Source organism: Brevibacillus sp. AG (assembly GCF_028369215.1).
GTDB lineage: Bacteria > Bacillota > Bacilli > Brevibacillales > Brevibacillaceae > Brevibacillus > Brevibacillus porteri.
This window is the reverse complement of sequence record NZ_JAQMYO010000005.1, coordinates 346,029-403,699: the sequence shown is the minus strand read 5'-3', so window position 1 is coordinate 403,699 and position 57,671 is coordinate 346,029. Positions and strand designations below refer to the sequence as shown.

The following is a 57,671-nucleotide window of genomic DNA, read 5'->3' as shown; positions in this document are numbered from 1 at the left end:
CATGACCGATGCGGACGGCATTCAGATTTTCAGCAAGAAAAATATCAAGGTTGTCTCCGAAAAGGACATTTTGATGGATTCTGCCACGAAGGTGATTATCTCGGCGAAAGAGGAGATCAGTCTCACCTGCAAAGAGAGCAACATCAAGATGGACGGAAATACAAGCATCGTCGGGCAGGAGCTCAAAACCAATTGACACACATGGTTGCCACGCGGGTAACCGTGTGTTTGGTGTATGCAAAAACGGTGCGAAGAAGGGGGGATTGGCATGGAGAGAGAGGAAGCCTTGCAGCATTTCAAGGAGCACGAGGTGCCGAAGAGAACCATCGCCAGCCTGCATGCCTTGGATGCATACTATCAGGCGAATAAAGAGAGGCTGGCAAAAGAATTTCTCCGTTCCTTTGAAGCAATATGCAGACGCGTGATGGATAAGCAGGAGCAAGGGACAAAGGGCAAGCTGGCGTACTTGACCTATTCCATGCTGCGGACGGAGCTTCTTCTTGGAAGCAGTCATTATTTGCTGGAAGCTACGGACAGCAGTTGGTTTTTCGATCCGGTGGAGTGTCAAACCAGCTATGATGCGAGCTGGGCTTTCCGCTTTTTGGATCGGCTTGCAGAAGAATGGGACGAGGCTGCAAGAGCGTATGCCGGACATGTAAAACTTCCCGATATTGAGCGAATCAAGCTCGTGGAGGCAGAGAAGTTTCATCAATATGTAGTCCACCTGATCCGTTATGCCATGGTGAAGGCTGTTCAGCTGGAGGTCTTCCAACAGGTGGACAAGGAGCCGGAGCTGGAGGTGCGTGTCGGAGAATATTTGGATCAAAGCGAGATCGTGTACTGTCTGGACACTCGCCACAAAGATTCCGAGATGATCCGTGCTTGGCTGGAGGAGAAGCAAGAGCTGGAATACGGTTACAAGGTTTTGGCTGGTCTCGATTTGGCACAAGGGCATTTCGACAGTTTGGACCTGCGCTATTCGGACTTGTCGGACAGTCACTTAACGAATGCAACCCTGCGCGAAAGTGTTTTGGTCGGAACGAGATGGCATCGTGCCCAGCTAAAAGCGGTTGATTTCGGCGACAGTCTCATTCACGGAGCGGATTTTACCGGAGCGAATCTGCTAGGCGCGAGCTTTCGTGAAGCATCCGGGCCAAGGGGCCTTTTGGAGCCAGATGCGTGGGAGATGCCCGGTTTTGATGGTGTCTTGTTCATCGGGGCGGACTTGACCGGGACTGATTTTACTGGAGCCGATCTGCGCGGCGCAGACTTTACCGATGCGATTTTGACCGGAGCGAATTTTAGCGGAGCGCTTCTGGAGAGAGCCGTATTCTCGAAGGAATCTAGGGAGTCTATTCTGTTGGATGAGCTTCAGGAGCGACATGTCGTTTGGCGAGAGGGGAGTCAGGTATGAATTATTTCATCTTGTCACAGGACGAGCGCATCGCGAGTGCGGTAGAGCCAACCAACGTTTTTGACGTCATCCGGCAGGAGTGGCTCACCCCGGATTATCAGGAAGAGCTGGATGAGGCGATCATCCAGTTCGACATCAAGCAAAAGAAAGAGAACGACTATCTGGATTTTCTCGACAGACCTATCCCGCTCTATTCCAATCGCTTAAAGACAATCATCCACAAGTTCGCACCGAAGCTTTTCGTCAAATCTGTCGTGCTGGTAGACAGGGAGCGGATCAAGCAGGATTTGTACTGGATGATGATCCTGCCGCGTGTGAACTGCCTGTCAGAGCAAAGCGAGTTTCACAGGGACGGCTCACTCAAAAGGCTGGTTCTTGATCCAGAAAAGATTGGGCGCCATACGATTTTTCAAATCGAAGGAATTCGTGAACCGTATATCATCATCGATTTGCGGCTGGCGGAGGCTTTGCTGCGCAGAGACTTTTTCGGTATCCGCTTGAAAAAAGCAGAGCAAGCAGAGAGGAGAATCAGTCATGCCCATGATTGAAGATGTCGATGTTGTACCATCGTCCGCTCCGAAGAAAAGCTACGTCGTGGCAGGAGCGATTCTCACGTGCGACTACGGGAGCCAGAAGAACAAGCTGAAAACACCCTTTAGTCATGGCGTGTACATTCGCAACCAGGCACAGATGAACGTGAATGACTATATGCCGCAAGTGAACATCATGCCGTTTGGCAAATGCAAATGCGAGAAAAATCCAACCGTCGCGGCTGCTACTGCTGCCAACAACGGCGTACTCAAGCCGATGCCATGCATTCCAGCGGTCACCATGCCTTGGATCGAAGGCAAGGCAGATGTACTCGTGGAAAATCATCCCGCCCTGTTAAACACCAGCACGAACATGTGCGTATATGGAGGCTGCATTCGCATCGAAGACGACGGACAGGAGCAATAGTGAGGGGGATTGTATGAATACGACAGAGAAGCTGGCTGGATACGAGAATATTCAGTTGGTCTCACCCTTTGAAATCCAAAGCCTACAAGATGTCAGAATCGTGAAGAAAGTCAATGAGCACGCGAGACTGTTCGTCACCGGTATCATCCCGGAGGAAAAAAGCGACCGCTACATTGAGATGGCGACGAGTGAGGATACAGTCGCGCTGAATTTGGTGGAAAACGGTTCGCTTACAAAGACGCTGTTCAAAGGACTCGTGGATTCCGTCAGTGTCAATTTTGTTCACGGCGTGTACCACTTGGAGCTGGAAGCGGTCTCGCACACGCAGCGAATGGACGGACAGCGCAAGATGCGCTCTTTTCAGCATAAACAAATGACCTATGCCAGTCTGCTCGATGAAATTACGAAGGACTATCCTGGCTCGGATTATTTGGATCATGCTTCGAACGGTGCGCCGCTTGGGACCATCGCCATCCAGTATCAGGAGACAGATTGGGAGTTTTTAAAGCGACTGGCCTCTCGCTTCGGCTCTATTCTCGTCGCCGAGGCTGTCGCGGATAAGCCAAAATTCTGGTTCGGCTTGCCCGAGGGACGTACTGCTCAACTGACAGACGCGAGCTACACCATCAGCAAAAGGCTGTCTCCCTATATGGAAACGACAGAAAACGGCTACGCAACAGGTATGTCGGAAAACGATTTTCTCACCTATGAAGTAGAAAGCGGACAGGTCCTCCAGCTCGGGGACCGCGTGAACTACCAAGGAAAAGAGCTGGTCGTCGCCGGGTCCACAACCAGGATCGACCATGCCCTTCTCATTCACACCTATCAGCTCATGCCCGAAGCAGGCATCCGTCAAAACCCTATCCGTAACGACGACATATGCGGCGCTGCCCTGGAAGGCAAGATCATCGACATCCAGAAGGATACCGTCAAAATCCACCTCGACATCGATCCGAAGCAGCCCAAGGCAGAGGCGAGCTGGTTCCCGTATGCCACGGTCTACTCGGCAGAGGGCAACAGCGGCTTTCACTGCATGCCGCAAATGGGTGACTCCGTCAAGCTGTACTTCTCCACACCAGATGAAGAAGGTGCCATGGCAGTCAGCTCCGTGCGAAAAGGCGGGGGCAGCACGGCGAAAACGGGCAATCCCGGCATCAAGTACTGGGGAACCAACTTTGGCAAAGAGTTGATGATGGGCGGCAAGGAGCTCGTTCTTACTGCCAAGGAGAGCAAGGAAGGCAATATTTTTATCAAGCTGCATGAAGAGGACGGCATTGAAATTCATAGCATGCATCCGATCGTATTTTCCTCGGAAAAGGATATGGAGATTACGTCAGACACCAAGGTTGAGATCAAGGCCAAGGAAGCGATCTACCTCATGTGCAGCACCAGCAGCATGATTTTGGACGGGGAAGTCGATCTTCAAGCGCCGAAGATTGAGATGGTCGGGCTGACGAAGGCGCCTGTGGTTGTGGAGGATTTGCCGCAGGAGGAGGAAGAAGAGGAAGAGGAGCAGCAGGAAGAGGAAGAGTCTGGCTGGGGTGGATTTCTGGATGGTGTACAGTTAGCGCTGGATGTTGTGGGACTCATTCCGGGTTTGGGAGAAATAGCGGACTTAGCGAATGCAGGAATCTCGCTAGCACGTGGAGACTATGCAGGAGCGGCGCTATCTCTAGCTGCGTGTATCCCTTTTGCAGGCTGGGCGGCAACCGGAGCCAAGCTGGGAGCAAAGGCACATAAAGCACTAAAGGGAACGAAAGCGGGACAGAAAGTGCTCGAGGTAGCAGACTCAGCGGCGGATGTAGTGAAGACGGTAGCAAATGCCGTCGAAAGTACCGTTGGGAAGGTCTGGACGGCTGCCCGCAAAACACTAGACGAGATGGATGTGATGCAAGCCGTCCAGCGAATCAAGGAGCAGTTGTACGCTAGCGTAATGGCTGCAAAAGATGCAGTCATCAACAAGGCGAAGCAGATGAAGGAACAGCTCAAGCAAAAGGCTAGGAAGCTGCGCGATGATATGCAAGAAGGATTGCAGAATTTAGCGGATAGTTTAGGCCCTCAGTTACAATCGGCGGAAGGGTTTCCAATAAAATTCTCGAATAAAAAAGATGTGGTAGAGCTTGCCCCTACGGAGAACCAACTGAAGTGGCGCGAAACATATGGGGGACCGAATGGGCAGAAGCCGAATCAAAAGCCGCCGGAGAAGCCGCCGGAGGAGACGGGGGATGGGTCTTCTAGCACGACAACATGGAATGAGTTCCAAAATGCCAATAAAGGTAAATATAGTAAAGAGGAAATGAGTACTGCTTGGGAGGATTATAAAAAAGAAAATGGTATTGAAAGTGATTCAGGTGATAAAACTTACTCAAGACCTTCAGGATATAGAACAGGTGTTAGAGATACTGTTTGGGATAATGCTAAAGGTGAAGATGGTCATGTAAGAGATCCACTGACTGGGAAAATAATGAATAAAGACGAGCCTTGGGAAATGGGGCATAAACCAGGTTATGAATTTAGGAAGCATAAAAAAAGTGCGGAAGAAAGAGGAATAACAAGAGAACAGTTTCTGGATGAGCATAACAACCCTGACCACTATCGTCCTGAACTTCCAGAATCTAATCACAGCCATAAGGGTGAAGATTTAACGGACGATTATTTTGGAGATTAAAATTAGTAAGTATTAGCAAAGGGGGAGCATAATGAAGATACCAAATGAAAGTAAATTACTTGCTAAATCAGCTTTAAAAGCATTTGGTGGCAATCCTGCTATTCACAAATACTGGGATGACGAAAAAATAGGTAATATTGATATTTTATCAACAACGGATAGACCATGCGAAGGTGTTACATCGTATTCAACCATTGGATTATATATGCATTCAATAGGAAAAATTGTAGATGAAAAATTTTTGAGGGTAGAAATTGTGGGGGCAAGTGCAACTATCCATGAAGAATTTCCTAATATATTAGCGACTTGCGCTTTTTGTATAATCAATTCCAAAATGCCGATTTATCCAGGTAAAATATTTTTGGATGTGGTGAAGATGTATTATCCTGATATTGAAATGAAGCATGTGCTCTTCGTGCCTCCATTTCTGTGGGAAGATCAGTTACAAACAATTGATCTTCAAGATAAAAAAGTTGCATGGTTACTTGCTGTCCCGATTTCAGAAAAAGAATATTTATTTGCTGAACAACATGGTTCAAATAAACTTGAAGATTTATTTGAGCAAAAGCAGATAGACATTTTCGATATTGAGCGAAAATCAGTTTTATAGTATCACTAGGTCTGTCAAAAGTTTTGTGTAAACTTGATATACAACCTCAACATTTAAGAGTAAGGCTTATTCCATCTTTGAACTACGAAGAGGAGTAAGCTTTTTTGCATGAATATGAACTGAAAGGCTTAGAGAGGCTATGTAGTTAATACCATAGAGAGGTTAGTAGCTGAAGGAAACTATAGGGACAAATTTGAGATACAGTTGAGAATAACTAAGGTAAAACTAACAAAACAAGTTGAAGTCCTATAGTGGTAATTGGAAATCCAATTACCATCTTTTTTGGGGGGGAGGAGAAGTGGGTAGGAAGGGAATTATAAAAAGAAAATTTTGGAGACGTTATCATGGGATTAATTAGATGGATGTTTGTAGAGAAGCCTGTTGATGAAATTACAGTAGCTTCTGTGGAGAAAAAGTTTGGTGTGAGGTTTCCGTCAGAATATAGGGAATGCATCCAGAAATATAACGGTGGATATCCAAAACCCCAAAAATTTGATTTTGACAATGGGACACAGGGAGTTTTTAATGATTTAATTAGTTTTACTGATGAAGTATTAAATATTCAAATGTTTTTTGACTTTAAAGATGATCCGTGTACCATGGGAATAGTACCATTTGGCAGAGATCCGTTTGGAAATTTACTTTGCTTTGATTTTCGCAATTCTTTAGACAAACCGCAGATAGTTTTTTATGATCATGAAGAAAAAATAGAGGACGCAATAACTCCAATATGCACTTCATTTACGGAGTTATTGGAGAGAATGTATTCTTTAGAAGAAAATAAAGATAATGGAGGGTAAAAATGGGAATTAAATTTGATTATACATTTCAAGAGTTAAATAGACAGGACATCGAAGGATTTGAGAAAAGAAATAACATAATACTCCCTAGCGACTACAAAGAATTTCTTTTAAAACATAATGGTGGAAAACCTAGTGTGAGGAGATTTGTAACTCAAGATGGTAAAATAACTTCATCAATAATGATGTATTTTCCTTTGTCAGAACAGGCAGAGATGAATTTAGAAGACAAATATAGAATGTATACTATTGGTAAAATTGTACCCTCTAACTTTCTTCCTATAGGGATTGATCCAGCCGATAGTTTAATCTGTTTATCGGTAAGAGGGAATGATATAGGAAAAGTTTATTTTTGTGACATGGATTATTTTGAGGAAGATAAGGAATTAAAAGAAGAATTTATTGTCGTAATTGCTGAAAGCTTTACAGATTTTACAAGTAAGTTGTTTATTCCTGATAACAGCTAATGTAGAAAAAATAGAATGGATTATAATTCGTTTTTATCTCATCTGCACAAGAGACAACTGCAAATGCTCATTCCGACTTAAACTCTGAGATGGAATGAGCTTTTTTTGCATTTGCAAAACCAAATGATTAGTGGCTCACTTCGGAATATCAGGAAAAGCTGGATGAAGTATCATTCAGTTCGACATAAAGCAAAGCGAGTGGAGTAGGGGAATTAAACGCTGGGGCATATAAGCCCGGAGGCTTTGCCAATAAGTCGTCTGTACCTTAAGTGCTTCCAAATACTTAGAACGGTATAGACGCGGCATTTTTATCAAAAGGGCCTTCACCAAAATTAACAATGATCGAATCGAAAGCATCAGATTCTCCTAGTTTCAGTTATTCTGATAAACAAAAATTAGGTGGCTAGGAGTATTTTCAACAAATGCTTAATAGTAGTGATGCAAGGTATGCAGATTTTGCGCGGAAATTAAAAAAATTAAAAAAAGAAAATCCAGGACTTCAATATGATTTTATTAGAGTAGAAACAGATATTAAGATAACCAAAACTGGATTTGGAGTAGATGAATTAAAAGTAAAAGATTGGAGTAAAGAAATCGAGTAACCATAAGGAGAATTAAAATGCTCAACCCCAAAAAATTAGAAATGGCGTATAAAAGATACAAGGAAAATTTTACAGAGGGTATCCGATATGAAGATATAAAAGAGGAATATGATGATAGCAAGAGTGAAATCAGTGATATAGTGGAATACAATACCATAGAAAAGGATCATATTTTACTAATAAATTTAGCCTCAATTTATTCATATCACTTGTCAAAATGGAAAAACGATGTGCTGGCTAATGGCGGAAGTAAAGCGGAAGGATTAAAAAACATGCAAATGGTAGTATTTTATCAGTGCATGGGGCAAGATCTTTATAAAATCCGGTATCCTCAAATGATAGTAGAATACTCTTTTAAGGGAGTTTTAACATCTTTAATTCATTTCACGATGTTTGGGTGGGAGAAAGAAGAAAATATATTATTTGATTTTATTGTTGATCATTTCGGTGGGCCTTTAATGGAGGTTAATGATGACAACAAGCATACTTGGTTTTTATTTGAGTTATACTTGAAATATAGAAATAAAACAATTATGGGAACAAATGAAAAATTACATTTAACTGTTAAAGAAAAGTATAAGAAAGCTGGGCTGCAATGTGGTTTAATACCTGAAGATCTAGATGTTTATAGTGAAGTGTTGGAAAGATGGTCAACACCTAGTTCGGAAGAAATCGAAAATTTGGTCGGGAAAATGGTGTTGTATCATTCACAATTAGCCTCAGAAATAGGACAACTAGGTGAATTTGGTGACTTCAGATATGGATTCTATCCTTTTGAAATTTTGTTCTTGCTTTATGTGAGGAAACAAATGGATTTGTATGCTCCAAAACAATTTGAAGAACTATTGATGAATACCCCAGAAGCGAAGATGGTGTTTGGAGACCCTGAACCATACCCTGAATGGGACCCTTTGTTGCTCCAGATAGATAATTTTTATCGTAAAAATTACCCAGAATATATCCCGAACAAACATGGAGTATTGTTTCAATAAATAATATACGGGGGACGTCAATATGTATGGTCAAGGTATAGCACAGCTGATATTCCCAGATAGCAAAGATTTAGAAGAATTTATTAGGGATCATGAAGAGCTGGATTTACACGAAAGCTTATTAAAATATGGACTGTCCACAAAGAAATTTTTGTTTCTTGATTATAAAGGTGAGCAGTATCAGGAGATCGTCAATTATATTTTGGATTATGAATTCAATCTTCAAAATGAATTAGCTTCACAAGAAGAACTTGAAGAGCTCGGGAATTTTGAGTATGAATATGTACCTGAAAAGATAAGGGAAGCAAATAGGATACTGTCACAAAGGGGATATGGATTATTTACTTATCCGACCTCTGGTGACTTTTATGCATTATTCATCGCCCAGCTGGAGAATAAAACAAGATTACTGGAAGTAGAGCTACTTGCTGACGAAAGAATTCCTTTAAAAGAAAGATATATAAAGTATTATTCCTAAGATGGGGAAAACCGCTGATCCATGATTCAAAAGCGGCAGTGACTACGTGAAAACGAGGATTTTAAAACAAAAGAATACTATTCTAGTATTGGTACACAGGTCAATCATGTGCATTTACTGACATGATTGACTTGTTTTTTTGTAACTTTTCTTTCCAGCCCAACTGACAGACGCGAGCTACACCATCAGCAAAAGGCTGTCGCCCTATATGGAAACGACAGAAAACGGCTACGCAGCAGGTATGTCGGAAAACGATTTTCTCACCTATGAAGTAGAAAGCGGACAGGTTCTCCAGCTCGGAGACCGCGTGAACTACCAAGGCAAAGAGCTGGTCGTCGCCGGTTCGACAACAAGGATCGATCATGCCCTTCTCATTCACACCTATCAGCTCATGCCCGAAGCAGGCATCCGGCAAAACCCTATCCGCAACGATGACATATGCGGTGCTGCCCTGGAAGGCAAGATCATCGACATCCAGAAGGATACCGTCAAAATCCACCTCGACATCGATCCGAAGCAGCCCAAGGCAGAGGCGAGCTGGTTCCCGTATGCTACGGTCTATTCAGCAGAGGGCAACAGCGGTTTTCACTGCATGCCGCAAATGGGTGACTCCGTCAAGCTGTACTTCTCCACACCAGATGAAGAAGGTGCCATGGCAGTCAGTTCCGTGCGAAAAGGTGGAGGCAGCACGGCGAAAACGGGCAATCCCGGGATCAAGTACTGGGGAACCAACTTCGGCAAAGAGCTGATGATGGGCGGCAAGGAGCTCGTTCTTACAGCGAAGGAGAGCAAGGAAGGCAATATTTTTATCAAGCTGCATGAAGAGGACGGTATCGAGATTCACAGCATGCATCCGATCCTATTTTCCTCGGAAAAGGATATGGAGATTACGTCAGATACGAAAGTTGAGATCAAGGCCAAGGAAGCGATCTACCTCATGTGCAGCACCAGCAGCATGATTTTGGACGGAGAAGTGGATCTTCAAGCGCCGAAGATTGAGATGGTCGGGCTGACGAAGGCGCCTGTGGTTGTGGAGGATTTGCCGCAGGAGGAGGAAGAAGAGGAAGAGGAGCAGCAGGAAGAGGAAGAGTCTGGCTGGGGTGGATTTCTGGATGGTGTACAGCTAGCACTGGATGTTGTGGGACTCATTCCGGGTTTGGGAGAAATAGCGGACTTAGCGAATGCGGGAATCTCGCTCGCACGTGGAGACTATGCAGGAGCGGCGCTATCTCTGGCAGCGTGTATCCCTTTTGCAGGCTGGGCGGCAACCGGAGCCAAGCTGGGAGCAAAGGCGCATAAAGCACTAAAGGGAACGAAAGCGGGACAGAAAGTGCTCGAGGTAGCAGACTCAGCGGCGGATGTTGTGAAGAACGTAGCAAATGCTGTCGAAAGCACCGTCGGGAAGGTCTGGACGGCAGCCCGCAAAACACTAGACGAGATGGATGTGATGCAAGCCGTCCAGCGAATCAAGGAGCAGTTGTACGCTAGCGTCATGGCCGCAAAAGATGCTGTCATCAACAAGGCAACACAGATGAAAGAACAGCTCAAGCAAAAGGCTAGGAAGCTGCGCGATGATATGCAAGAAGGCTTGCAGAATGTAGCGGATAGTTTAGGCCCTCAGTCACAATTGGCGGAAGGGTTTCCAGTAAAATTCGCGAATAAAAAGGATGTGGTGGAGCTTCCACGGACAGAGAATCAGCGGAAGTGGGACGAGACTTTTGGACGACCCAATGAGCCGAAACCGAATCAAAAACCGCCGGAGAAGCCGCCTGAGACTAAATCTAAACCTTCAAAAGAAGAGCAACAAAAAGCAATAGACAAAGCAATGGAAGATGCTGCTCGAAATCAACCAGCTTATACAAGAGTTCCGAATAAACCAAGAACATATAAAAACAAAGTTAGGAATGAAGATGGCACGACAACTTATACATTTGTCTCAAAGAAAAATGGAAAAGAATACAAAGTAACTTATGATAAAGCTGGGTTCCCAATATTTAATTCTAAACACGAAATTTCACTGCCTGAAAAACTGTACTTGGAGCCGGATGGAGTACAATTTGATTATTTGTCAAAAAAACTCTATGAGGAAATCATAAAGAACCCAGACCTAGCGAAAAAATTTACTAAAGAGGAAATTGAACTATTTAAAAATGGCTCCGTCCCAAAAACGTTGACATGGCATCATCATCAAGATAGTGGGAGGATGCAAATTGTTGACTATTTTGAACATCAAGTAGCCGGTCATACAGGAGGAAGAGCGATTTGGGGTGGAGGAGAGGCAGGTAGAAAGGGTCAAATCAAAAAGAAAATTCTGGAGATGTTATCATGGGATTGATTAGTTGGATGTTTGTAGAAAAAACTGTTGATGAAAAGACAATATCTTCTGTTGAGAATACGTTTGGTGTGAGGTTTCCGTCAGACTATAGGGAATGCGTTCAGAAATATAACGGTGGATACCCAAAACCCAATAAATTCGATTTTGACAATGGGACACAGGGAGTTTTTAATGATTTAATTAGTTTTACTGATGAAGTATTAAATATTCAAATGTTTTTTGACTTTAAAGATGATCCGGGTACCATGGGAATAGTACCATTTGGCAGAGATCCGTTTGGAAATTTACTTTGCTTTGATTTTCGTAATTCTTTAGACAAACCTCAGATAGTTTTTTATGATCATGAAGAAAAAATAGAGAACTCAATAACTCCAATATGTAGATCATTTACGGAGTTATTGGAGAGAATGTATTCTTTAGAAGAAAATAAAGATAATGGAGGGTAAAAATGGGAATTAAATTTGATTATACATTTCAAGAGTTAAATAGAGAGGACATCGAAGGATTTGAGAAAAGAAATAACATAATACTCCCTAGCGACTACAAAGAATTTCTTTTGAAACATAATGGTGGAAAACCTAGTGCGAGGAGATTTGAAACTCAAGATGGTAAAATAACTTCATCAATAATGATGTATTTTCCTTTATCAGAACAGGCAGAGATGAATTTAGAAAACAAATATAGAATGTATACTATTGGTAAAATTGTACCCTCTAACTTTCTTCCTATAGGGATTGATCCAGCCGATAGTTTAATCTGTTTATCGGTAGGAGGGAATGATGTAGGAAAAGTTTATTTTTGTGACATGGATTATTTTGAGGAAGATAAGGAGTTAAAAGAAGAATTTATTGTCGTAATTGCTGATAGCTTTACAGATTTTACAAGTAAGTTGTTTATTCCTGATAACAGCTAATGTAGAAAAAATAGAATGGATTGTAATTCGTTTTTATCTCATCTGCACAAGAACGTGTGAGACAACTGCAAATGCTCATTCCGACTTAAACTCTGAGATGGAATGAGCATTTTTTGCATTTCCAAAACTCAATGAATAGTGGCTCACTTCGGAATATCAGGAAAAGCTGGATGAAGTATCATTCAATTCGACATAAAGCAAAGTGATAAAACGACTACCATAATTGCTTTACAGACTTATTCCGCCAAAGAAGAACCTCCCAAAAAAGTAACAGTTGATGTTGAGATAGTTTACTCTGGTAATAATATGCGCCCGGACAAATTTATTGTTAAGTACACTATTGATGGTAAAGCAGGTAGTGCAAAATTTAAAAATTTTTAAAAGGAGTGGAATGTAGTTATGAAAGAATTTGAAGAAAGGTTTAGTGAATTGCAAGCAGATATGATATCCATATGTATGGAATATGTTGGAGAAAGGGCCAATAAAGTATATGTTTATGCTTCATGTGAAGAAGATATGATATCGAGCAGTTTCTATTATTTAATTAATAATAAATATGTAGAGTGTCATAAGTTGAATGATGTATTGGAGGATCGGGACGAAAGTTATGATGTTTCTACAGAAAGACAGTTTATGGTATTAAATATTATCAATGATAATATAGAAAAAATTGAAGAATTGTGTAAAGAATTTGAAAAAGACATGCCAACTGAGATGAAATTAATATATGATGCTACGAGTGGCAAGTTTCAAGCTGAATACAAGTATGATTTAGTGCACACAAATGATGATATAAAAACGGCTGATGACTTTGCTGATGAATGGTTTGAGGAGATAAAAAGTAAATCTCTTTAATGGCTCAATTTAAGAAGGCTCGGGTCTCCCAGTCTATCAATAGTTTTGAGTATAAATGGTTTACAACCCTAGCAACAAGATCGTACAAAACCAACAAACCAAACACTAAAAAACATGAAAAACAAGTCTATAAACTTTCAAAGGCTTATTCCAACTTGCCATACCAGGAGGAGTAAGCCTTTTTGTATGTTCAAAATAACAGGCGAAAGAAAGCGAAGAAGGCAATATTTTTATCAAACTGCACGAAGAGGACGGCATCGAGATTCACAGTATGCATCCAATCATATTTTCCTCGGAAAAGGATATGGAGATTACGTCAGATACGAAGGTCGAGATCAAGGCCAAGGAAGCGATCTACCTCATGTGCAGCACCAGCAGCATGATTTTGGACGAGGAAGTGGATCTGCAAGCGCCGAAGATTGAGATGGGCGGGCTGACGAAGGCGCCTGTGGTTGTGTAGGATTTGCCGCAGCAGGAAGAAGAGGAAGAGGTTGTTGAGGAGGAGGAAGAGGAAGAGTCTGGATGGATGGATTTCTGGATGGTGTACAGTTAGCGCTGGATGTTGTGGGACTCATTCCGGGTCTGGGAGAAAGGATTCGCGGACCAATCTATAAAAGGAAGTCAAATAATTGACTAGGAGAATTACATATGAGAAAAAAGTACCCCTATTTTACTTGTTCATTACCAATAGCATCTGAGGAAGATATTTATGGTGTTGCAAAAATTATTTCTGACAAGTTAGTTGGCGGTATTACATTTGGTGGATTAGAGGATTATATCTATGAAGAGGTTCCGGCCGTATACATTAATAGGAGTATTTTGGGGCTGGAATTTGTTATACAAGGTTATGGAGGCGAAAAAGGATATATAGTAGAAGTTCATTCTCACCCTGGTAATGATGCCCCGGATAATGTGAATGAAGTTGAAATTGATATAACATGTTACGTTGCTTCTCTTCTTGAAGGAACGGAACAAATAAAGATAAAGCATGAACAAATTGCCGAGCAAGATTATATTATTATTACAGAATAGTTTCTAAATCGGTAAAAAGATGTTCAAATAATGGGGGCTTATTCCAACTTAAATGGTGAGGAGAAATGAGCCTTTTTTGCATGTTCCGGCCATAAGTTTGCGTACAAGGAGATAGGGATATTTGCAAGGAAAGCAATACATCTATGATGTAGAATACATGCGCACCTCTATGACTTGGAACGGTAAGACGGTACGGTATGTGGTCGACCAAAACGCTGACCTGACCCGACCCAGTTTCTTATGGAACTAGAGGAAATTGGAGTGACTAAAGCGTAATATGTATTTTGAAGAAACTAAGAAATCACCAACACCAAGGTAGGTGAATATTATGTTTTCTATTGTTATTGATAGAAATGAATTAGACAGTGATATAAATAATATATCTTGTTGGGAAGATTGGTACAAAATTGAGAAAGAAATTTTTCATACTGATGAATGGCCTAGAACATCCTTTGATAGATTAGAAGAAGATTTGGATAGACCAGTACAAATAATAGAGGGGTGTGAATGGGAACCAACTACTGATTCGTATGATGTTTCTCCTGAAGTTAGTCATTTATATGAAAAAACCAGACAAAAAGTATTTGCTATACTCGAACCTGAAGCAGATGAGGAAAATAAACTATATCCAGAATTGTACGGCAAAAGGTGTATCTATTGTAGGATTTGGACAAGAGATTTTTCGAAACAAAAATGCCCAAAATGTAGTAATGGATTACTAAAATTTCCACTTAATGAATGGGATTAGGATTAGATATTTTAGTCCAATATGTAGGGGTACTTTATAGTTTTGAGTGAAAATATCCAAAACCTTGATTGGCTGCTTGCCTTTCAAGGTTTCATTTTTTGGATGGTTATTGATGGAGGAATTAACCGTCCAACGAATGAAGAATTATTTGTCCTAATGATACGGATACGAGCGGCAGGATATTTTTAATGATCATATTACTAGTTCTGAAAGGATAGAAAAATGAATCAAGAACTAAGAATACTAATAAAAAAACTTATAGGCGGTGAAATAACAGGTCTAGAATTTTTGGATTTGTTCATGGGAAATATAGAATTAACTAGCTACTTTGACAAACTGTTAGAAGTTATTTGTAGAGAAAAAAATAAAGATGACCTAGGATTACTATTTTATATAGGATTTACATTTGATTTGTTTGATGAAAGACATTTGGAGATGTTAAACCAGTTAATTACTGAAGCTTGGCATAAGGCACATGAGGATATTGCTGGCTTGCTTCAATATTTTCAATCAAATTCATCGGTAGAAAGTCTTTATAAAGCAGCATTAACAAAATTTGAGTATCTTCATTATACAAATGCCCTTGCCGTAAAATGTATTTGGGCTCTAGGTGATATGAATACGCCAGAGTCTAAAGAGAAATTAGAACTCTTAAGTAAATCAAAGGAAAAAGAAATTAAAAAGAATGCGTTGCACCAATTAAAAAGAATCTCTATAAGGAAGGGAATATAAAATAATTCACCAAAAAGAAAATTTTAGGAAGGAAGGAGACTTTAAAAGTAGATATAACCGCAAATAATACCAGTTTTCAAGATGAGAAAAAACAGCAGTGAAGGAGATTGTGTCATGATCATAAACGATCCGGTTTTTGGTGAACTTTCATACTTTCTTGTTTGGTCAAAGCACATGACCATTCATTTTTGCGGGAAAGAAACCGAGATAGCACTCACGGTAGAGGGTGAGGAAGACGGTAAATTTGATGAAGAACAATACATGGCTTATCAATCACTCATGCAAAATTGGGAGCACATACAACAGCGTGTTTTGCAAGCGATCCTCGACTACTACAAGCAAAAGCGGCATGAGCTCGGGTATGATATTGGATACCATGATGATTATCCCCTAATTGAAACACAAGACCAACTACTTAAAAGGATCGTTTTACTTGAAATTGTTGTTCCCTATGGTGATATTTTTGAAGGCCGTGATATCGGATTACTCTTCGATTGCACCTGGGACGAAGAAAATGGTCTAGGACTTCGGCTTTTAAATGAAGAAGTAACGGAAGTCGGCTACCAGGATGTTGCCATTTAACCTTTTATATGAATAGTGGAAAATATTGTTGTTTTGAATATGAAAACGGAATCATTATAGAACGAGAATGTTATGCTCGAAATGATAGGAGGAATATCTTTGGAGTTCGAAGGGATCATTAGAAAATTTCGTCGTAACTTCGAAAGAGACGGAATGGCCCCAGAAGACATCGACAAAGCCTTCCAACAAGCAAATACCGCTCACCTTCATTCCTTACTAGAATGGGTAGATTTGAAAACATATACTGTACCGGATTCGGTTGTTGCCTTTTATCAGACGTATAATCCTCACTATCTGCCTACTTTAAGCGGTGGAATAAGGCTATTGGATATAGAATCCATAAAGGTAGTGAACTCATCTGCTGTACCAAGTATGTACCTGCTAAAATTCGGGCTACTCACAATCGCTACAACAATAGGTGGCCATGCTATTTGTCTCGATTTGAATAGCAGCAATGATAGCGAACCACGTGTAGTAATCGCAGATCAAGCGTTTTGCTCCTATAATGATGATTTGGAAGTCGTAGAATGCGTCCTTGTTCCAGACGATATCGCTGAACGCTACGCTGATGACGAGCCTATTCTTTTGTCTTATTCACTCATCAAGCAATGTCTGCCAGAGATAGCACCATCTTTTCGAGAATTTTTAGAAAGACTGTCCAATGAAGCTTATGAGACTATCGAAGAAGACTTTTTAGCATGACCGAAATTATGAGTAAATAGGAACCTTGTTACACCAAGAACGGTTATATCAAATAGTTTTCAATGAGTGAAAATCCAGCTCGGCCCAGGCCTCTCCTAGGCTTTTTGTGTTTTTCCCAAATCCCACACTTTCCCCTTACTTTTCACGAGGTTATCCCGAACATTCCCAATGCTCGTACGTTACGATTGGTTTGTAAGAAACAATAGTAGACAGGGAGTGTTCACACATGAAAAAAATGCTTTCCGTATCTGTAATCGCAGCGAGCTTGTTGGCAACGAGTGCCGTAGGAGCTTTTGCCGCTGAGAAAGAAGGGAAAGAAGCAGGGTGGAAGAGCCTGCCTGAAGTTCAAGCACTAAAAGCACTGCAAGTGGAGCAAAAAGCTCTCCAAGATAAACTGAAAGCTCAAACCCAGACTAACAAACAAGCATGGGACATTCTTTGGGGCGATGTGACGCCAGAAGTACGTGAAACCGTGAAAAGCGCACTGGCAGAGACAAAGCCGCTGCGTGAAGAGAACAAGGCGCTGTCTGCTGAATTGAAAGAAGCGAAGAAAGCAAAGGATAAAGAAAAGGTAGCGAGCATCAAGGCTGAAATCGCCGCGAACCATACAGCTATCGAAGAAAAACTCGCTCATGTCCAAAGTGAATTGGCGCAGGTAAAAGAGAAAAAAGCTTCTTTCAAAGAGATGAACCAAGAGCTGAAGCCAATCCGCACCGAAAAGAAAGCGAACAAAGAGCAAGCAAAAGAACTGAAAACAAATGAGAAAAACGCAGTGAAAGAAGCAAAAGAAGTATTCAAGTCCGGTGACAAGGAGCAAGCAGCTGCATCCTTGCAAGAGGCTGCTGATCTGTTGAAAGAACTGATCGAGGTACAAACCGAGATTTTGGAGCAAAAGCAAGCGATTTCCGAGATTATTCAATAAGGAACGTCTCCGAGAATAGTGACAGCCCGAATCCTGTTATTGACTAGACAGATGTTCCCCCTCACATAAGAGACAGAAAGCCCGTTGCACGCCAGCGGGCTTTTTTCATTCCCCAATTCGTCAAACTCCTTTGGAACATCTATAGTAAAATAGAAGATAAAGACATAGGGGTAGGAGGAGTTTCGCATGGATATTCTAGAGAGAGCGGGTACGGTTGAGAGCAGAGAGGATATGGTTCAATTCATTTCTCACTTGATTAAGGATTATCAGCAAAATAAAAAAGAGTGGGCGAATATGTCCCTGGAAGAGTTCCTAAGTGGGATGGAGTCATGGATTGAAGATTGTGATTAGGAAAGGCCCTTGAACTAAATTCAAGGGCCTTTGACGATATAAGGGTTATCAATTTCTTCCCCGAGATTATCCAAATCTCGCGTAATATTGATGATAATTAAGTATCTCGACTTGCCTTTATGCTTTCCCAGATCGACAACTTGATGTACCTCGATTACATCGTTTTCATACTCTTTATGAGAGTAGCACATTTCATATAGCGTGGATGTAAGATCTGTGTTGTTCAAATTCGCTATCTCCAATTCTACAAATACTTGATTTTTCTTTATGTTCACCTGGATTCTCTCCCTTGTTTGATCTCTATGAATTCCCCTATCATCCTATAAATGGTAGCGCAAGTGCAAATCGCAGGAATACTCGAGGTAAAAGAAGGACTTCCATCGGGCTCTCGAGCAGATAAGAAATGGTACAAAGCCTCTCCCTTTGCCTCCAAATCATACCATTCAGGACTAATGACCCATTCAAAAAATCCCAAATAATACCGATTGTAAGATTGTGTGTAAAATAATGGTCTTATTTGGAAGGGTGAATCCATTTCCCTAGGAGCATCGGAGAAGGGGGTTCATCTGGCAGGGAGGGGATACCATGAGCAATCGAACACTCACTTATGGAGATATACAAGTTTCGCCCTATGAATTTACTCATCTGCAAACGATGAAAGTCGTGAAAAAAATGAACGAGCATGCGCGACTGACGCTCACGGGGATTATTTCTGAAGAGCGAAAAGATAGCTACGTGAACCAGACAAATGCGCAAACGCTGATCAGCGTGGCACTGGCGGATGAATCGGGCAAGCCGAAAACATGGTTCCAGGGCATCGTCTTGCGCGTCCATGTTAAAGCGGTTCGCGGTATTTATTACTTGTCGCTGGAGGCAATTTCTCATACCTATTTGTTGGATGTCAAAACGAGAAAGCGTTCGTTTCAAAATCCGGCGATGACCTATGCGGGGCTCGTGAAAACGGTGCTGTCCGGGTACGGAAAAGCTGATTTTATTGACTCTGTTACGAACGGAAAGGCTTTGAATACGTTTGTCATGCAGTATGAAGAAACCGATTGGCAGTTCCTGAAGAGGATGGCGTCGCGCTTTTATACAGGTTTGATCCCGACAACGGCTTTTGACATTCCCAAGTTTTATTTCGGTTTGCCAAAAGGTCAAGATAAAGGAAAGCTTGCGGTTAGTCATTATACGGTGCATAAGCGTGTGGGGGATTATCAGAGTGATGCTGAGAACAAGGTTCCAGGAATCGATGACCAGGACTATACCGTGTATGAAGTACAGAGCGAACGAGTGCTGGAGGTCGGCAATGAGGTGAACTTCAAATCCAGACCACTTGTGGTCGGAGAAGCGGTCACAGAGATGAAGGAAGGCATTGTCACACACACGTACAAGCTTTATCCACGCCTAGGTCTGGCGCGTAAGAAGCAGTATAACCATGCCATCATCGGGGCGTCCATCCAGGGCCGGGTGCTGCAAGTCCAGAAGGACAATGTGCGGGCCAAGCTGGACATGGATGATCAGCAGGATCAGAGCACGGCATATTGGTTCCCTTACTCCACCATTTATGCCTCCGAGGATCAAACTGGATGGTATGTCATGCCAGAGCTGAACGACCAGATTCGGATTTATTTCCCGAGCAAAAAAGAAGAGGACGGTATCGCGATCAGCTCTGTTCTCAAGGAAATACCAGACGACGACAAGCCAGCGCCCAAACAGAAATCCTCACCGAAAAGCAGTGCAGGAGGAGGAGGCGGTGGAGGTGGCGGGGGAGACCGAATGAAGGACCCTGCGGTAAAAACGTTTCGTACCAAGTATGGCAAGGAAATCGTACTGGCTCCGGACAAAATTGTGATCACGACAGGAGATATGTCGATTACGATCAGTGATACGAGTGGAATCGATATCCAGAGCAGCCAGAATGTGAACATTACAGCCGGTAAGGACATGAAACTGTCAGCTGCTTCTCTTCATATTAGTGCGGATAAAGTAGAACTGAGTGGAAAAGGAAATACGATCAAACTGGAAGAAAAGATCGAGATGAAAGGTTCGGAAATCAAGATGAACTAGAGGGGGCACTTACATCGATGAAGAAAGAGGAAGCGCTCCAGCATCTGCACGATAACACCTTCCGGCCAGCGTTGGCTGAAAGCGTAGCGGCACTCGAGCGCTATTTCCAGCAAAACAAGGATCAGCTCGTCCAGGAGTTCGTGGAGTCTTTTCGGCAAATGCTCCAGCATATTGACTTCATGCAGAACAATCAGGAGCTTCCCCCTGTCGGTTTTATTCACTACTCGTTGCTTCGGACAACGGTATTGGATGGCACACACACATTTTTAATAGAGGCTTATACGGATCAATGGTACTGGGAGCCAGTGGAATGCTATGCACGATACGATGCAGCGTGGACATTGCAAGAGGTGTCCACGCTGATTTCGCTACTGGACGAACGCCGAAAAATGTACATGGGGATCATACACGCAGCTGATGTGGAGTATATGGTCCTAAAGGAAATGGAGCTTTTCTGTCAGTTTGTCACAGCGCTTTCCCGAGTAGCGATTCAGGAAGTTATCAAGCTGCCTGAGTACCAACAGATTAGGAAAGCGGATCGTCTGTACATACGAGTGGGCGAATTCAAAGACATCAGCGAAGTGGTGTACGTAGAAGAGCGAATCAAGCGGGAGGAGAAAGAGAGCAGAAGCCTGCTTGGGCAACCAAAAGGAACGTTTTGCACCCATGAAACATTCGCCCACATGGATTTGCCGCGAAGCAATGTGGATGCACTGGATTTGCGCTATTGCGATTTTAGTGGCAGTAATCTTACGGACAGTCAGTTCCATGAGTGTGTCCTATTCGGAACAAGATGGGTAAAGAGCAAGCTTCAACGCACCGATTTCAGCCATTCGCTTCTTTGTGATGCCGATTTTCGTCATGCTGACTTGAGTGGAGCCATCTTCTCTTATGCCGAGGGACAAGGAGTAAGTGCGGACGAGCTACATCGTGTACCGGGCTTACTCGGTGTCCAATTTGCATATGCTGATTTGGAAGGAGCGGATTTTCGCCATTCTCGTCTGTATCATGCGAATTTTCATGGAGCGAATATGCGGAATGCCGTTTTTTTCGAGAAGGACCGGGAGCGCTTTGCATTGAGTGAAGGACAGATACAGCAGATTGAGTGGAAAACGGAATAAAGGAGGCGGGATGACATGCGCGATTATTATTTGCTAGCAGATGACGGTCGAATAGTTCAAAGGGTCGTACCATCGGGGCTGGGGCTGCAAAAGGAAAACACCTTCGAGCAACTCCCGCCGATATCCGTTCTCGAGGTGAACATGGATGGGGCCAATGCCTGCACAGATTGGTTGGAAAAGCCACTGCCGATGATTTCGGAGCGGATGAAAACCATTACTGCCAAATACAATCCGAGTGTACAATGGAAGCGCGTCGATTTGATCGACAGCGAAACCAATCTGCGAAACGTTTACTGGGCCATGCAAGTACCTGCTGTAGATTGCCTTTCCATGGAGACTGCGTTTCATTTGAATGGAACAGTAAAGAGGCTTGTATTAGATACCGATAAGATAAAGGCACATCATTTCTTTAAGATTCAGGGGGTTTTGGAGCCGTATATCGTGGTGAGTCTGGATGCTGCGGAAAGCTTCCTTCGCAGAAGCTTGAACGGATTTGTTTTGCAAAAAGTGGAACAGGCAATGCGGAGGGAGCCATGACGATCTACTGGGATGAAAAGATTTTGGATGTATGGAACAGCATCCAGACACGGCGTCAATTAGCTGAAATGGAAGAACAGCAGGTGCAATTGACGCTTGCGGAGTGTTTGGATGGTGTGCAAAAAGGCTACATGGAGTACGAAGGACGCAGATTCGAATTCGAGGAGATGGTTCTCTTTGACGGGCAGCTCGGCATTCAGTTGCCCCGTTCGATGCAGCTCATGCCGAGGGGACGCGGGTCAAATAGCGCAGGGAATCATCAGCACGAGCAGCTTACCTATAAAGAGGAAAATAGCGAGGTTATGCTCGGCATGAATCATATGACACATCTGTTACCGATGAGCGGCGTGGAATCGTTTGTGCAGGCGATGACAGCACAAATTAAAAAGGCGCAGGCAGGCTTGCAGGTCGTACATAATGAGCTGATCGAACAGGATGGATGCAGGGTTGCCTGCAGCGAATTCATCATTCCGGTCGAGGACAAAACCTACTATCAAATCTTGTTCGCGACATCGGTAAACGGGCGGGCACTACTCGGGAGCTTTCATTTTGAGTCTGAAGAAGTGCTCGTATGGCAGCCTCTGGCTCATGCGTTGATTCGCACGCTACGGGTTGAGCAAAATGTGAACATGACATAACAGGGAGGTTTCGAATTGGAACAGGAGCAACATCAACTGCAAGTAAACGTGCCTGAAAATGAACAGGTCATGTCAGTCAAGGAATGGATGATTACTTTTTTAATTATGATGGTACCCGTGGTCAACCTCGTGATGTATTTTGTTTGGGCATTTGGCAGTGAAGGCAATCTAAACAGAAAGAACTGGGCAAAAGCTAACTTGCTCATCATAGGTATTTGCATCGGGTTGTACTTAAGCGTATTCTTTTTACTTCTTATCGTGGCATTCATTGCAACATCGGTTAAACAATAGCAAGAACAGTGGAATGGTAAAAAACGTGGAGGGTATAGAATGGATCACCAAACGTATGTGGAAGGAAGCGTAGCGGAAAACGAAAAGGTCATGACAGTGAAAGGATGGATACCCGTCTCGTTGCTCATGATGCTTCCGTTTGTGAATATTGTTTTTTTATTTGTCTGGGCTTTTGGTTCAGATGGGAATCTGAATCGTAAAAACTTTGCCAAAGCTAGCTTGTTATTTATGGCCATTCTTTTGGGTTTATACTTCGTCTTTGGTACGATAACCGCAATTATCACGTTTATTTTAATCGCCATGGAAGGGCAATAAGGGACGATGCTAAGACGTCTACAAGGCATATTCCAACTCGAATCATCGAGGAGGAATATGCCTTGTTTTTTTACGCGGAGCATTACACCAGCTTTGCTTTTTTGACGTGCTTCTTCATCAACAGATTGCCGAAATAGCAGCCGAGCATTCCGCTGACAAACGAAATCGAGCACATGATGAGAATCATGCTGGGGGTTTCAAAGTAATAGAGCATCGCAGAAAGCTGCTCAGGTGTATAGCTTTTTTCCAAGGTCGCGAGATACGATTCGCGGAAGAAAATAAGCGGGACAACCCCGCAAAGCGAATAGCCGACATAAAAAACAGAATAGCTGATTGCATTGCGCACAGGATTCAGATAAGAGCCTTTTCCCCATAGGATCAGTTCGCAGATGAGTCCGATAACAGCTAAGGTAAGTAAGTAATTCGCGTAGCCAAAACCGACAAAATACAATCCAGTCAAGACAGCTGTAAAAAATAGAGTCCCGGGCTTGGCGATTTTATTAGACATGACCATATAAATCGGACCGTTGAGTAGCGCGGTAAAGCCGCCAACCAGCAAATGAGAAACAACGGTAATAATCGGGGCAATCGTCATCAATATCAGCATGACGACGTTAAAGATCGCGAGCGTAATAATATCCCGCATGGTCCATCTGCCGCTTTGGGCAGCTAATGATGTTTGGGCTTGCATGTAACATCCTCCCTCAGACATAAGTAGCCGATCTGCTTGACGAATTCTCTGTACTTACGATCCCCCTTTTGCAGGAATGCTGGAAAAAAGTTTGCTAGCTGTACGCACGGTTGTCAGTATAAGAACACAATATTGATAATGAGAATCGTTGTCAAAATAAAAAAAGCCCATATTTCAATATTTTGGGATATTTTTCGAGCTTTTTCGCCTATTATCTCCGTGTTTTTCCGTTTTTCTTGAACAATCGCCAAAATATTACAAGTCGGATGATCTGCAAAATAATCATTCTGGTGAACGTAGGACGAGATAATCGGGGAAAATCACGGAAATGTACCAAAAAACGGAAAAGGAGGGACTTGTATCTATTTGGCAATGATGCATGAGGATCATTATCATGTACGTTGTATCAAAGCGTTTAAGCAAGAGACGAAAGGGAGGAGTACATAGGAGCATGGATACGATAACGAAAACGAAAACATGGCTGCTTACTCAGCCACAAGCAAAAGACAGCATTCGCCTGTTTTGCTTTCCATACGCAGGGGGAGGGGCCTCGATTTACAGGGGCTGGGCACAGGCTTTTCCCAGTGATGTCGGTGTTTACCCAGTTCAGCTGCCAGGAAGGGAAAATAGAATTGCCGAGCGAGCGTACTCAGATATGGGAACGCTGGTGGAAGAGCTGGCCCAAATGATTTATCCGTATTTGGATCGCCCGTTTTTATTTTTCGGTCACAGTATGGGAACGCGAATCGCCTTTGAGCTGGCACGTACCGTACGGAGCAAATGGGGGCGTCTTCCGCTTGGCCTCATCGTTTCAGGAGGACGAGCTCCACACTTCCCGGAGCCGAAGCCTATTTACCATTTGCCCGAAGAGGAGTTTGTTGCAGCTCTGCGACGCTTTTCCGGGACACCAGAGGCGATCCTGCAAAGCAAGGAGCTCATGGAGTTGTTCATGCCGCTGTTGCGTGCGGATTTTACCCTCGACGAAACTTATGTGTATACCGAGGAGCCCCTGCTTAATTGCCCGATTGCTGCGTATTGCGGGACTGAGGATCAGGAAGCCACGCAGGAAGAAATGGAGGCTTGGGCTAGCCATACAAGTGCCGGATTTACGTTGGAAATGGTAAACGGCGGACATTTTTTCCTGACGACAAACAAAGAGGTGCTCTTGCAATCTGTAACCAAAATGATTGGACAATACCGGAGTGTTGTAGCAGGAAAAGGGGAGCGCTAACGAGATGCAGCAGGTGCGAATAACCCACTTGTCTGAGAGGACAAAATCAGCTCTGAAGGAATCGTCCTCTTGGTTACTGGTTAAAGGGGAAGTACATATTTGGCTGACGTTTGTGCAAGCATGGGTACACAGTATGCAGGAGCTGGAAGGCGATCTGTCTGCCGAAGAACTCGATAAACGGGCACGATTTCATTTCCAAGCAGACAGGGAGCGCTATGTTGTCGCACATGGACTACTGAGAAGAATGATTGGGCGGTACCAAGGGATTTTTCCTCGCGCGGTTCAATGGGAGTACAATTCGAACGGGAAACCGTTTTTATGTGGACCAAACAATGATTCCGAAGCACTTTTTTTCAATCTGTCGCATTCGCATGAGCTTGTGGCGGTCGCTTTTTCTCGCGATCGCCTTCTCGGCGTTGACGTGGAGCATTTGCGACACATCCCGGAAATGGAACAGCTCATGAGCTACTTTCACCCTGTGGAGCGAGAGGGAATCTTGCGTTTACCCTCTGATGAGCGGCAACAGGCTTTTTTTGATTGCTGGACACGCAAGGAGGCTTTTGTCAAAGCGACAGGGGAGGGCCTGAGCCGTCCTCTCGATTCTTTTTTCATGGAAAAACTGGATGGCAGCTTCACGGTAAACGGAGATGGAATCAGGAGCGGGGAGTGGAAAATTCACGGGTTTACGCCTGGCAGAGGCTATGCCGGAGCAGTTGCAATCGGGATAGGAAGACCGTGAATCGGAGTAGTTGGAACGATAATCTTCTATTATACTGATAAACTTTATCGGGTTTAATGAGACTATATAAGTGTGTAAGAATATGGAAATCTTACAGTGAGAAACGAAGAAATCGTGAGAAAACGGAAGATAATCCAACCTATTTTTCCCAAATGTAGAAAAAACAGCTTACGGATGAAATTGACAATGAGAATCACTATCAATATCTTGTTGTTAGACAAACCAACATGATGCGTACACCGACAAGGCAGTATTCTGCATGATCCGGCTTCGGGCGCAAAGAGTGACCCGCAGTTACACAGGAGGAGGACGGAATGAAAGTAAGTACGGAGTGGTATGAGCAAGCTGCAATAGCTTATGAACAGCGTGGTTTTTGGGAGCCGTTGACACTTGGGCAGCAATTGCGCAAATGGGCGGAACAGTATCAAAACAAAGAAGCGGTGGTGGAGGAAGAGGAGAGACTCACATATAGCGAGCTCGACAGCAAGGTGGATGCGCTTGCTTCCGGTTTTTATCACATGGGAATTCAAAAAGGCGACAATGTAGCCGTCCAGCTTCCAAATCGAATTTCTTTCGTACTGACTTGCTTTGCCCTGTTTCGCATCGGCGCTGTGCCGATTTTCGTATTGCCTGCCCACAGAGAGGCTGAATTGGACGGGATTTTTGCACTTGCGAGGCCAGTTGCCTACATCATTCCAACGACGTTTCTCGGTTTTGATTACACGAAGATGGCAGAAGATTTAGTCAAAAGGCATGCGTCTGTCAAATTCGTCATGACGGATGGGGACAGTCCGATCGGGCGGAACTTGGCAGAGATAAGCGGACCGCCAATCGAGCTGGAAGCCCCTTCGTACAAAGACACTGCGTTATTGCTGTTGTCTGGTGGTACGACAGGGATACCCAAGCTGATTCCTAGAACCCACGCAGATTACGTCTACAATGCAAAAGCTACCGCAGCTCGTTGCCAACTGACAGAGAAAAGCGTCTATCTCGCAGTTTTGCCGATTGCACATAATTTCCCTCTGTGCTGCCCAGGCATCTTAGGCACACTGTCCGTTGGTGGCAAGATCGTGCTATGTAAAACTACCAGTTGCGACGAAGCTTTTCCGCTGATTGAGAAAGAGCAGGTGACCATTACCGGCCTCGTGCCTTCGATCGTGCAAGTATGGCAGGAAGTGCTGGAATGGGATACAGAAAGCGATCTGTCGAGTCTGGAGGTTCTTCAGGTTGGAGGCTCCATGCTGGATGATAATCTCGCCAGCCGTATCACGCGAGAATGGAAATGCAAGCTACAGCAAGTATTTGGAATGGCCGAGGGGCTCATCTGCTGCACATCACTGGATGATCCAGAGTCGATCATTACCAGCTGCCAGGGTCGTCCGATTTCCGAAGGGGATGAAGTGCGAATCGTGGATGAGCATGGAAACGATGTCGCGCCAGGTGAATACGGAGAGTTGATTGTGCGGGGACCGTATACAATTCGCGGCTACTACAGAGCAGAGGAACAAAACCGCGAGAGCTTTACGCCTGATGGCTTCTATCGCTCTGGGGACAAGGCTAGAATCACGCCAGAAGGAAATATTCAAATCGGTGGACGGATCAAAGAGCAAATCAACCGAGCGGGTGAAAAAATTATGCCAGCTGAAGTAGAGACGTACCTGCGCATGCACCCAGCAATTAAAGACGCGGCGCTGATCACACTTCCCGATCCAGTACTGGGCGAGAAAAGCTGCGCATTTTTGATCACCGACGATGAAACGATCAGCTTGGCGGACGTCCATGCCTTCTTCCAGGAAAAAGGAGTGGCGCGCTACAAAATGCCGGACCAAATCGAACTCATCGATTACTGGCCGCTGACCAGCGTCGGAAAAGTCAATAAAGCGAAGCTAAAAGAACTGGCGTTAGCGCCAAAGTCAGAGACGAAGCCAGCGGAAATCGCCTATCTGGAAGAAACGTTTGCTTTTGCGGGTGATGCGCATATGGCAGCGGCGCTGATTGCAGAGCGCAGCGGGTATGAAAACTACCTGCTCTATGAAAACGGAGATGAGCTTTCGCTAGGAATGGGGATTCATGCGCTTCTCTATGTAGATGGGGAGCAGACGACGTTGACTTATCGCAACGAGACTCTGCGATTCGACAACAATGAGCTTAGTGAGACGCTCGAAAAAGCAATGGCACAGGTGCCGATTCAAAGTTGGCGCGCTTATGGAACGGTTAACTTTGGCATGGCGCGTTATTATCAAGGCTTGCCGCTCATGCCAGAAGAGGATGGCTTGCTCAAGCTGTTCATTCCTGAGGTCGAGCTGCGTTTCAACAAAGGAACGGTCCTATTGAGAGCCTTGCGTGAAGAGAAGCGGAGCGAATTCAGCCAACTGCTGAGTGAGCTGTCGATGAATACGCAAGACGAGCAACAGCTGACCCAAAGAGTGGACAAACCGAAGCTGTCCGTCCCGCAATCCGATACATACGACGCGGAACCCTACATGCAAAACGTGGCAGAAGGTGTACGCGAGATTCAGGAACGCAAATACCATAAGGTCATCTTGTCGCGGAAAATTCCGCTTGATCACGAGCTGGATCTGGTTGCGAGCTATATAGCTGGCAGACGAGTGAATACGCCGGCCCGCTCTTTCCTCGTTAGCTTGGATGGTCTCGGTGCAGCCGGTTTTAGCCCGGAGACGGTAGTAGAGGTCGATAGCGATGGATGGGTGAGTACCTTCCCACTCGCGGGAACACGGGCAAAAGGCAGTAGTGAAGACGAGGCGAACAGGCTTAAAGAAGAGCTGCTGAATGACCCGAAGGAAATTGCCGAGCACGCTGTTTCCGTCAAGCTGGCATTCGAAGAACTGAAAATCGTTTGCGACTCAACAAGTATCGTCTTGAACGATTTTATGTCAGTAGCTAGCCGAGGAACGGTTCAGCATATCGCTTCTCGCTTGAAAGGGAAACTGAAACAAGAATGCAACTCATGGGATGCCTTCCGCGCATTGTTCCCAGCTGTTACCGCTTCGGGAATCCCGAAAAAAGAATCGATCGAAGCGATTGGCAGATTGGAGACCGTGTCACGAGGTCTATACAGTGGGTGCGTTATGACTTTTGACAGCGACGGTGCCATGGATGCGGCGCTTGTGCTGCGAACGATTTATCAAAAGGACAACCAAGCTTGGCTTCATGCCGGAGCTGGTGTCGTCGAAATGTCTTTGCCGTCCAGAGAACTGGAAGAAACGCGTGAAAAACTGAGCAGCTTCTCCAGGCAGCTGATTGGAAAAGAATAGGGGCTTGCACGAGAGAGGAGGGAACGAGGATGTCCAAAATGCTCAATGACAGTCTGACCGCAAGTCCCGCCGCTTCCTTGAGCTATGAGGAGATGAAGAGGCAAATTCAGGCGTTGCTGCCAGCGCCTGTTGCGTTTTCCGATGATCAAAACCTGATCGAGCTGGGACTGGATTCTTTGCAAATGATGAGGATGGTTAACAAATGGCGCAAGGAAGGCGCAAAGGTTACGTTTGCCGAGCTGATCGGTGCTCCTACCTTGCGTGATTGGCAGGCGTTGCTGCAAAAAAGCAGCGCCTTGCTTCCACGGGTGGACGAAAGAAAAGCAGATGTGGCACTGGAGGTGAATGTGCCCTTTCCACTCACGGATGTGCAATACGCTTACTGGATTGGACGCCAGGATGATCAGCCTCTCGGAGGAATCGGGTGCCATGCGTACTTAGAAATCGATGGTGTGGGCGTGGAGCCGGATCGATTGGAAACAGCGTGGGGCAAGCTGCTGATGCACCATCCGATGCTTCGGGCAAGATTTTTGGCAGATGGACAGCAAGAGGTGATGAGTGCCCCTACAGCCACTGGAGTAGCGGTCCATGATCTGCGGTCTTTTTCGGAGGACGAATTGGCACGGGAGCTAGATCGTATACGGGAGCGGCTGTCTCATCGTCGTCTGGCGGTGGAAGCGGGAGAAGTAGCCGGTTTGGAGCTGAGCTTGTTGCCAGAAGGCCGCACCCGCATCCATTTTGATCTGGATTTGCTGGTCGCTGACGTACAGAGTCTGCACATCGTATTACGCGATTTGGCGGCAGCATATGCACGAGGCACCCAGCCTGCTGCCCCGACCAACTGGAGCTTTGCCCATTATCTCGGGCAAGAGGCAGAGCGTCGGGCACAGGACAGACAGGAAGCAGCCCGCTATTGGCAGGAGCGCCTTTCCACATTGCCGGGAGCGCCAGGGTTGCCGCTGAAGGAAAAGCCAGAAATGATCAAGTCGCCTGTTTTTACGCGACGGACACATTTCATGAACGCAGCCGAATGGGCACTTTTGCAAAAAAGCTCCGCAGCACAGCGGGTCACACCAGCGATGGTACTGTTAACGGCTTATGCTGAAGTACTGGATCGCTGGAGCACCCATTCGCAGTTTCTCATCAACATTCCGCTATTCGATCGCCAAACCGGAGACGCTGGCATTGAAGACGTCGTTGCCGATTTTACCAATCTGCTACTGCTTGCGGTTGACATGCGGGAGCAAACCTCTTTTCTTGCGCGGGTGCGATCTGTCCAATCGCAGTTTCATCAGGATGTAGCACATGCGGCTTATTCCGGGGTTCAGCTACAGCGCGACCTGGCGCGTGTCCGTCAGGGAGAGCGGGATTTTGCCCCGGTGGTGTTCGCGTGCAATTTGGGTACGCCGCTGATCAATGACGAATGCCGCGACACATTGGGCAAGCTCTCTTACATGATTTCACAAACGCCGCAAGTATGGCTTGATTTCCAGTCGTATGAAATGGACGGCGGGCTCCTGCTGGCGTGGGATGCGGTTGATGACCTGTTTCCTGACGGGATGCTTGACCAAATGTTCGGCGCTTTTTGCCAGTTGATGAACTCTTTGGTGACCAAGGATAATGACTGGCAAGCCGCATCCGTGCTGCTCCCCGATTTGGAACAGAAGAGGAATGATCAGGCTGTAGATGATTCACAGACGCAATCGAGTCAATGCTTGCGCAGTGCCTTTTTTGCTTATGCAAGAGAGAATCCACACGAGCTGGCAGTAATCGATAGTCATGCTTCCACTACGTCTTCGTATGGCGAGTTAGCACAGTACGCATTGCAGATTGCAGCGTATCTCCAAAAGCAAGGCGTTGAAGCTGGAGACCCTGTGGCAGTCACCCTGCCGCGCGGAATCGATCAAGTCGCTGCGGTTCTTGGTATCGTGGCACGAGGAGCATGCTACGTCCCGGTTGGAATCGGGCAGCCATCTACAAGGCGTGAGCGCATTCATCAGAAAGCGGGAATTCGCTATGTGCTTACGGGTACGGAGCTAGCGCAAACGCTGGAGTGGCCGGAAGACGCTGTTGTTCTGTCTGTTGCGGATGCTTTGAATGTTTCACCGCTGGCTGAACCCGTACCAATTTCTTTTGACAGCCTGGCCTATATCATCTTTACTTCTGGCTCCACGGGTGAACCAAAAGGGGTAGAGATCAGTCATTCCGGGGCATGGAACACCATTGCAGAAATAAACAGACGTTACGGAATCGGGCATACGGATCGGATTTTGGCGGTTTCCTCACTTGATTTTGACCTGTCTGTCTATGACCTGTTCGGATTGCTCAGTGTAGGCGGCTCGATTGTGCTCATAGGCGAAGAGTTGCGACGGGATGCGGCTCATTGGGCGAGACTGGTGGACCAGCATCAGGTGACACTGTGGAACTCTGTGCCCGTGCTGCTCGATATGCTCTTGATTGCTGCGGAGAGTGGACCGTACGAGAGCTTGCCGCTTCGCCTGACCATGCTCTCCGGGGACTGGATCGGTCTCGATTTACCGCAACGACTGAACCAGCTCGCACCGAACAGCCAGCTTGTGGCGATGGGCGGAGCGACAGAAGCGTCGATCTGGTCCAACTTTTTTGATGTTACGCTGCCCTTGCCTGTTCACTGGACATCGATTCCGTACGGTCGACCGCTTGCGAATCAGGCTTATCGGGTTGTTGATGCACTTGGACGTGATTGCCCTGACTGGGTAGTGGGAGAATTGTGGATCGGCGGAGCAGGTGTGGCAGTAGGCTATCGGGGTGATCCTGCACTGACCGAAGAGCGCTTTGTCAACTGGAACGGTTCACGCTGGTATCGGACTGGTGATCTCGGACGTTATTGGCCGGATGGGACCATTGAATTTCTTGGGCGCAAGGACTTCCAGGTGAAAATTAGAGGGCATCGCATCGAGCTGGGTGAAATCGAATCAGCCATGAAGCAGCATCCGGGAATTCGCGATGCAGTTGTGACAGCAGTAGGTGATCCGCGGGAGAACAGGCAGCTGGTTGGGTACGTGGTGCCAGAAAGGGAAAGCGAGTCAGCGCTGTTTGATCGTGTAGAGGCTGATCCGAAGAAGAGCGAAGAACTGTGGGCAGATGTCATGGAAGCGGGTCGTGTGCAGACATTGGCGGAGCATTTTGCAAGCATCAGACCGGAAGATTTCACCTCGTTTTGGACGTACATGGAGCAACTTGCCGTTCGATTCATTTACCGCACATTGGAGATGGCGGGAGTGAAATTTGAGCAAAATGCCAACTACTCCCTCGATGATTTGATGCATAGCTGCGGGATTCAAGAGCGTTATCGCGGCCTGGTCAGACAGTGGCTTCAAACATTGGAGGACGAAGGTCTTGTCCGTAAAGACAAATCGGATGTCTACAGCATCACGCAGGCGAGCCTGACTGAATGGTTGGAAAAGTCGCAGGTCACTCAGATATCGCCCGCATGGGAACCGCATGCACAAGCCCTTTTACGTTATTTGGAAAAAGTCAATGACGAGAGTGTTGCGCTGTTGCGTGGCGAGCTTGACCCGTTGGCCCATTTCTTCTCGGAGGAATTCAGTCTGACTCCGAATGATCTGATGCAGACACTCCCTGGTGCAAAGCATCGTGACAGAGCGGCACTGGCGTTGGTGGAAAGGCTGGTCCATCGTTTTGGAGAAAGGTCTGAATCAGAACCGATACGTGTGCTGGAAATCGGGGCGAGGAGCCTAACGCTGACGGAATCATTGCTGGCTGTACTCCCGGCAGATGCGACACATTTTACATGCACAGACACCTCGACTTTCTTTACAAATGCCGCAAAAGCGAGGTTCCGGGAGTACCCGTTTGTGCACGATCAACTGCTGGATATCAATCAAAGTCCACTATCTCAAGGCTTTGAAGCACATCAGTTCGACGTTGTGATTGCCTCTGATTCCCTGCATCGTGCGAAAAACATCGGGATGGCCCTCTCGCATGTACAAAGCCTTTTGGCTCCGGGTGGCATGCTGATTTTGCTGGAGATGACCCGCAACAGCCGATTGCAGCAAATCAGCACGGCATTTCTCGAAGATGGCTTTACGCATTTCGAAGATGAGCGGCGTAATGAGCAACGCCCCTTGTTATCGGTGGAAGCATGGCAGCAGACTTTGCAGCAGCAAGCCTTTGCAAAAGTGTCAGCTTTCCCAGAAGACAACGATTTTGGTCAGCATGTACTGGTTGCGCAGGCGCCACTTCAAGCCAAGCGCTTCAATCCTGCACAACTACCCGGCTTCTTGAGTCAAAAGCTGCCTGATTACATGGTTCCGTCCGCTTTTCTTTTGTTGAACGAACTGCCGCTTTCTGCAAACGGCAAGGTAGATCGGCAAGCCCTGCCTACTCCTGACAGCCTGATGAAGGCCAAAGCAGAAAAAGAGTATACAGCTCCAACGACACCAATCGAAACAGCACTCGCGGCTATTTGGTGCCAGCTATTTGAAGTGGAACGGGTAGGCGTCACAGACAACTACTTCGAGCTCGGCGGAGATTCGTTATTGGCAACCAGACTCAGTGCGATGGTTCGCAGCAAGCTTGCGGTAGAGCTGTCGTTAGGGCGCATTTTTGAAAAACCGACGATTGCCGGACTGGCCCAGCATGTGCAGATGCTTCTCGAGGAAAAAGGAACATCGTCAGGCTTGCCAGCAATTGTACTGGCGCCACAAGACAGGCATCAGCCTTTCCCGCTAACGGATATCCAGCAAGCCTACTGGGTCGGGCGCAGTGGTGTTTACGCCTTGGGCCATGTCTCCACGCATTGCTATTTCGAAATCGAAGGGCAGCACTTGGACCTGGAGCGGATCAATCGAGCTTGGCAACGGTTAATTGACCACCATGAAATGATGCGGGCCGTGATTTTGCCGGATGGCTGGCGTCAGCAGATTTTGGAGCAGGTACCTGCTTACCGGATCGAAGTCACTGATTTGCGGAACCAATCTGCCGAAGAAGCTGAGTCCGAGCTGCAAGCGATTCGGGAAGAAATGTCCCATCAGGTATTGTCTACGGATGTATGGCCGTTGTTTGAGGTGCGCGCTTCCCGCTTTGGAGACGAACGGGTTCGTCTGCATATCAGCTTTGACAACCTGATTTTTGACGGGTGGAGCATGTTCCACCTCTTGAGCGAGTGGACGAGACTGTATCATGAGCCGGATGCGCCTTTGCCACCACTGGATCTGAGCTTCCGCGATTATGTACTGGCGCAAGAAGCGCTCAAGTCTACAGAGCTGTACCAACGCGATCTGGACTATTGGATGGATCGACTGCCTGATTTGCCGCCAGCACCACAGCTGCCTTTGGCGAAAAATCCTGACACGATTACCGAGCAGCGCTTCCATCGTTTAGAAGCCAGAATCGATCACGGAGCATGGCAGCGGCTCAAAAAGCGGACAGCAGAGGTCGGTCTAACGCCTTCCGGGATCTTGCTGACAGCGTATGCCGAAACCCTCGGTGCATGGAGCAAGAGTTCGCGTTTTACGATCAACCTGACGCAATTCAATCGATTGCCTTTGCACGCGCAGGTAGGCGAAATCGTGGGGGACTTCACTACGCTGACCTTGCTGGCAGTCGAGTTGTCCGCTGGCGAGACGATATTGGAACGCGGCAGGAATTTGCAGCAGCAGCTATGGCGCGATTTGGACCATCCTTATGTGGGCGGAGTTCAGGTCCAGCGCGAATTGGCGAAGCAAACAGGAGAGCACAACGGTGTTGCCATGCCGATTGTCTTTACGAGCGCATTGGGTGTGGAGCAGTGGAGTGGGTCTGACTCCGATGGTAAATGGCTGGGCAAGCTCGTTTACAACATCACGCAGACGCCGCAGGTATGGCTGGACCATCAAGTGGTCGAGCAAGACGGAGAACTGCTGTTAATCTGGGATGCCGTAGAAGGACTATTTCCAGAAGGACTCCTTGCTGACATGTTTACGGCTTATTGCGAGCTGCTGCATCGGCTGACAGAAGAGGATGCTGTATGGCAAGAGTCAGCAGCGAGCCAGATTGCTGTCCCTCGACTGGAAGAAAGAATCGCCGCAAACGATACGGCTGCGCCTGTATCCTCAGAGACACTCGTCGGACTATTTGACAAACAAGCTGCATGCCAAACGGATCAGCCTGCTGTGATCTCCACTCAGCGGACGTTGACCTATGGGGAGCTGGCTGACGCTGCTGACCAAATCGCGAAGTGGCTGCGTTCACAAGGGGTCCAACCAAATACATTGGTCGCTGTCGTGATGGAAAAAGGCTGGGAGCAGGTCGCAGCCACGCTCGGGATTATGAAATCCGGGGCCGCTTATTTACCGATTGATCCGCTGCATCCAGAGGAACGACGTTCTCAGCTTTTGCATGATGGACAAGTACAGTTCGTGCTGACGCAGTCTTGGCTGGATGAGCGATTGGGCTGGCCTCTGGATGTGGAGCGACTGACTGTGGACCAGATGATGACAAGGGACGAGGAAAGCACGGTGAACCCAGTGGCATCAGTTGCCGGGCAGCCGGAGGATTTGGCCTATGTCATCTATACATCTGGGTCAACCGGCCTGCCAAAAGGAGTCATGATCGACCATCGAGGCGCGGTCAACACGATTGAAGATATCAATCAACGATTTGCAGTGGGGGCACAGGATCGGGTGCTCGCTTTGTCCAATCTGAATTTCGATTTGTCGGTCTATGACATTTTCGGCATGCTTGCCGCGGGTGGAACGATCGTCATGCCGGATGCTGATAAAGCCAAAGACCCTGCCCACTGGCTGGAGTGGCTGGAAGCCGAGCAGGTGACGGTGTGGAACACAGTTCCGGCGCTGATGCAGATGCTGATCGAATACGCCGTGGGGAGAAACCTTCACTTACCACAATCGTTGCGTCTCGTCTTGTTGAGTGGTGATTGGATTCCACTGGATTTGCCAGACAAGATCAAGGTCTTTTTCCCACACGTTCAGGTGATCGGTTTGGGCGGTGCAACAGAAGCCTCGATCTGGTCAAATCTTTTCGCAATCGAAGACATCGCCCCTAGCTGGAAAAGCATTCCGTACGGTCGCCCAATGGTCAATCAGCGCTACCATGTGCTGAACGAATCGATGGGGGATTGCCCCGTTTGGGTGCCGGGACAGCTGTTTATCAGTGGCATTGGGCTTGCCAAAGGCTACTGGAGAGATGAAAACAAGACGAATGAAAAATTCATCACACATCCGCGGACAGGAGAACGACTGTACCGCACGGGGGATTTGGGCCGTTACTTGCCAGATGGTATGTTGGAATTCCTTGGTCGGGAAGATTTCCAGGTGAAAATCAGAGGGCATCGGATTGAGCTGGGCGAGATCGAGACGGCATTGAAACGTCATGAAGGGCTCAAAGACGTTGTCGTGGCCGTACCAGATGACGGTGCGGATGAAAAGCGTTTGGTCGGGTATGTGGTGCTGGATCGCGAAAAGGATTCCGCGTTATTCGAAACAGAGCAGGCCGACCCCGCTGCAAGTGCTGCTCGTTGGCAGGCGATTAACAGCATGGGTCACGCACAGGCCAATACCATTCCTGCGAGTGTAGATGTGGAAGTCGTCACGCAATTCCTGATGGAGGCTGACCGTGTAAGCACCGCCTACATGTGCCGCACGCTAGAGCATATGGGGATGTTCTCACAAGTAGGAGAAAGCACTTCAATTGCGGAGCTCATGGATCGTTTTCAGATTCATCCCCGTTACCAGACCTTGCTTGCGCATTGGCTGGAAGTGCTGGTAGAAGAGGGCTTGCTGGAAAAACGCGCTGCGGGAACGTACGAGAGTCTGCGTTCATTGCGTGAAGGTGTGCCAGATGCTGTTCTGTCAGCATCCTCGCTTCGTACGGAAGCAGCACGTGAGCTCGAAGCCGTTTTCCGCCGCGACTATCCGTTGTTTATTGGTCTGTTAACTGGTGAGCTCGATCCGTTGGAGCTCTTTCTAGCAGACGATGCCTTCTTAACACCTGCCGGCTTGAGCCGCTTTGACCTGACGCGGGAGTTTTACAGCAGCCTTGCCGGGGCGGTGTTTGGCGGTATCGTAAATCACCATCCGTCTGACAAGACACTGCGAGTGCTAGAGCTTGGCACGAGAGCCGGAAGCTTGACACAAACACTGGTGTCCACCTTGCCTGCAGAACGCAGTCGTTATTTATACGTCGACGAATCCTCCTTTTTTACCGACAGGGCAAAGAAGGAATGGGGAGAGCAGGCTCCGCTGGAGTACGGTCAGCTTGACATGAACGTAGCACCGCTTGCGCAAGGCTATGATCCGCATTCGTTTGACGTCATTGTTGCGGACAATACGCTGCATCGCTCTCGTGATATAGGGAAAACGCTGGCGTACTTGAAAGGGCTACTCGCACCTGGGGGGCTTCTGTTCCTGGTCGAGTCGACGCGCAACAGTCGTCTGCTGCTAACCACTGTCGGCTTCTTCGAGGATGGGTTTAGCCATCTGGAGGATGAGCGCAAAGCCAATTATCTTCCTCTGCTTACGGTAGAGCAGTGGCGAGCGGGCTTGGAACAACAAGGCTTCACTAACGTCCTTGCCTTTCCGGATAAAGCTCAGGTCGCAGAGGCGTTCGAGCGCCATCTGATTGTGGCGCAAGCACCGGAGGCTGTTCGTTTGTTCCAGCCAGAAAAATTGTCCGAAGCCTTGCGGAATAGCCTGCCTGACTACATGGTACCAAGCGAGTACGTGTTGCTGGATGACCTGCCGCTATCCGCCAATGGAAAAGTAGATCGGAGGGCAATCACAAAGCTTGGCAAAAGAAAGGCAAGTATGCCGAAAAAGACGCATGTAGCGCCTTCCAACGAGATCGAAGTCAAGCTCGCCAAGGTCTGGGAAGAGGTGCTTGGTGTAGGGGAAATCGGCATCCACGACAACTTTTTTGCGCGGGGTGGAGACTCATTGCGCGCGATCCAATGCCTCAATCTTATAAAAGAGAGATACCAGATTGATTTGTCTCTGCAAAGCTTGTTTGAAGCTTCCACGATCTGCACTCTTGCCGAGCTGATCAAGACGAGCACACAGGCAACGGAAGATCTCGCAGCGGATTTTGACGAGGGGACCATTTAAAAAAAGAAAAACCGCAGATGAGTAGGTGGGCTGCGACTCAGTGGCAGGAGCAGCCCCGCCTTTTCTTGGAAGAAGAATGCGGGGAGCAGGTCAGGAGGGAGAGAACATTGGGTATCAAAAAGATTGGCATTTTGGGAGCGACTGGTGTTGTAGGCCATGCAGCTTTTCAAACGATTTTGTCTAGAACGAACTATCCGATTTTGCTGGGCGGTAGAAATCTCGAAAAGCTAAGTGAGCTTTTTACTGGGACGGAAGGTAGGCTGGAATGCCAGCAGGTGGATGTATGCAACGAGGAGGAACTGCATGACTTTTGCGGTCAAGTCGATCTCGTTATCAATTGTGCAGGGCCCTCCAAGCAAATCGTTGATAAAGTTGCCGTTGCATGCCTCAAACATGCGGTTCATTACGTAGATGTGTCCGGAGATGAGCATCTGTATCAACAATTGCTCATGCGAAAGCAGGAAATCGAAGAAAAGGGACTGCTGTTTATCATCTCTACTGGCGTTTACCCGGGGCTGTCGGAAGTTTTCCCAGCTTACGTCTCTGAAAATGATTTGGACGAAATCGATTTGCTCGAAGTCTTTTTTGCAGGGCAGGGCGGATTTTCACTCAATGCGGCATATGACATCGTCTGCAGCATTGAAGAAGATACCGGATGGGGAATGTCTTACTTCAAGCAAGGAGAGGTCAAAAAAATAGACGGGCCGTTCCATCGCAACTACACACTGCCGCATCCCGCTGGAAAGCGCGACACATATCCGGTAGTGACAAAGGAATTCGGCCTTATGACCAAGCAGCATAAAATCGAATCCGCTTATTTTTACAACAGCTATCAAAGCAATGCCATCCTGAATCAATTTGTGATGATCAAGGCTTTGCAGCAATACAAAACCGAGGAACAAAAAAGAGCATCAGCCAAGCTGCTGCTGGAACAGTTTGAGGCGAGGAAGCCGGGTGTGAAAGACTTTACGATGTTCCACCTGCATGCGACCGGAAAGCGTGACGGTAAAAAAGTGCGGGTCTTCTCCACTCTTCTGTATCCGGGCGACTGGAATCGGATATCTGGCATCATCGCGGCCACAGTGGCTCACTTAATCGCGGAAGATCAGAACAGAAAAACAGGCTGCTTTTTCGTGGCAGAAGGCGTATCGGCGACAGGCTTGATTGATGCACTTCGCGAGCAGCAGGTCGAACTCATGCATTCCATCATGGAAATGAAGTAGGGGTGACGTATGACAAAGAATCGTAAGTTGCGTACCGTGGTATGCGGTTCCCGCTTTGGACAGTTCTACTTGGAGGCGGTGAAGGCATTGCCTGAGCAGTTTGAATTGGTAGGGCTGCTGGCAAAAGGAAGTGAACGCTCGCGTCAATGCGCCGAGCGAAATGGCATCCCGCTGTACACCGATGTCAATCAATTACCTGCTGGCATTGATCTGGCTTGCGTCGTATTGCGTTCCACCGTGATGGGTGGCAATGGAACAGAGCTGTCGATCCAACTGCTTGCCAAGGGCATTCACGTCATTTCGGAAGAGCCGATCCACCATAAAGATTTGGCGCTGTGCCTAAAGCATGCCAAGCAGAACGGTGTTCATTTTATGACGGGCGATCTCTACGTACATTTGCCTGCAGTTCGCCGCTTTATTGCTTGCGCTCGTACGATGCTGGCTGTGCAGCCTGCCTTGTACATCGAGGCTGCTTGCGCTACACAGGTGTCCTTCCCGCTCATGCATATTTTGCAGGAAGCCCTCCCTTCTATTCGTCCGTGGAAAATCAGTCATGTCATCAAAGATGAGGGACCGTTTCAAGTGTTGATCGGGCAGCTGGGCAAAATTCCAATTACGCTGCGCGCCCACAATGAAGTCGATCCGGATGATCCAGACAACCATCTGCATTTACTGCATCGCGTGACGATTGGTGTAGCTGGCGGGAGCTTGTCGCTTACAGACACGCATGGCCCTGTCGTGTGGCAGGCGCGTCTGCACGTACCGGATCTTCCCGACATTCACGGTGAGCTGACAGTTTCCCCACCTGCACACATGCTGGAAAACAGTACACACATATTGGGACCGCAGGAGACGCCGACCTATCGGGACATTCTTACGAAGCAGTGGCCGCAAGCTATCGGACGCGATTTACTCATCATGCGAGATAGGATCATGGGGCAGGTCGATAAGGCTACGATGGAAACACGCGCGCAGCAGGAACTATTGTGTTCACGACAGTGGCAAGAATGGACGCAGGCATTGGGATATCCCGTGTTGCGCTCGAATGGCAGTCATGAGCCGTTGACGTTAGCGTCTCTCGAACAAGCAGCCTGGAGCATTCCAGATGACGAATTCCACGGCACTGCATCACCTAATGATGCGACTTTGGCGGAAAACAACGATGTTTTTGTATGCACGGCGTCTGCCGAGAGCGAGCTAAAAGGGATTGATGCTGTGCAGGTAAATACGTGCATTGAGCGCCTGGATGCAGCTGCGGTGGCCTCCATGCTGCTCGCGCTGCAATCTCAAGGAGCACTGACAGCGGGACAACATTCCTATACGGCGTCAGATATTTTCACTGCTGCAAACATAGCAGAGCGTCATCAACCAGTCATCAAGCGCTGGCTGCACATACTGACGGATCGTGGCTACCTGAAATTTGCTGCTGGCGAGTATCAATGCGGCATTCAGATGACGCGAGAGGAAGTAGAACGACGGTGGGATTTAGCCAAAAATGCTTGGAATGGCAAGCTGGGCTCACCGCTCGTCATGGACTATCTCAAGGACAATGCGGATCGGCTGCCACAGCTGATGGATGATACCCAACAAGCTGCATTGCTGCTATTTCCTGAGGGCCGCATGCATGTTGCCAATGCGCTTTATCGGGACACCCTTGTGGCGCGTTATTTGAACAAGTCGGTCGCAGAGGCAGTAGCGCGGATCGCGTCTACGACAAACTCGCTTCGCATTCTGGAGGTAGGCGCTGGGACTGGAGCAACGAGTGATGTGGTTGTGGACCGCCTAAGGGCGTCTGTTTCCAAAGGATTGCATGTGGAGTATGTGTACACGGATGTGTCCCACTTTTTCTTATCCTCTGCCCGTGAACGGTACAAAGCTTACCCATGGATGAAATATCAGGTGGTTGATATCGACAAAAATTTGTTTGCACAAGGCCTCACAGAAGGCAGCTTCGATATCGTGATTGCGGCAGGCATGTTGAACAACGCGCGGGACACGGATGAAGTCATCCAAGGGCTGTTGAGGACCCTTGCTCCAGGAGGCTGGATGATTATTACCGAGCCAACTCGAGAATTCGTAGAAATGCTCATCTCCCAAGCTTTCATGATGACTCCACCAGTAGATGACAGGAAAAATACGCAATCGACCTTCATGACTGTTCAGCAGTGGCTCGATGTTTTTGAACGGGCAGGTGTCAAGGAGCTTGCGGTCTTGCCTGAGGAGTCTCACCCACTGGCACCACTTGGACAAAAGCTGTTCCTCATCAAGAACAACATCGATGTTGGCGTACGTCAGCAGCTTTCCCCAAACGAAAACGAAATGGCGAAGCTCATTTAAATAGGAGAGTGTGCATATGCCCCAAAACCTCAAGACAAATAGCGTCGAGCTCTTGATGCGCCTACGCAGAGATGGAATTTTTTTATGGGAGGAAAATGGGAGCCTGCGTTACAAAGCCCCAAGAGGAACACTTGCAGCCGATGATTTACAGGCGTTAAAAGAACAGAAAGCAGACATTCTCGCTCTTTTGCGAGCCGAATCCCAACCGGTGACGGTGATACCCGATCCAGCAGCGCGATTTGTGCCTTTTCCCCTGACAGATGTGCAGTCTGCTTATTTACTGGGACGGTATGAGCTGTTTGGCTATGGTGGCGTGGCGTGCCATATTTACATGGAGCTGGACTATCCTGAGCTTGATCCGAAACGGGCGGAGGATGCGTGGAACCTGCTCATTGCAAGACATGACATGCTGCGTGCAACCATTGATCAGAACGGTCAGCAGCGCATTCTGGAGAAGGTCCCGCATTTGACGATTACCTATACGGATACAAGTGGCATGGATGAGCAGGAGGCAGGAAGAAGGCTCGATGACATACGCGAAGCGATGGGACATCGCGTGTATGATACAGCCAAATGGCCATTGTTTGATATCGGCTTGACGAAAACGAGCGACAGGGCTGTGCTCCATGTATCAATGGAATTTCTCATCGCGGATTGGGCGAGTATTTGGCTCTTGCTAGGTGAGTTTGAGGCCCTTTATAAAGAACCGGGAAAAACATTGCCCGCGCTGCCGATTACGTTTCGCGATTACGTCTTCGCCGAACGCAGCCTAAGAGAGACTACGGCATATGGCAGAGACAAAGCGTACTGGCAGCAACGGATCGATGCATTGCCACAGGCTCCAGACCTGCCAATGGCGAGACAGCAGACCCAGAATGGAGACGCACGCTTTCGCCGTCGCTTCATTCGCTTACATAACGCTTCGTGGGATGCCTTTAAGCAGCGTGCCCAGCAGCGAGGATTGACGCCAACCTCCGCCGTGATGACCGCCTTTGCCGCTGTGATCGAGCGATGGAGTCGAAATCGTGCGTTTTGCCTGAATTTGACGTTGCTGAACAGACAGCCGCTACATGAGCGAGTCCATGAGATTGTCGGGGATTTCACATCCGTCAATTTGCTTGCGGTTGAGTGGGGATTGGAGCGTACTTTTCAAGGACGGGCGAAAACTATTCAAAAGCAGTTGTTTGAAGATTTGGATCACCGTTTGTTTTCCGGCGTGGAGGTCATGCGCGAGCTAGCGCGTAGGCGCGGTCGTGAAGCCGCTCTGATGCCAATCGTTTTTACGAGTGCAATTGGGTTAGTAGAACCAGCGGAAGGCGGTCAGCTACAGGGCAAAATTGCTGGGCACGGAATCAGTCAAACACCGCAGGTTTTCATCGATTGCCAAGCCATGGACAGCTCGGCAGGCTTGCAGGTGAACTGGGATGTGCGTGAGGGTGTTTTCCCAGAGCATGTCGTTGACGACATGTTTGATACTTTTGCAAAATTACTGCAAGCTTTGGCGGACAGCGAGCAAATGTGGGAGGGAGTTGACGAAATTACGTTGCCAGACTGGCAGCGGGAAGAGCGTCAGCAGGTAAATGAGACCACGGCAGCTTTACCAGAGTACGCCTTGCATCAGCCAATCGTCGCACAAGCAATGTCGACGCCAGATCGTCCGGCTGTGATTGACAGTGAAGGACAGATCTCCTACGCGGAACTGGTCAAACGTGCTGCCGCAGTAGCAGGGAAGCTTAAGGAACTAGGCTGCCGCGAGCAAGACCGCGTTGCTATCGTGATGGATAAAGGCGTGCATCAAGTCACAGCTGTACTCGGTACATTGTTTGCGGGAGCCGTCTATGTACCTATTGATCCGAAGCAACCTGAGATGCGCCGACAGGTCATGATGGAACAGGCGGACATCCGTTATGCCTTGACGGTATCTACCAACCAGTTGCAATGGTCAGACTCTATTCAAACGATTGCGGTGGATCAAGTAAGCCCGCAGCATGAACCGTTAATACTGCCTGACTTAAACCCGGATTTGCCTGCGTACATCATTTATACGTCTGGTTCCACGGGACAGCCTAAAGGGGTCGTCATCAGCCACCGCGCAGCAGCAAATACGATCGAGGACATGCTTCGTCGTTTTGCGATCACGGAAAAAGATCGCGTGCTTGGCCTTGCCCAGCTGAGCTTTGATTTATCTGTCTACGATATTTTTGCCACGCTCTCTGTGGGTGGTGCAGTCGTGTATCCTCATTCCGACCGGCAAACAGATCCGTCCCATTGGAGTGAGCTGATAGCCCGGCATGACATCACCGTGTGGAATTCCGTGCCGGCCCTGATGCAGATGCTGGTCACGTATTTGGATTCCACGCCAACTGTCAAAGTAGACAGCTTGCGACTGGCCTTGCTTTCCGGTGACTGGATTCCGTTGACGCTACCTGATCGGATGCAAAAATATCTCCCTTCTGCACAGATCGTCAGTCTCGGCGGTGCCACAGAAGCATCGATATGGTCGAACTATCATCTGTACAACGGACTGGAAGCAGACTGGAACAGTATTCCGTATGGCCGCCCTCTCGCCAACCAAGGCTTCCGCGTCTTCGATTCACAGATGCGCGATTGCCCAGTGTGGGTGATCGGGGATCTCTATATTACCGGAGCAGGCTTGGCGGAGGGCTATGTCGGAGATCAACGGCTCACGGAGGAAAGGTTCTTCTCCCACCCTGTGGATGGAGAGAGACTCTACCGAACCGGTGATTTGGGTCGCTACACACCGGGGGGCGAAATCGAGTTTATCGGCCGCGAAGACAATCAGGTCAAAATCAGAGGGCATCGGATCGAGCTAGGTGAAATTGAATCGGCTCTGCTCAAACACCCTGCTGTCACCGCAGCTGGTGTCGTGCTGGATGGAGCGAGTGACGAGCCTGTTTTGCTGGGGATTGTGGAGAGCGCCCGCAAGATGGATCGGGACCTTGAAGCGGAAAGAGCGGAATTCGCGATGCTCGTAAATGGGATCAGTGAAGAAGTAGACATCGAGGTCAATCAGCGCATTGTCATGCTTCTGCAAGAGATTGCGCGACAGCATACGAGCATGCCTCTACGGGTATTGCAAGTCGGCGCAGGGAACGGGGCGTTAACAGAGCATGTCTCGCAAGCGTTGGAAGGCCATGATTTAGAATATATAAGCATGGATACAGTTGAAGAAGAGTATCGGGCACAAGGATTGGCGCCGAACTCGTTCGACGTAGTGTTCACTGATGGAGCGATAGATAGCTCTGACATGAACAAGCTGAAAGAACTGATTTGCCCGGGCGGGTGGCTCATTCTTGCCAAGTGGACAGAGGGCGAAAATCATCTGCTCGCCCATCGCGTGAAGCTGGACAGGGTGAGGGTCAGTGCCGCAGAGCTGGAAAAATTCCTTTCCCTTCATCTGCCTGCCTATATGCTGCCTGCCCACTTGCAAGTCGTAGACGCACTGCCACTCACCGGAAATGGAAAAATAGATCGCCGAGAGCTGGCAAAATGGCGCCCTGCATCGACGTTCGAACAGAGTGCTTCTCTGGACGCTACAGAGGGGGCTGAAACTGATCCGTTAGAAGCGCAGCTTGCACACGTCTGGGCTGAAGCATTGGGACTCTCGGGAATCGGCCGAACCCAAAGCTTTTATGAGTACGGTGCAGATTCTCTCATCATGGCGCAGGTAGCCGGAGTGCTGCGCGACAAGCTGGCGGAGGACCCGACGCACGCTGCCATTCCGTTTGATGTCTTGCTCCGACAAATGCTTAACTTCCCGACCGTGGAAGCACTGGCTGGCTTCATACACATGCGCAATCAGGAGAGGCAGCAGAGTGAGGACGTCGCATTGCCGAAGAAACGCAACAAGTCGAGCAATGCCGTGCTGATTCCATATGGCGGTGACGAATCTGGGCCGCTGCGGGTTGTGTTCCATGCCGTTTTGGGGACGATGGACAGTTTTCGCCCATTGATTGAACAGCTCAAAGCCCAGCAGACAGGAAGCATCGTCGGGGTCGCCATTGACGACAGCGAACGTTATTGCGCGCTAGAGCCGTCCGAGCTGATAGAAACCGTGGCCGATGATTATGCCGAATGCTTGATCGACGTCTTGCGTGAAGGAGAGCAAAGGCCTGTACAGCTCATCGGCTATTCCTTGGGCGGATTGATTGCCATTGAAGTAGCGAGAAGACTTGGGGAGCAGGGCGTCCCTATTCTGGACTTGGTTTTGATCGACATTCCTCCGATCCTGACAGAAGTGAATGACGATCTCTTGATTGAAGCACTCTTTGTTCCAAACCTGAACATCACGCTGGAACAGGCTGGTTTTGGAAAAGTGGATGAGCATGATTTTGCCCGGGCGATTTTGCAGCTCGTAGAAAAACACGGGGATTGCATCCCGCAAGGCTCAGCGTGTACCATCAGTGGAGATGATGGGCTAGACCAGGTGGGAGAGATATTCCGCAAATTATCTGCGTTTGACAGAAGAGAACGCTTCACTGCTTATGTCCATGCGCTAGGCAAAACATCAGGGGAACAGATGCCAGTGGAAATGGCAGAGGGCTTGTGCAAAGTGTTTGGGCAGAGCTTTAAAGCAGCGCGCTATACTCCTTTGCCCTATATGGGAGACATTCGCTTCCTGCTGGCTCGCGAGCCGTTTCAATTTTTGCCAAGCACGAGCGAAGAGACCATCGCTTTTTGGCAAGATATATGCATTGGAGAACTGGAAGTAACAGAAATCGCCGGAAACCATTACAGCTGCATGGTAGGAGAGAATGCGATCAAGCTGGCGGAGCTGTTAGCAGTACCTCTTAGCACCAAATAATTTCTTTGGTCACAATCAAGACAGCGGTAGACAAGGAGGACAAAACAACGTCCTTTGTCTGCCGCTGCTCCTTTTCCTCTCAGCAAGAATCATTCCTAAAAAATAGAAACCCTCCTTTGTTCATCACGTATTACTACAGTGAAATCCAGCCCGAACAAAGTGAGGTGTCGTACAATGGCAATAGAGATATCGAAAGTAAGTACTTCAAAAGGGAAGATTCAATATCATTGTAGCGGAAACGGCAAACCCAATATCGTTCTCATTAACGGGGGTTCAGGACCCATAGAAGGCTGGATGAGAATACTACCTGATCTTTCAGAGACGTCATCTTTATTTTCCTATAATCGATTTGGTGTTTCGGGTAGTGATAAGCCGCAGGAGCCCCAAGATGGACTCACGATTGTAGAAACGTTACGGGAGGCATTAACATTAGTAGGATTTGAACCCCCATTTTTGCTAGTCGGACATTCATTAGGGGGATTATATGCAAATTTATATGCCCGGCGTTACCCCAACGAAGTAGCTGGCGTCGTCTTTTTAGAATCCAGCCATCCGAAAGATCTCGGCCTCGAAAAATATCAAGGTAAGGTAGTCAAAACCATAAACAAAATGCTCTCCATGTTTGATTCCTTGTCTCCCCATAAACAGTTCAATGAAGTTCATTTTGTCAAAAAAACAGTGGAACAAATCCATGCAATCGATTCTTTTCCTGACATACCTGTTTATGTGATTACAGGTGGAAAAGAAAATCGTATGATGCCAGAGGAAGTACGCAAAAAACGAATCGAGCATCAGTTGGAGCTGCTTTCATTATCAAGCAACAGCAAACATTTCCTCGCTGAAAAAAGTGGACATTTTCCTCAATTTACTGAGCCAAGAGCCGTCATAGATACGATCAAAGACTGTGTTGAACAAATCCAACAAAAAAAGTTGTAGACCATCTGCCAAGCCGCTTTGCTGCTCATTCGTCAGCCCATTTTTCCAACCTTTGTAGCAAATGTGTAACGGAGCTTTTCTCCTATTCGTGATATCCTGAAGATAGCAGCAATTCCGATCACGCAGAAAGGAAGAGGTCCATGTCAGCTGAGAAAGAGTCCCGACTCTGCAAACGCTCTAAACAGATTCATAACCGAACGTTTGTCGTGACCTGCAAAGAGTTTTTGGTGAAGCAAGCAGACTTTCTGTTGGACGTATTCGCCGATGTAGAAGACGAGACTGGTCCTATTAAGAACGGTGCGAAAATTCAGGTAGGCTGGACCATTCTTCTGGTTTTCGAACGAGATGGGTATATGGAAATCGTGGCACCCGACTACGACGAGAATCCTTTTTCCGAAACAACTTCTGACCTGTCTGTGTCCTTGGTCGTGCAAATGGCGCAAAACAACTGTTTGCAAACCGTGCGAGCAGAAGGGGAAGCTGCTTTGTTCCAAGATAAAATTGTGGTGGCAAAAGGTGCATTTGAACAAGAACATGTCTATTTGCAGCGTGCAGAAGATGTTCGAAAAGGTGACTCCGGATGGTATCTCGGGCCTGTGGAAGGCGAAGTAGACAGTGACCAGCTAGAGTCATACTACGTTTACCAACTGCTAAAGCTACGTCCGTCTCTTTTGCAAGCATTGGCTCTTCCACGAGGGTATATCGTCGTGTTCCAAGGAGATCTGATTGAAGCAGTCTTGGATGAGCACGATGAAAATGTATGGCCGACACTCCATTAGCGGCTGTTATTTAACTTTGCCGATACTTTATTCACGAGCTGATCCGCTTGCCGCGTCGTTTCGGGCAAACGATATTTGGGAGAGAGCTTGGTGATCCATGCGCATGCAGTTGGCAAAGAGATTCCGTGTCCGATCGAGACGAATATCGGTTTTATATTCGGTTGTGTACGCAAGACTCCACCGATGATTTCACCCTGATCGATCAAAGGGGAATACACGCCTCTTTCCTGTGCGGGTTCTTCGTATTCGCCTAGCAGTCTCGTTTTTCCACAGCCAATGGTAGGAATGTCAAACAGGACGCCCAAATGACTGGCTAGTCCGAATCTTCGTGGGTGAGCGATTCCTTGTCCATCGCAGACGACAAGCTGCGGTGTTGTTTTTAGCTCCTTGAATGCACGCACCAACGGAGGCAGCTCTCGAAAAGAGAACAGGCCGGGAATATACGGGAATTCGACGGTGTCTTGAATGACGACAGACTCGACGACTTGCAGGGAATTAGCGTCGAGGATCACGACACCAGCAACTAACAAATCAGACTCGGCATGATAGGCGACATCTACTCCAGCGATAAAGCGTACGTCCGCTAGTTGATCTTCTTTTTTCACTTGTTGGGCTAGTTGTCGCTGTAAGTTGATAGCCTCTTGCTCATCAATGTTCCAAGGATGTTGGATAATCGGCTCCATCTGGTTACCTCCGGATGATAGAAGATTTGTTCATTATATCCAATGGAGGCATTGCGCTCCAAGTCTTCTTAGGAACAATCCTGAGAAAATACGTTGACTTCTCTGATGAAAAGCACTATTTTGTAACCGACAGAATGATCATGTTCGAGATGGAACGAGGAGGGCTCGTCGTGAAAATCGCAGTAGTAGGAAGCATCAATATGGATCTCGTAACCCATGTACATCATTTGCCCAGAGCAGGAGAAACGATCGCAAGCCATCACTTCGAGCTGATCCCGGGTGGAAAGGGAGCGAATCAGGCAGTAGCAGCGTCTCGCCTGGGTGCGCATGTCTCCATGATTGGAATGGTAGGAGAGGATGAGAACGGCCGGGTTATGCTGGGAGGGCTAAAGGATGCGCACGTACACATAGAGGGGATCAAATGCTCGGGTACGACAGGCATGGCTTTTATCAATGTCAGTGATGACGGGGAAAATAACATCGTGCTCGTTCCTGGTGCGAATGCGCTCGTCAGCACCGAGCATATTGCAGACAATCAGTCTATTTTAAAGGACAGTGACATCGTATTGCTCCAACTGGAAATCCCGATGCATGTCGTGGAATATACCGTTAAAGAGGCTGCTCGACTCGGCAAGCTGATCATTTTAAATCCGGCACCTGCACGCGAGCTATCCAGTGAGCTATTAACCCATGTACATACCTTAACCCCAAATGAAACAGAGCTTTCTATTCTCACGGGAATGCCTGTATCCACGATAGATGAAGTGCATGCCGCAGCCCAAAAGCTTTTGTCTGGTGGACCAAAGCGCGTCATCGTGACGTTGGGGGAAAAGGGCGCTCTCTTAGTAACCGCCGATGAGGCGACCCATATCCCGGCTTTCCGCGTAGAGCCAGTGGATACAACTGCGGCAGGCGATTCCTTTACGGCAGCTTTTGCAGTTGGGATCACACAAGGAATGACAGAAACGGAAGCGGCCACTTTCGCCAGCAAAGTAGCAGCGATTGTCGTAACAAGGAACGGTGCTCAACCATCCCTGCCTACTTTCGAAGAAGTACAAGCATACTCTTTTTAATGGGGGCGATAGATGGAGAAGGTCAACTTAGCTGAAGAGTTTACGTTATTCCAACAGTGACAGATTTAGAGTCGATATAATCAATGATCAAGCCTATTTTGAGAGATGATTTTCAAAATGGGTTTTTTCTATAGGCATGGTTTACAGTTGCAGACATTTTATTTGTTGACCGAACGGTACATAATATGTAAGATTTCCATAACAGTTGAAAACGAAAGGAGGATTCCGTTGAACAAACGCGGCAGACCTCGTGATTTTGATTACACTTCCATTGTAGATGTGGCCATGAAAACATTTTGGTCAAAAGGCTACAATGGTTGTTCTACGCATGATTTATGCAGTGATACTGGACTAGGTAAAGGCAGCTTGTACAATACGTTTGGCAGCAAACAGGACCTTTATCTAGCAGTGGTGGAACACTATCACGAAACTGGAATTCGTGAACAGCGGGCATTATTGGAAAGTCCGGGTTTCGTGAAAGAACGGTTGCACAATTTTTTAGCTTGGGCATTAGTGGAAGACTTTGAATCTACGAATCCAAAGGGATGTTTGCTGATCAATGCGGGATTGGAACGGGCAAAAGACGATCCCAAGATTGAAGAAATAGTCTCCAGACATGTTGAACTTTTGAAGCAAACCATGGAAAAAGTGATGGAGGAAGGCTTGCGAACGGGCGAAATCTCCAAAAAACGATCTGCTGTGGATTTGGCTAGCCTATTTTTAAGCAGTTACTACGGCTTCCGTGTGTTGAATACATCTACACAAAATCGGACATTGGCTGAACAAATCATGAACGGCATCATGGAATCTATCTTCGGCGCGTAATGCGCTCTTTTTTTGAGTTATTTTTGTACCGATTGTTACAATAATAAGTAGAGGAGTGTTCCTTCATGCCGTCGATGATTTATTTGTTAGCGGTAGCGATTTTTGCGATGACGACTTCTGAATTTATGGTGGCAGGTATGATGAACGAGCTTGCCGATGTTTTCGACGTGTCGATCCCATCCATCGGGTATTTTATTACGGCGTATGCAGGAGCAATGGTGATAGGTGGCCCGATCCTAACAGCAACTCTCTTGCACATTCGCCGAAAACAAGCGCTGCTTTCTTTGGTTGCCGTCTTCTTTATTGGCCAATCGCTGGGAGCCATGGCTTGGAATTACGAGTCGATGATGCTTGCACGTATCCTAACAGGTATTGCTTCATCCGCAGCGTTTGGTATCTCCGTTAGTATTTCAGCCAGCTTGGTTCCCCCTCATTCACGGGGAAAGGCAGCTTCGATTGTTTTGGCAGGCTTAATGATTGCTACTGTCATCGGACTCCCTCTGACAACCGTGATTGCACAATATTTCGGCTGGAGAATGAGCTTTTGGGCTGTTGCCGTTGTCGTATTGCTATCAGGGATCTTGATCCAATGGTTGCTTCCTTCCTCCGTACAAAAAGACCAGATGAACGGAAAGGATGAGCTTGCCAGTTTTCAAAATCCACACCTTTGGGCCGCGTATGTAACGAGTATGCTGATCATTGGCGGTACCTTCGCAGCGTTTAGTTATTTTACTCCGATTCTTATGGATGTAACGACATTTTCGGATACCAGTATCCCGTATTTGCTTGCCCTTTATGGCATCGCGACCGTGATCGGAAATATCGTGATTGGCAGACTTGCTGATCGTTTTACCATGCGCATCCTTGTAACGGGATTAAGCATACTCTTAGCGGCATTGGTTCTATTTGCCGTAGGCGCCGAAAATAAATGGATCGCTGTGCTATCCATTGTTCTGATTGGGTTGACGGGTGTCGCGATGAATCCGGCCATGATCGCACGAGTGATGAATACTGCAGGCAGTGGGACAATGGTAAACACTATGCATACTTCCTTTATTACATTGGGTGTTGCCATTGGTTCTTCCTTAGGCGGGATCGGGATCAGCAGTGGCTATGGGCTTGTTTCACCATTGTGGATAGGCGCTTGTTTAGCTGTTATTGGGTTACTTTCAATTGTTCCCTATCTGCAAAAGGGCAAAGTGTAAAAAACCAAACAATCCCTCTTGAAAGTCAAAAAAGGTCAAACTATAATAAAGTCAACGAAGGTCAGGAAAGGTCAAAGATCTTCTGGATTCCAAAACAACGCTTTTGGGGGGATTGAATATGCATTGTGAAATCTGCAAACAACGAGAAGCAACTGTGACTGTTCATATACGTGTACAAAATCAGCAACAAAAATACGATCTGTGCAAAGACTGCCAGACAAAGCTGACCAACAAAATGGGAGTGGGTATGGGCTTTAGTCCTTTCTCCTCCTTCTCTGGACTGGATGAGTTCCTGCAAGGCTTTGCCCAAGGCCCGATGAATCCGGGCAAATCTTCCAGCCAACCACAGCCACAAGCACCAGAGCGTGGTGGAGGCATCCTCGATGACCTGGGGCGTAATCTAAACGATGCGGCACGTGCCGGACTGATTGACCCTGTGATTGGACGAGAACAGGAAATTGAGCGTGTCATTGAGATTTTGAACCGACGCAATAAGAACAATCCGGTTCTGATCGGGGAGCCAGGCGTCGGGAAGACGGCGATTGCGGAAGGCCTCGCCTTGCGTATTACGGAAGGGCAAGTGCCGACCAAGCTGAAAAACAAGCAGGTGTACATTTTAGATGTCGCCTCTCTGGTTGCAGGGACGGGAATTCGCGGACAGTTCGAGGAAAAAGTGAAGCAAGTGATTGCCGAGCTGCAAAAGCGCAAAAACGTCATCCTGTTTGTGGATGAGATTCATCTACTGGTGGGGGCAGGCTCTGCGGAAGGATCAATGGATGCAGGGAACATCCTGAAGCCTGCACTGGCTCGCGGTGAGTTGCAACTGATTGGGGCAACTACGTTAAAAGAGTATCGCGTGATTGAAAAAGACGCAGCTCTGGAGCGCCGCTTGCAGCCAGTCATGGTAAAGGAGCCAACCGTAGAACAAGCCATCGAGATTTTAAAAGGATTGCGTCCGAAATACGAAGCATTCCACCAAGTCGCTTACTCGGATGATGTCATCCGTGCCAGCGTGGAATACGCCCATCGTTACATTCAGGATCGATTCTTGCCTGACAAGGCGATTGATCTCATGGATGAAGTGGGCTCGCGTTTGAACCTGAGGTCCTCCGCGGTTGATACGGCAGAATTGCATGAGCGGCTGGCGCAGATCAATCAGGAGAAAAAGGAAGCGACGGAGCAAGAGGCATACGAACGAGCTGCCCGTCTGCGAGACGAGGAAGCAAGCATTTTAGAGAAGCTGGATCAGATTGAGGGCAAGGAACAACGCGTCCAGGTTGACGTCTCGGACATCCAAGCCTTGATCGAGCAAAAGACTGGGATTCCTGTTACGAAGCTGCAAAGTGATGAGCAGATGAAAATGAAAAACCTAGCGGCTCATTTGGAAGCAAAAGTCATTGGTCAATCCGAGGCGGTCACACAAGTCGCGAAGGCGATTCGACGCAGTCGTGCAGGTCTGAAACCGAAAAACAGACCGATTGCTTCCTTCCTGTTCGTCGGTCCGACTGGCGTAGGGAAAACAGAATTGTCCAAAGCATTGGCAGAGGAGCTGTTTGGTACCCGTGATTCCATGATCCGCCTCGATATGAGCGAGTACATGGAGAAGCACTCGGTATCCAAACTGATCGGTTCTCCTCCTGGCTACGTCGGTCATGAAGAAGCAGGTCAGTTGACTGAACGCGTTCGCCGCAACCCGTACAGCATTATTTTGCTTGATGAGATCGAAAAAGCACACCCGGACGTGATGCACATGTTCCTGCAAATTCTGGAGGACGGTCGTCTAACAGACAGTCAGGGCCGTACGGTGAATTTTAAGGAGACGGTCATCATTGCGACGAGCAATGCCGGCGTGAGCGAGCGCAAAATCTCCGTTGGCTTTGGAGCAAAAGCGCCCGAGCCCGCCACCGTGCTGGATTCTCTGGGGGCGTACTTCAAGCCAGAGTTCCTAAACCGCTTCGACTCGATCATTTCCTTTGCTCATCTGGAAAAACAGGATTTGGTCAAAATCGTCGATCTGCTGCTGCAAGATGTTAGGGGCAATCTGTCTGAGCAAGGAATGGAGATCAGCGTGACAGATGCCGCAAAAGAAAAGCTGGCTGAGCTGGGCTACAACCCTTCCTTCGGGGCACGTCCATTGCGCCGCGTAATTCAGCAATATGTCGAGGATGGCATTGCGGATCTGGTGATGGAAGAAGACAATGTGACAGCGATGCTGATTGATGTAGAAGAGGAAGGCATTCGTGTCAAAAAAGCATAACAGGCGTAAAAAAAGAAACCCCAATGTGTGAATTGGGGTTTCTTTGCTATTTATTCAGGACTTTCTCATTGATGCCATTGCTGACGCCAGCGTTTTCCATTTTCAGCTGGCGGCGCTTGGTGACAATTTTCTTCACCCATAATCCGACCAAGATGAGCGGCACCATGATGAGGAATATATATATAGAAACGTTATGGACCATATTTTCCGCCATTTTACCGTAAAAATAAAACAAAAATCCGACTGCGTAAAATTTGACTGCCCGTCCAATTGCCGCATACCCAAGCAATTTCCACAACGGGAATTTCAAGCAACCTGACATGATTGTAAATACTTTAAACGGAATCGGTGTAAATGAACCGATGAAGATCGCGACTTCGCCCTTCTTTTGAAACATCGCTGTGGCAGAATCAATCCATTCCTTCTTGAGGATTTTGTACAGAACGGATTTGCCTAGGACTTTACCGATAAAATAACCAACGGGTGTCCCTAAGAGACAAGCGATATAGCCTACCGTTGCAATCCACAATGCCTGCGAAGGATCAACGAGGCTGAGTGGCACTTGAAGAAAGAAGGCAGGAACGGGAAAGATGACTGCGTCTGCAAAAGAATGGATGAACATTCCCAAATAGCCGTATTCCATTAAGAAATCTAAAATGTTCTGAAACATCTATTTCTCCTTTGTCATTCTATCGTTAACTGCCAGTCATCAACTTTGGAGGCCTTTTTGCGATTTGTCGGAATATTCAGCAGCGCGCCGAGTAAGTCCAACAAAATACATGTGTCTAGATGCGATTCTACTTCAAACTGGCCGACTATGGAACGAATTTTTTTGAATTGGGATTCACTTACTATACAACGATATACCGCATTTGATGCATTTTAAAACAATTTTCTCTGCATATTTTCTTTTACAAAGCCGCCATCATTCTGCTAAAACCATATTCCTGTATTTGTAATACGTTGTAGATCGTTAATAGGTTACGTACCAATCATTTCACATCCGCCTGTGCTATGGATCAACTCAACAGCTCTATTATGGAGATTTTTTGGTTGTCCAAAAACGCACCCTCGTCGGATTTTATCTGCGACTTAAGGCGGAGAGGTTAACGGTGCATGCGGCGTAACACATCCATCAACACCTCAATCCCTTGCTCAATCACTGCTTCCTTGGCATAGGACACATTCAGCTTCAAAATATTTTCTTGCGGAAAGCCCACCAAGTAATTTTTGTCAGTAGCATCCACAAGAATGGAGTACTTTTTTAGCTGGTTGATAACAGCAGGGACCGGGATGGAATCGTTCAAAACAATGTGCGTATGAATCCCCGGATACGCAAAGGGCTGAAAGTTGAACAGATGCTCTTCATTCGTCGCAAAATGGTTCAAAGACGCCATCAGCAGGTTGGATCGCCGTTGATAGGAACTGCGAATTTTTTGCTTGTGACGCTCGAACATTCCGCTTTTTAGGTAAATTTCCAACGCAGCTTGAGATAGCATGGAGCTGTCGATATCCATGAGTCGCTTGTGCTGGTTAAAAGAATCTTTTAGCGCGTCAGGTATAACGGCCACACCCAAACGCAACCCAGGAAAAATAATTTTGGAATAGCTTTTTAAATAAATGGTGCGAGAAAAGCGATCATAGGTAAAGAGGGGATCAGCTTTGCTGTCATGCTCAAGATCTGCCATGTAATCGTCTTCTACGATATAGACGTCGTACTGTTGGGCAAGCTCCACAATGCGCTGTTTATCCTTTCGACTGTACGTCGTACCGAGCGGACTATGGTAGCGAGGCATCGTATAGAAAAACTTGATCTCTCCCGTTCGGAAAATAGACTCCAGCTCTTCTAAATCGATTCCTTGGGCAGTGCGCTTGATCCCGACGACAGGATGCTTGCGTACTTGCAAACTTTCAATGAAAAGATGGTAACTGGGCTGCTCAATCAGAATCGTTTCCTTGCCATTTGGAAAAGGAAGAATGCACAGCAAGGATAGCGCTTGTTGGACACCGGAGGTAATGAAAATATTACCCGGGTCCGTAAAAACCTGATGGTTCCCAAGCAGCTTGGCGATGACGGCAATGAGCGATGGCAAGCCTTGTGTGGTTCCATATATAAAAAGATCGTTTTTATAGGTTTCAATCGCTTTATTGATGCAGTGTTGAAAGTCGACATAAGGAAAGAGGTCAGGATCGGGAGCAGAGGTCGCAAAATCGATCACCGACGTATCTGCAAGTTGGATCTTTCTTTGTTTTTTCACGACGTAGTAGCCGCTTCGGTCGACCGAGTAGATGAGGTGACGCTTTTCCAGCTCATCCAAAGTGCGGATTACAGTGCTCTTGCTGCATTGGTAACGAGAGGCGAGCTCCCGAATGGAGGGAAGCCGGTCTCCGTCTCGATAGGAGAGGCTTTCAATCAACGTTTCGAGTTCATTTTGTAGCTGCAAATATTTGTGCATCCAAAAAACATTCCCTTACCGCTGGTTTTGTATCGGTACAGTTACTCCTTTTTTGCATTGTAGCACGATTGATCCCCCATTACTATTAACCTAAGACGGCCGTCTGTAAAAAGTCCCCAGTAGGAGAGATACATACGATGAAAGACCAACAAAAAGCGATTCTTGCGGCATTACTGAATGCAGGGATTACCGGCTTGTCGTTTTTGTTTCTGAAAATGGCACTCGCTGTAACCAGCCCGGTTGATACTTTGGCGCACCGTTTTACCGTGGCATTTATCGCTGCATCTATACCGATCGTGTTTGGGTGGATCAAGCTGTCCATCAAACCAAAAGACATGCTCACGATTATACCGCTCGCCATGCTGTATCCCATTCTGTTCTTTACCCTTCAGGCGTTTGGACTGGTGTATACCACTTCGTCTGAAGCAGGGATTATTCAAGCAACCGTTCCGATTTTTACTATGATCCTGGCAGCATTCTTTTTGGGGGAGTCTTCTACGTGGCTGCAAAAGCTATCCACGCTTTTATCCGTAGGAGGTGTCGTGTACATTTTTGCAATGAAGGGGTTCGGTGTCAGCTCAGGCTCAGGGAGCAGTATCGGTACCATTCTCATCCTGTTATCCGCGTTTTCATTGGCGGGGTATAGTGTTCTGGCGAGGAAAATGACTAAGTCCTTTCATTATATAGACATGACGTATATGGTGGCGTTACTCGGATTTTTGTTTTTTAACGGCTGGTCAGTCATTCGCCATAGTGCAGAGGGGACTTTGTCGACGTATTTTGCCCCTTTCGCCAGCTCATCGTTTATCATCTCCATTGTATTTTTGGGGATATTGTCCTCGCTCATGACGTCTTTTATGACCAACTTTGCCTTGTCCAAGATGGAAGCATCCAAACTCAGCG

Annotated in this window: 48 protein-coding genes (2 of these 48 cut by a window edge); 43 read left to right on the top strand and 5 right to left on the bottom strand. The window is 47.1% G+C overall.

Annotation, left to right across the window (positions count from 1 at the left end; genetic code table 11):
• The 23 genes from POF51_RS15755 to POF51_RS15640 form a co-directional block, all read left to right on the top strand.
• Nucleotides 1–196 carry the 3' end of a contractile injection system protein, VgrG/Pvc8 family gene (locus tag POF51_RS15755; protein ID WP_271755704.1) on the top strand. 1,229 nt of this gene lie to the left of the window's left edge, so the window shows 196 of its 1,425 coding nt (coding positions 1,230–1,425); its start codon lies beyond the left edge, outside the window; it ends in the stop codon at nt 194–196.
• A gap of 72 nt (nt 197–268) precedes the next feature.
• Nucleotides 269–1,414 carry a pentapeptide repeat-containing protein gene (locus POF51_RS15750; protein WP_271755703.1) on the top strand — a complete coding sequence of 382 codons (1,146 nt, stop codon included), beginning with the start codon at nt 269–271 and terminating at the stop codon, nt 1,412–1,414.
• Nucleotides 1,411–1,962 carry an imm11 family protein gene (locus tag POF51_RS15745; protein ID WP_069848071.1) on the top strand — a complete coding sequence of 184 codons (552 nt, stop codon included), beginning with the start codon at nt 1,411–1,413 and terminating at the stop codon, nt 1,960–1,962. The genes POF51_RS15750 and POF51_RS15745 overlap by 4 nt, the downstream gene beginning before the upstream one ends.
• Nucleotides 1,949–2,371 carry a DUF4280 domain-containing protein gene (locus POF51_RS15740; protein WP_069848069.1) on the top strand — a complete coding sequence of 141 codons (423 nt, stop codon included), beginning with the start codon at nt 1,949–1,951 and terminating at the stop codon, nt 2,369–2,371. The genes POF51_RS15745 and POF51_RS15740 overlap by 14 nt, the downstream gene beginning before the upstream one ends.
• 13 nt (nt 2,372–2,384) lie before the next feature.
• On the top strand, nt 2,385–5,039 hold the full coding sequence (locus POF51_RS15735) for a GH-E family nuclease (RefSeq protein WP_271755702.1): 2,655 nt from the start codon (nt 2,385–2,387) through the stop codon (nt 5,037–5,039).
• 31 nt (nt 5,040–5,070) lie between these two features.
• Nucleotides 5,071–5,649 carry a suppressor of fused domain protein gene (locus POF51_RS15730; RefSeq protein ID WP_271755700.1) on the top strand — a complete coding sequence of 193 codons (579 nt, stop codon included), beginning with the start codon at nt 5,071–5,073 and terminating at the stop codon, nt 5,647–5,649.
• Between the two features lie 344 nt (nt 5,650–5,993).
• Complete coding sequence (locus tag POF51_RS15725) at nt 5,994–6,449, top strand: SMI1/KNR4 family protein (RefSeq protein ID WP_069848062.1); 456 nt, start codon at nt 5,994–5,996, stop codon at nt 6,447–6,449.
• Between the two features lie 2 nt (nt 6,450–6,451).
• On the top strand, nt 6,452–6,916 hold the full coding sequence (locus tag POF51_RS15720) for an SMI1/KNR4 family protein (RefSeq protein ID WP_069848060.1): 465 nt from the start codon (nt 6,452–6,454) through the stop codon (nt 6,914–6,916).
• A 422-nt stretch (nt 6,917–7,338) separates the two neighbouring features.
• Entirely contained in the window at nt 7,339–7,518 is a 180-nt protein-coding gene (locus POF51_RS15715) for a hypothetical protein (RefSeq protein ID WP_069848058.1), read from the top strand.
• Nucleotides 7,519–7,535: 17 nt separating this feature from the next.
• A complete protein-coding gene (locus tag POF51_RS15710; protein ID WP_271755699.1) occupies nt 7,536–8,510 on the top strand; it encodes a hypothetical protein in 975 nt (324 codons plus the stop codon).
• Between the two features lie 22 nt (nt 8,511–8,532).
• Nucleotides 8,533–8,988: a DUF6630 family protein gene (locus POF51_RS15705; RefSeq protein WP_069848054.1), complete on the top strand. Its 456-nt coding sequence runs from the start codon at nt 8,533–8,535 to the stop codon at nt 8,986–8,988.
• A gap of 208 nt (nt 8,989–9,196) precedes the next feature.
• Nucleotides 9,197–11,323, top strand: coding sequence for an HNH endonuclease (locus POF51_RS15700; RefSeq protein WP_244521753.1), 2,127 nt, complete (start codon nt 9,197–9,199; stop codon nt 11,321–11,323).
• Nucleotides 11,314–11,769: an SMI1/KNR4 family protein gene (locus POF51_RS15695; protein WP_271755698.1), complete on the top strand. Its 456-nt coding sequence runs from the start codon at nt 11,314–11,316 to the stop codon at nt 11,767–11,769. Before POF51_RS15700 ends, POF51_RS15695 begins: the two co-directional genes overlap by 10 nt.
• 2 nt (nt 11,770–11,771) lie before the next feature.
• Nucleotides 11,772–12,236, top strand: coding sequence for an SMI1/KNR4 family protein (locus POF51_RS15690; protein ID WP_069848049.1), 465 nt, complete (start codon nt 11,772–11,774; stop codon nt 12,234–12,236).
• A gap of 399 nt (nt 12,237–12,635) precedes the next feature.
• Nucleotides 12,636–13,091 (top strand): immunity protein YezG family protein, encoded by a 456-nt coding sequence (locus POF51_RS15680; RefSeq protein WP_069848047.1) that lies wholly within the window; start codon nt 12,636–12,638, stop codon nt 13,089–13,091.
• A gap of 271 nt (nt 13,092–13,362) precedes the next feature.
• The gene (locus POF51_RS15675; protein WP_069848045.1) at nt 13,363–13,551 is read left to right on the top strand and encodes a hypothetical protein; all 189 of its coding nucleotides are present in this window, start codon (nt 13,363–13,365) and stop codon (nt 13,549–13,551) included.
• A 188-nt stretch (nt 13,552–13,739) separates the two neighbouring features.
• Nucleotides 13,740–14,123, top strand: a complete 384-nt coding sequence (locus POF51_RS15670; RefSeq protein ID WP_069848043.1) for a hypothetical protein — start codon at nt 13,740–13,742, stop codon at nt 14,121–14,123.
• A 328-nt stretch (nt 14,124–14,451) separates the two neighbouring features.
• On the top strand, nt 14,452–14,871 hold the full coding sequence (locus POF51_RS15665; protein WP_271755697.1) for a hypothetical protein: 420 nt from the start codon (nt 14,452–14,454) through the stop codon (nt 14,869–14,871).
• Nucleotides 14,872–15,093: 222 nt separating this feature from the next.
• Nucleotides 15,094–15,603, top strand: a complete 510-nt coding sequence (locus POF51_RS15660) for a hypothetical protein (RefSeq protein WP_271755696.1) — start codon at nt 15,094–15,096, stop codon at nt 15,601–15,603.
• Between the two features lie 114 nt (nt 15,604–15,717).
• Nucleotides 15,718–16,185, top strand: coding sequence for a DUF6985 domain-containing protein (locus POF51_RS15655; protein ID WP_069848038.1), 468 nt, complete (start codon nt 15,718–15,720; stop codon nt 16,183–16,185).
• 99 nt (nt 16,186–16,284) lie between these two features.
• Nucleotides 16,285–16,887 (top strand): SMI1/KNR4 family protein, encoded by a 603-nt coding sequence (locus POF51_RS15650; protein ID WP_069848036.1) that lies wholly within the window; start codon nt 16,285–16,287, stop codon nt 16,885–16,887.
• Between the two features lie 226 nt (nt 16,888–17,113).
• Nucleotides 17,114–17,809, top strand: a complete 696-nt coding sequence (locus POF51_RS15645; RefSeq protein ID WP_069848034.1) for a hypothetical protein — start codon at nt 17,114–17,116, stop codon at nt 17,807–17,809.
• A 186-nt stretch (nt 17,810–17,995) separates the two neighbouring features.
• Nucleotides 17,996–18,160 (top strand): DUF7660 family protein, encoded by a 165-nt coding sequence (locus tag POF51_RS15640; protein ID WP_271755695.1) that lies wholly within the window; start codon nt 17,996–17,998, stop codon nt 18,158–18,160.
• Nucleotides 18,161–18,180: 20 nt separating this feature from the next.
• On the opposite strand, the gene POF51_RS15635 is transcribed toward POF51_RS15640, so the two are convergent.
• Nucleotides 18,181–18,435: a hypothetical protein gene (locus POF51_RS15635; protein WP_069848030.1), complete on the bottom strand. Its 255-nt coding sequence runs from the start codon at nt 18,433–18,435 to the stop codon at nt 18,181–18,183.
• 310 nt (nt 18,436–18,745) lie between these two features.
• On the opposite strand from POF51_RS15635, the gene POF51_RS15630 reads away from it, so the two are divergent.
• Genes POF51_RS15630 through POF51_RS15605 form a run of 6 tightly spaced genes read left to right on the top strand, consistent with a single transcriptional unit; the run spans nt 18,746 to nt 23,129 of the window.
• Nucleotides 18,746–20,227 (top strand): contractile injection system protein, VgrG/Pvc8 family, encoded by a 1,482-nt coding sequence (locus tag POF51_RS15630; protein ID WP_069848028.1) that lies wholly within the window; start codon nt 18,746–18,748, stop codon nt 20,225–20,227.
• A gap of 17 nt (nt 20,228–20,244) precedes the next feature.
• Complete coding sequence (locus POF51_RS15625; RefSeq protein WP_069848026.1) at nt 20,245–21,348, top strand: pentapeptide repeat-containing protein; 1,104 nt, start codon at nt 20,245–20,247, stop codon at nt 21,346–21,348.
• Between the two features lie 15 nt (nt 21,349–21,363).
• A complete protein-coding gene (locus tag POF51_RS15620) occupies nt 21,364–21,885 on the top strand; it encodes an imm11 family protein (RefSeq protein WP_069848024.1) in 522 nt (173 codons plus the stop codon).
• On the top strand, nt 21,882–22,523 hold the full coding sequence (locus POF51_RS15615; protein ID WP_271755694.1) for a hypothetical protein: 642 nt from the start codon (nt 21,882–21,884) through the stop codon (nt 22,521–22,523). The genes POF51_RS15620 and POF51_RS15615 overlap by 4 nt, the downstream gene beginning before the upstream one ends.
• A 15-nt stretch (nt 22,524–22,538) precedes the next feature.
• Nucleotides 22,539–22,814 carry a hypothetical protein gene (locus POF51_RS15610; RefSeq protein WP_139135932.1) on the top strand — a complete coding sequence of 92 codons (276 nt, stop codon included), beginning with the start codon at nt 22,539–22,541 and terminating at the stop codon, nt 22,812–22,814.
• 39 nt (nt 22,815–22,853) lie between these two features.
• The gene (locus tag POF51_RS15605) at nt 22,854–23,129 is read left to right on the top strand and encodes a hypothetical protein (protein ID WP_069848020.1); all 276 of its coding nucleotides are present in this window, start codon (nt 22,854–22,856) and stop codon (nt 23,127–23,129) included.
• A gap of 82 nt (nt 23,130–23,211) precedes the next feature.
• Here the strand turns inward: POF51_RS15605 and POF51_RS15600 are convergent, their stop codons facing one another.
• Nucleotides 23,212–23,820, bottom strand: a complete 609-nt coding sequence (locus POF51_RS15600; RefSeq protein ID WP_069848017.1) for an MptD family putative ECF transporter S component — start codon at nt 23,818–23,820, stop codon at nt 23,212–23,214.
• 451 nt (nt 23,821–24,271) lie between these two features.
• Between POF51_RS15600 and POF51_RS15595 the strand changes: the two genes are divergently transcribed.
• From POF51_RS15595 to POF51_RS15555, 9 genes are all read left to right on the top strand, one after another.
• Entirely contained in the window at nt 24,272–25,051 is a 780-nt protein-coding gene (locus tag POF51_RS15595) for a thioesterase II family protein (protein ID WP_069848016.1), read from the top strand.
• 4 nt (nt 25,052–25,055) lie between these two features.
• Nucleotides 25,056–25,790 carry a 4'-phosphopantetheinyl transferase family protein gene (locus tag POF51_RS15590; RefSeq protein ID WP_069848014.1) on the top strand — a complete coding sequence of 245 codons (735 nt, stop codon included), beginning with the start codon at nt 25,056–25,058 and terminating at the stop codon, nt 25,788–25,790.
• Between the two features lie 314 nt (nt 25,791–26,104).
• Complete coding sequence (locus POF51_RS15585) at nt 26,105–29,065, top strand: salicylate synthase (RefSeq protein ID WP_069848012.1); 2,961 nt, start codon at nt 26,105–26,107, stop codon at nt 29,063–29,065.
• A 29-nt stretch (nt 29,066–29,094) separates the two neighbouring features.
• Nucleotides 29,095–38,169, top strand: a complete 9,075-nt coding sequence (locus tag POF51_RS15580; protein WP_069848010.1) for a non-ribosomal peptide synthetase — start codon at nt 29,095–29,097, stop codon at nt 38,167–38,169.
• A 107-nt stretch (nt 38,170–38,276) separates the two neighbouring features.
• Entirely contained in the window at nt 38,277–39,392 is a 1,116-nt protein-coding gene (locus POF51_RS15575) for a saccharopine dehydrogenase family protein (RefSeq protein WP_069848008.1), read from the top strand.
• Between the two features lie 9 nt (nt 39,393–39,401).
• Nucleotides 39,402–41,729, top strand: coding sequence for a bifunctional Gfo/Idh/MocA family oxidoreductase/class I SAM-dependent methyltransferase (locus tag POF51_RS15570; RefSeq protein ID WP_069848006.1), 2,328 nt, complete (start codon nt 39,402–39,404; stop codon nt 41,727–41,729).
• A gap of 16 nt (nt 41,730–41,745) precedes the next feature.
• Nucleotides 41,746–46,554, top strand: a complete 4,809-nt coding sequence (locus tag POF51_RS15565) for a non-ribosomal peptide synthetase (protein WP_271755693.1) — start codon at nt 41,746–41,748, stop codon at nt 46,552–46,554.
• 174 nt (nt 46,555–46,728) lie between these two features.
• Nucleotides 46,729–47,490, top strand: a complete 762-nt coding sequence (locus tag POF51_RS15560) for an alpha/beta fold hydrolase (RefSeq protein WP_271755692.1) — start codon at nt 46,729–46,731, stop codon at nt 47,488–47,490.
• Between the two features lie 140 nt (nt 47,491–47,630).
• A complete protein-coding gene (locus POF51_RS15555) occupies nt 47,631–48,269 on the top strand; it encodes an immunity protein Imm33 domain-containing protein (protein WP_035291949.1) in 639 nt (212 codons plus the stop codon).
• Here POF51_RS15555 and nfi read toward each other — a convergent pair.
• Nucleotides 48,266–48,952: a deoxyribonuclease V gene (gene nfi, locus POF51_RS15550; protein WP_017252049.1), complete on the bottom strand. Its 687-nt coding sequence runs from the start codon at nt 48,950–48,952 to the stop codon at nt 48,266–48,268. The genes POF51_RS15555 and nfi overlap by 4 nt on opposite strands.
• A 170-nt stretch (nt 48,953–49,122) precedes the next feature.
• Between nfi and rbsK the strand changes: the two genes are divergently transcribed.
• The 4 genes from rbsK to POF51_RS15530 all read left to right on the top strand — a co-directional run bounded on the left by rbsK (nt 49,123) and on the right by POF51_RS15530 (nt 54,312).
• Nucleotides 49,123–50,025 carry a ribokinase gene (gene rbsK, locus POF51_RS15545; protein WP_069848304.1) on the top strand — a complete coding sequence of 301 codons (903 nt, stop codon included), beginning with the start codon at nt 49,123–49,125 and terminating at the stop codon, nt 50,023–50,025.
• Nucleotides 50,026–50,253: 228 nt separating this feature from the next.
• Nucleotides 50,254–50,850, top strand: a complete 597-nt coding sequence (locus POF51_RS15540; protein ID WP_069848001.1) for a TetR/AcrR family transcriptional regulator — start codon at nt 50,254–50,256, stop codon at nt 50,848–50,850.
• A gap of 65 nt (nt 50,851–50,915) precedes the next feature.
• The gene (locus POF51_RS15535) at nt 50,916–52,055 is read left to right on the top strand and encodes an MFS transporter (protein ID WP_069847999.1); all 1,140 of its coding nucleotides are present in this window, start codon (nt 50,916–50,918) and stop codon (nt 52,053–52,055) included.
• Between the two features lie 118 nt (nt 52,056–52,173).
• Entirely contained in the window at nt 52,174–54,312 is a 2,139-nt protein-coding gene (locus POF51_RS15530; protein ID WP_069847997.1) for an ATP-dependent Clp protease ATP-binding subunit, read from the top strand.
• Nucleotides 54,313–54,358: 46 nt separating this feature from the next.
• Here the strand turns inward: POF51_RS15530 and POF51_RS15525 are convergent, their stop codons facing one another.
• Both POF51_RS15525 and POF51_RS15520 read right to left on the bottom strand, forming a co-directional pair.
• Nucleotides 54,359–54,982: a YqaA family protein gene (locus tag POF51_RS15525; protein ID WP_069847995.1), complete on the bottom strand. Its 624-nt coding sequence runs from the start codon at nt 54,980–54,982 to the stop codon at nt 54,359–54,361.
• A gap of 436 nt (nt 54,983–55,418) precedes the next feature.
• Nucleotides 55,419–56,768, bottom strand: coding sequence for an aminotransferase-like domain-containing protein (locus tag POF51_RS15520; RefSeq protein ID WP_271755691.1), 1,350 nt, complete (start codon nt 56,766–56,768; stop codon nt 55,419–55,421).
• A gap of 137 nt (nt 56,769–56,905) precedes the next feature.
• On the opposite strand from POF51_RS15520, the gene POF51_RS15515 reads away from it, so the two are divergent.
• Nucleotides 56,906–57,671 carry the 5' portion of a DMT family transporter gene (locus POF51_RS15515; protein WP_069847991.1) on the top strand. Its footprint extends 185 nt past the window's final position, so 766 of the gene's 951 nt are visible here — the first part of the coding sequence; it begins with the start codon at nt 56,906–56,908; its stop codon lies beyond the right edge, outside the window.

Excerpts from the sequence above, each read along its gene's own strand:
- POF51_RS15590 (WP_069848014.1), top strand. The coding sequence starts at position 25,056 with ATGCAGCAGGTGCGAATAACCCACTTGTCTGAGAGGACAAAATCAGCT.
- POF51_RS15715 (WP_069848058.1), top strand. The coding sequence starts at position 7,339 with ATGCTTAATAGTAGTGATGCAAGGTATGCAGATTTTGCGCGGAAATTA.
- POF51_RS15750 (WP_271755703.1), top strand. The coding sequence starts at position 269 with ATGGAGAGAGAGGAAGCCTTGCAGCATTTCAAGGAGCACGAGGTGCCG.
- POF51_RS15585 (WP_069848012.1), top strand. The coding sequence starts at position 26,105 with ATGAAAGTAAGTACGGAGTGGTATGAGCAAGCTGCAATAGCTTATGAA.
- POF51_RS15595 (WP_069848016.1), top strand. The coding sequence starts at position 24,272 with ATGGATACGATAACGAAAACGAAAACATGGCTGCTTACTCAGCCACAA.
- POF51_RS15630 (WP_069848028.1), top strand. The coding sequence starts at position 18,746 with ATGAGCAATCGAACACTCACTTATGGAGATATACAAGTTTCGCCCTAT.
- POF51_RS15570 (WP_069848006.1), top strand. The coding sequence starts at position 39,402 with ATGACAAAGAATCGTAAGTTGCGTACCGTGGTATGCGGTTCCCGCTTT.
- POF51_RS15535 (WP_069847999.1), top strand. The coding sequence starts at position 50,916 with ATGCCGTCGATGATTTATTTGTTAGCGGTAGCGATTTTTGCGATGACG.
- POF51_RS15580 (WP_069848010.1), top strand. The coding sequence starts at position 29,095 with ATGTCCAAAATGCTCAATGACAGTCTGACCGCAAGTCCCGCCGCTTCC.
- POF51_RS15675 (WP_069848045.1), top strand. The coding sequence starts at position 13,363 with ATGCATCCAATCATATTTTCCTCGGAAAAGGATATGGAGATTACGTCA.
- POF51_RS15615 (WP_271755694.1), top strand. The coding sequence starts at position 21,882 with ATGACGATCTACTGGGATGAAAAGATTTTGGATGTATGGAACAGCATC.
- POF51_RS15645 (WP_069848034.1), top strand. The coding sequence starts at position 17,114 with ATGAAAAAAATGCTTTCCGTATCTGTAATCGCAGCGAGCTTGTTGGCA.
- POF51_RS15725 (WP_069848062.1), top strand. The coding sequence starts at position 5,994 with ATGGGATTAATTAGATGGATGTTTGTAGAGAAGCCTGTTGATGAAATT.
- POF51_RS15740 (WP_069848069.1), top strand. The coding sequence starts at position 1,949 with ATGCCCATGATTGAAGATGTCGATGTTGTACCATCGTCCGCTCCGAAG.
- POF51_RS15625 (WP_069848026.1), top strand. The coding sequence starts at position 20,245 with ATGAAGAAAGAGGAAGCGCTCCAGCATCTGCACGATAACACCTTCCGG.
- POF51_RS15665 (WP_271755697.1), top strand. The coding sequence starts at position 14,452 with ATGTTTTCTATTGTTATTGATAGAAATGAATTAGACAGTGATATAAAT.
- POF51_RS15565 (WP_271755693.1), top strand. The coding sequence starts at position 41,746 with ATGCCCCAAAACCTCAAGACAAATAGCGTCGAGCTCTTGATGCGCCTA.
- POF51_RS15600 (WP_069848017.1), bottom strand. The coding sequence starts at position 23,820 with ATGCAAGCCCAAACATCATTAGCTGCCCAAAGCGGCAGATGGACCATG.
- POF51_RS15620 (WP_069848024.1), top strand. The coding sequence starts at position 21,364 with ATGCGCGATTATTATTTGCTAGCAGATGACGGTCGAATAGTTCAAAGG.
- POF51_RS15660 (WP_271755696.1), top strand. The coding sequence starts at position 15,094 with ATGAATCAAGAACTAAGAATACTAATAAAAAAACTTATAGGCGGTGAA.
- POF51_RS15730 (WP_271755700.1), top strand. The coding sequence starts at position 5,071 with ATGAAGATACCAAATGAAAGTAAATTACTTGCTAAATCAGCTTTAAAA.
- POF51_RS15520 (WP_271755691.1), bottom strand. The coding sequence starts at position 56,768 with ATGCACAAATATTTGCAGCTACAAAATGAACTCGAAACGTTGATTGAA.
- POF51_RS15560 (WP_271755692.1), top strand. The coding sequence starts at position 46,729 with ATGGCAATAGAGATATCGAAAGTAAGTACTTCAAAAGGGAAGATTCAA.
- POF51_RS15605 (WP_069848020.1), top strand. The coding sequence starts at position 22,854 with ATGGATCACCAAACGTATGTGGAAGGAAGCGTAGCGGAAAACGAAAAG.
- POF51_RS15710 (WP_271755699.1), top strand. The coding sequence starts at position 7,536 with ATGCTCAACCCCAAAAAATTAGAAATGGCGTATAAAAGATACAAGGAA.
- POF51_RS15705 (WP_069848054.1), top strand. The coding sequence starts at position 8,533 with ATGTATGGTCAAGGTATAGCACAGCTGATATTCCCAGATAGCAAAGAT.
- POF51_RS15700 (WP_244521753.1), top strand. The coding sequence starts at position 9,197 with ATGGAAACGACAGAAAACGGCTACGCAGCAGGTATGTCGGAAAACGAT.
- POF51_RS15640 (WP_271755695.1), top strand. The coding sequence starts at position 17,996 with ATGGATATTCTAGAGAGAGCGGGTACGGTTGAGAGCAGAGAGGATATG.
- POF51_RS15530 (WP_069847997.1), top strand. The coding sequence starts at position 52,174 with ATGCATTGTGAAATCTGCAAACAACGAGAAGCAACTGTGACTGTTCAT.
- POF51_RS15525 (WP_069847995.1), bottom strand. The coding sequence starts at position 54,982 with ATGTTTCAGAACATTTTAGATTTCTTAATGGAATACGGCTATTTGGGA.
- POF51_RS15680 (WP_069848047.1), top strand. The coding sequence starts at position 12,636 with ATGAAAGAATTTGAAGAAAGGTTTAGTGAATTGCAAGCAGATATGATA.
- nfi (WP_017252049.1), bottom strand. The coding sequence starts at position 48,952 with ATGGAGCCGATTATCCAACATCCTTGGAACATTGATGAGCAAGAGGCT.
- POF51_RS15555 (WP_035291949.1), top strand. The coding sequence starts at position 47,631 with ATGTCAGCTGAGAAAGAGTCCCGACTCTGCAAACGCTCTAAACAGATT.
- POF51_RS15670 (WP_069848043.1), top strand. The coding sequence starts at position 13,740 with ATGAGAAAAAAGTACCCCTATTTTACTTGTTCATTACCAATAGCATCT.
- POF51_RS15655 (WP_069848038.1), top strand. The coding sequence starts at position 15,718 with ATGATCATAAACGATCCGGTTTTTGGTGAACTTTCATACTTTCTTGTT.
- POF51_RS15690 (WP_069848049.1), top strand. The coding sequence starts at position 11,772 with ATGGGAATTAAATTTGATTATACATTTCAAGAGTTAAATAGAGAGGAC.
- POF51_RS15735 (WP_271755702.1), top strand. The coding sequence starts at position 2,385 with ATGAATACGACAGAGAAGCTGGCTGGATACGAGAATATTCAGTTGGTC.
- POF51_RS15720 (WP_069848060.1), top strand. The coding sequence starts at position 6,452 with ATGGGAATTAAATTTGATTATACATTTCAAGAGTTAAATAGACAGGAC.
- POF51_RS15745 (WP_069848071.1), top strand. The coding sequence starts at position 1,411 with ATGAATTATTTCATCTTGTCACAGGACGAGCGCATCGCGAGTGCGGTA.
- POF51_RS15695 (WP_271755698.1), top strand. The coding sequence starts at position 11,314 with ATGGGATTGATTAGTTGGATGTTTGTAGAAAAAACTGTTGATGAAAAG.